This is a genomic window from Aliivibrio sp. 1S128 (assembly GCF_001691065.1).
GTDB lineage: Bacteria > Pseudomonadota > Gammaproteobacteria > Enterobacterales > Vibrionaceae > Aliivibrio.
The window spans coordinates 1-57,671 of record NZ_MAJV01000111.1; the positions used below are offsets into that span (position 1 = coordinate 1).

51 protein-coding genes and 2 tRNA genes (1 of these 53 running past the window's edge) are annotated in these 57,671 nt (G+C 38.5%); 26 read left to right on the plus strand and 27 right to left on the minus strand.

The window, feature by feature from the left end:
* Window positions 1–113 precede the first annotated feature (113 nt).
* The 6 genes from A6E03_RS15675 to lolB form a co-directional block, all read right to left on the minus strand.
* Window positions 114–190, minus strand: a tRNA-Met gene (locus A6E03_RS15675).
* A 306-nt stretch (window positions 191–496) separates the two neighbouring features.
* Window positions 497–1,588 carry a redox-regulated ATPase YchF gene (gene ychF / locus A6E03_RS15680; RefSeq protein ID WP_065591395.1) on the minus strand — a complete coding sequence of 364 codons (1,092 nt, stop codon included), beginning with the start codon at window positions 1,586–1,588 and terminating at the stop codon, window positions 497–499.
* Window positions 1,589–1,607: 19 nt separating this feature from the next.
* Entirely contained in the window at window positions 1,608–2,198 is a 591-nt protein-coding gene (gene pth / locus A6E03_RS15685; RefSeq protein WP_065591396.1) for an aminoacyl-tRNA hydrolase, read from the minus strand.
* Window positions 2,199–2,377: 179 nt separating this feature from the next.
* Window positions 2,378–3,325 (minus strand): ribose-phosphate pyrophosphokinase, encoded by a 948-nt coding sequence (locus tag A6E03_RS15690; protein ID WP_065591809.1) that lies wholly within the window; start codon window positions 3,323–3,325, stop codon window positions 2,378–2,380.
* Window positions 3,326–3,363: 38 nt separating this feature from the next.
* Window positions 3,364–4,230 carry a 4-(cytidine 5'-diphospho)-2-C-methyl-D-erythritol kinase gene (gene ispE / locus A6E03_RS15695; protein ID WP_065601283.1) on the minus strand — a complete coding sequence of 289 codons (867 nt, stop codon included), beginning with the start codon at window positions 4,228–4,230 and terminating at the stop codon, window positions 3,364–3,366.
* Window positions 4,231–4,244: 14 nt separating this feature from the next.
* Complete coding sequence (gene lolB / locus A6E03_RS15700) at window positions 4,245–4,871, minus strand: lipoprotein insertase outer membrane protein LolB (RefSeq protein ID WP_255310655.1); 627 nt, start codon at window positions 4,869–4,871, stop codon at window positions 4,245–4,247.
* Between the two features lie 168 nt (window positions 4,872–5,039).
* On the opposite strand from lolB, the gene hemA reads away from it, so the two are divergent.
* The 6 genes from hemA to kdsA are packed head-to-tail and all read left to right on the plus strand — an operon-like array spanning window position 5,040 to window position 10,355.
* Entirely contained in the window at window positions 5,040–6,296 is a 1,257-nt protein-coding gene (hemA, locus tag A6E03_RS15705; RefSeq protein ID WP_065591397.1) for a glutamyl-tRNA reductase, read from the plus strand.
* 39 nt (window positions 6,297–6,335) lie between these two features.
* On the plus strand, window positions 6,336–7,424 hold the full coding sequence (gene prfA, locus A6E03_RS15710) for a peptide chain release factor 1 (RefSeq protein WP_065591398.1): 1,089 nt from the start codon (window positions 6,336–6,338) through the stop codon (window positions 7,422–7,424).
* The gene (prmC, locus tag A6E03_RS15715) at window positions 7,424–8,290 is read left to right on the plus strand and encodes a peptide chain release factor N(5)-glutamine methyltransferase (RefSeq protein WP_065601228.1); all 867 of its coding nucleotides are present in this window, start codon (window positions 7,424–7,426) and stop codon (window positions 8,288–8,290) included. The genes prfA and prmC overlap by 1 nt, the downstream gene beginning before the upstream one ends.
* Before the next feature lie 3 nt (window positions 8,291–8,293).
* Window positions 8,294–8,674 carry a SirB2 family protein gene (locus tag A6E03_RS15720; protein ID WP_065591400.1) on the plus strand — a complete coding sequence of 127 codons (381 nt, stop codon included), beginning with the start codon at window positions 8,294–8,296 and terminating at the stop codon, window positions 8,672–8,674.
* Between the two features lie 2 nt (window positions 8,675–8,676).
* Window positions 8,677–9,489 carry a SirB1 family protein gene (locus tag A6E03_RS15725; protein ID WP_065591401.1) on the plus strand — a complete coding sequence of 271 codons (813 nt, stop codon included), beginning with the start codon at window positions 8,677–8,679 and terminating at the stop codon, window positions 9,487–9,489.
* An 11-nt stretch (window positions 9,490–9,500) separates the two neighbouring features.
* Window positions 9,501–10,355 (plus strand): 3-deoxy-8-phosphooctulonate synthase, encoded by an 855-nt coding sequence (gene kdsA / locus A6E03_RS15730; protein ID WP_012549587.1) that lies wholly within the window; start codon window positions 9,501–9,503, stop codon window positions 10,353–10,355.
* 85 nt (window positions 10,356–10,440) lie between these two features.
* Here kdsA and cobA read toward each other — a convergent pair whose 3' ends face one another.
* The 5 genes from cobA to A6E03_RS15755 form a co-directional block, all read right to left on the minus strand.
* Window positions 10,441–11,223 carry a uroporphyrinogen-III C-methyltransferase gene (cobA, locus tag A6E03_RS15735; RefSeq protein ID WP_065591402.1) on the minus strand — a complete coding sequence of 261 codons (783 nt, stop codon included), beginning with the start codon at window positions 11,221–11,223 and terminating at the stop codon, window positions 10,441–10,443.
* Between the two features lie 139 nt (window positions 11,224–11,362).
* A complete protein-coding gene (locus tag A6E03_RS15740) occupies window positions 11,363–12,175 on the minus strand; it encodes a formate/nitrite transporter family protein (RefSeq protein WP_023603619.1) in 813 nt (270 codons plus the stop codon).
* Window positions 12,176–12,266: 91 nt separating this feature from the next.
* Complete coding sequence (gene nirD, locus A6E03_RS15745; RefSeq protein ID WP_017023123.1) at window positions 12,267–12,596, minus strand: nitrite reductase small subunit NirD; 330 nt, start codon at window positions 12,594–12,596, stop codon at window positions 12,267–12,269.
* A 2-nt stretch (window positions 12,597–12,598) separates the two neighbouring features.
* On the minus strand, window positions 12,599–15,175 hold the full coding sequence (nirB, locus tag A6E03_RS15750; RefSeq protein WP_065601229.1) for a nitrite reductase large subunit NirB: 2,577 nt from the start codon (window positions 15,173–15,175) through the stop codon (window positions 12,599–12,601).
* A 301-nt stretch (window positions 15,176–15,476) separates the two neighbouring features.
* On the minus strand, window positions 15,477–17,351 hold the full coding sequence (locus tag A6E03_RS15755) for a methyl-accepting chemotaxis protein (RefSeq protein WP_065591404.1): 1,875 nt from the start codon (window positions 17,349–17,351) through the stop codon (window positions 15,477–15,479).
* Window positions 17,352–17,737: 386 nt separating this feature from the next.
* On the opposite strand from A6E03_RS15755, the gene ushA reads away from it, so the two are divergent.
* Together ushA and A6E03_RS15765 are read left to right on the plus strand one after the other, a co-directional pair.
* Complete coding sequence (ushA, locus tag A6E03_RS15760; RefSeq protein WP_065591405.1) at window positions 17,738–19,399, plus strand: bifunctional UDP-sugar hydrolase/5'-nucleotidase UshA; 1,662 nt, start codon at window positions 17,738–17,740, stop codon at window positions 19,397–19,399.
* A gap of 179 nt (window positions 19,400–19,578) precedes the next feature.
* Window positions 19,579–19,655, plus strand: a tRNA-Pro gene (locus A6E03_RS15765).
* A 136-nt stretch (window positions 19,656–19,791) separates the two neighbouring features.
* Here A6E03_RS15765 and A6E03_RS15770 read toward each other — a convergent pair.
* Window positions 19,792–20,226, minus strand: a complete 435-nt coding sequence (locus tag A6E03_RS15770; protein WP_065601230.1) for a DUF411 domain-containing protein — start codon at window positions 20,224–20,226, stop codon at window positions 19,792–19,794.
* Between the two features lie 85 nt (window positions 20,227–20,311).
* On the minus strand, window positions 20,312–23,029 hold the full coding sequence (locus A6E03_RS15775) for a cation transporter (protein ID WP_065601231.1): 2,718 nt from the start codon (window positions 23,027–23,029) through the stop codon (window positions 20,312–20,314).
* A gap of 85 nt (window positions 23,030–23,114) precedes the next feature.
* Here A6E03_RS15775 and cueR point away from each other — a divergent pair, with 85 nt between their 5' ends.
* Window positions 23,115–23,516, plus strand: coding sequence for a Cu(I)-responsive transcriptional regulator (cueR, locus tag A6E03_RS15780; RefSeq protein ID WP_065591408.1), 402 nt, complete (start codon window positions 23,115–23,117; stop codon window positions 23,514–23,516).
* Between the two features lie 28 nt (window positions 23,517–23,544).
* Here cueR and A6E03_RS15785 read toward each other — a convergent pair whose 3' ends face one another.
* From A6E03_RS15785 to A6E03_RS15795, 3 genes are all read right to left on the minus strand, one after another.
* Window positions 23,545–24,399 carry a co-chaperone YbbN gene (locus A6E03_RS15785; protein ID WP_065591409.1) on the minus strand — a complete coding sequence of 285 codons (855 nt, stop codon included), beginning with the start codon at window positions 24,397–24,399 and terminating at the stop codon, window positions 23,545–23,547.
* A gap of 333 nt (window positions 24,400–24,732) precedes the next feature.
* Complete coding sequence (locus tag A6E03_RS15790; RefSeq protein ID WP_065591410.1) at window positions 24,733–25,560, minus strand: SDR family oxidoreductase; 828 nt, start codon at window positions 25,558–25,560, stop codon at window positions 24,733–24,735.
* 73 nt (window positions 25,561–25,633) lie between these two features.
* The gene (locus tag A6E03_RS15795; protein WP_065591411.1) at window positions 25,634–26,539 is read right to left on the minus strand and encodes a TIGR01777 family oxidoreductase; all 906 of its coding nucleotides are present in this window, start codon (window positions 26,537–26,539) and stop codon (window positions 25,634–25,636) included.
* A 133-nt stretch (window positions 26,540–26,672) separates the two neighbouring features.
* Between A6E03_RS15795 and yfcE the strand changes: the two genes are divergently transcribed.
* On the plus strand, window positions 26,673–27,221 hold the full coding sequence (gene yfcE / locus A6E03_RS15800; RefSeq protein ID WP_065591412.1) for a phosphodiesterase: 549 nt from the start codon (window positions 26,673–26,675) through the stop codon (window positions 27,219–27,221).
* A gap of 80 nt (window positions 27,222–27,301) precedes the next feature.
* Here yfcE and A6E03_RS15805 read toward each other — a convergent pair whose 3' ends face one another.
* Window positions 27,302–27,853, minus strand: coding sequence for a regulatory protein ToxS (locus A6E03_RS15805; RefSeq protein WP_065591413.1), 552 nt, complete (start codon window positions 27,851–27,853; stop codon window positions 27,302–27,304).
* Window positions 27,844–28,716 carry a transcriptional regulator gene (locus A6E03_RS15810; protein WP_065601232.1) on the minus strand — a complete coding sequence of 291 codons (873 nt, stop codon included), beginning with the start codon at window positions 28,714–28,716 and terminating at the stop codon, window positions 27,844–27,846. The genes A6E03_RS15805 and A6E03_RS15810 overlap by 10 nt, the downstream gene beginning before the upstream one ends.
* Window positions 28,717–28,928: 212 nt before the next feature.
* Between A6E03_RS15810 and htpG the strand changes: the two genes are divergently transcribed.
* The 10 genes from htpG (at window position 28,929) to A6E03_RS15860 (ending at window position 42,018) form a co-directional block, all read left to right on the plus strand.
* A complete protein-coding gene (htpG, locus tag A6E03_RS15815) occupies window positions 28,929–30,827 on the plus strand; it encodes a molecular chaperone HtpG (RefSeq protein ID WP_065591415.1) in 1,899 nt (632 codons plus the stop codon).
* A 266-nt stretch (window positions 30,828–31,093) separates the two neighbouring features.
* Window positions 31,094–31,738, plus strand: coding sequence for an adenylate kinase (adk, locus tag A6E03_RS15820; RefSeq protein ID WP_065591416.1), 645 nt, complete (start codon window positions 31,094–31,096; stop codon window positions 31,736–31,738).
* A gap of 83 nt (window positions 31,739–31,821) precedes the next feature.
* Window positions 31,822–32,787 (plus strand): ferrochelatase, encoded by a 966-nt coding sequence (gene hemH / locus A6E03_RS15825; RefSeq protein WP_065591417.1) that lies wholly within the window; start codon window positions 31,822–31,824, stop codon window positions 32,785–32,787.
* Between the two features lie 349 nt (window positions 32,788–33,136).
* Window positions 33,137–34,435: a trigger factor gene (gene tig, locus A6E03_RS15830; protein ID WP_065601233.1), complete on the plus strand. Its 1,299-nt coding sequence runs from the start codon at window positions 33,137–33,139 to the stop codon at window positions 34,433–34,435.
* Window positions 34,436–34,535: 100 nt separating this feature from the next.
* Window positions 34,536–35,159: an ATP-dependent Clp endopeptidase proteolytic subunit ClpP gene (gene clpP, locus A6E03_RS15835; protein ID WP_065601234.1), complete on the plus strand. Its 624-nt coding sequence runs from the start codon at window positions 34,536–34,538 to the stop codon at window positions 35,157–35,159.
* Between the two features lie 85 nt (window positions 35,160–35,244).
* Window positions 35,245–36,531, plus strand: coding sequence for an ATP-dependent protease ATP-binding subunit ClpX (gene clpX / locus A6E03_RS15840; RefSeq protein WP_065591420.1), 1,287 nt, complete (start codon window positions 35,245–35,247; stop codon window positions 36,529–36,531).
* A gap of 133 nt (window positions 36,532–36,664) precedes the next feature.
* Entirely contained in the window at window positions 36,665–39,019 is a 2,355-nt protein-coding gene (gene lon / locus A6E03_RS15845; RefSeq protein WP_065601235.1) for an endopeptidase La, read from the plus strand.
* 170 nt (window positions 39,020–39,189) lie between these two features.
* A complete protein-coding gene (locus tag A6E03_RS15850; protein WP_065591422.1) occupies window positions 39,190–39,462 on the plus strand; it encodes an HU family DNA-binding protein in 273 nt (90 codons plus the stop codon).
* 205 nt (window positions 39,463–39,667) lie between these two features.
* Entirely contained in the window at window positions 39,668–41,524 is a 1,857-nt protein-coding gene (gene ppiD, locus A6E03_RS15855; RefSeq protein ID WP_065601236.1) for a peptidylprolyl isomerase, read from the plus strand.
* Between the two features lie 188 nt (window positions 41,525–41,712).
* Window positions 41,713–42,018 (plus strand): ComEA family DNA-binding protein, encoded by a 306-nt coding sequence (locus A6E03_RS15860; protein WP_083190265.1) that lies wholly within the window; start codon window positions 41,713–41,715, stop codon window positions 42,016–42,018.
* 69 nt (window positions 42,019–42,087) lie between these two features.
* Here A6E03_RS15860 and A6E03_RS15865 read toward each other — a convergent pair whose 3' ends face one another.
* A complete protein-coding gene (locus tag A6E03_RS15865) occupies window positions 42,088–43,443 on the minus strand; it encodes a peptide MFS transporter (RefSeq protein ID WP_065591425.1) in 1,356 nt (451 codons plus the stop codon).
* A gap of 379 nt (window positions 43,444–43,822) precedes the next feature.
* Here A6E03_RS15865 and rfaH point away from each other — a divergent pair, with 379 nt between their 5' ends.
* Complete coding sequence (gene rfaH, locus A6E03_RS15870) at window positions 43,823–44,323, plus strand: transcription/translation regulatory transformer protein RfaH (protein ID WP_065601237.1); 501 nt, start codon at window positions 43,823–43,825, stop codon at window positions 44,321–44,323.
* A gap of 46 nt (window positions 44,324–44,369) precedes the next feature.
* Here rfaH and asnB read toward each other — a convergent pair whose 3' ends face one another.
* The 4 genes from asnB to nagA all read right to left on the minus strand — a co-directional run bounded on the left by asnB (window position 44,370) and on the right by nagA (window position 50,352).
* A complete protein-coding gene (gene asnB, locus A6E03_RS15875) occupies window positions 44,370–46,037 on the minus strand; it encodes an asparagine synthase B (protein WP_065601238.1) in 1,668 nt (555 codons plus the stop codon).
* Window positions 46,038–46,321: 284 nt separating this feature from the next.
* A complete protein-coding gene (locus tag A6E03_RS15880) occupies window positions 46,322–47,923 on the minus strand; it encodes a cation:proton antiporter family protein (RefSeq protein WP_065601239.1) in 1,602 nt (533 codons plus the stop codon).
* Window positions 47,924–47,999: 76 nt separating this feature from the next.
* Window positions 48,000–49,214 carry an ROK family protein gene (locus A6E03_RS15885; RefSeq protein WP_065591429.1) on the minus strand — a complete coding sequence of 405 codons (1,215 nt, stop codon included), beginning with the start codon at window positions 49,212–49,214 and terminating at the stop codon, window positions 48,000–48,002.
* Window position 49,215: 1 nt separating this feature from the next.
* Complete coding sequence (nagA, locus tag A6E03_RS15890; RefSeq protein WP_065591430.1) at window positions 49,216–50,352, minus strand: N-acetylglucosamine-6-phosphate deacetylase; 1,137 nt, start codon at window positions 50,350–50,352, stop codon at window positions 49,216–49,218.
* Between the two features lie 400 nt (window positions 50,353–50,752).
* Between nagA and nagE the strand changes: the two genes are divergently transcribed.
* Together nagE and glnS are read left to right on the plus strand one after the other, a co-directional pair.
* Window positions 50,753–52,243 (plus strand): N-acetylglucosamine-specific PTS transporter subunit IIBC, encoded by a 1,491-nt coding sequence (nagE, locus tag A6E03_RS15895; RefSeq protein WP_065601240.1) that lies wholly within the window; start codon window positions 50,753–50,755, stop codon window positions 52,241–52,243.
* A gap of 169 nt (window positions 52,244–52,412) precedes the next feature.
* Window positions 52,413–54,071, plus strand: a complete 1,659-nt coding sequence (gene glnS, locus A6E03_RS15900) for a glutamine--tRNA ligase (protein ID WP_065591432.1) — start codon at window positions 52,413–52,415, stop codon at window positions 54,069–54,071.
* 85 nt (window positions 54,072–54,156) lie between these two features.
* On the opposite strand, the gene fcrX is transcribed toward glnS, so the two are convergent.
* Window positions 54,157–54,600: a ferric iron uptake transcriptional regulator FcrX gene (gene fcrX / locus A6E03_RS15905; RefSeq protein ID WP_065591433.1), complete on the minus strand. Its 444-nt coding sequence runs from the start codon at window positions 54,598–54,600 to the stop codon at window positions 54,157–54,159.
* A 180-nt stretch (window positions 54,601–54,780) separates the two neighbouring features.
* Here fcrX and A6E03_RS15910 point away from each other — a divergent pair, with 180 nt between their 5' ends.
* The gene (locus A6E03_RS15910) at window positions 54,781–55,245 is read left to right on the plus strand and encodes a hotdog fold domain-containing protein (protein WP_065591434.1); all 465 of its coding nucleotides are present in this window, start codon (window positions 54,781–54,783) and stop codon (window positions 55,243–55,245) included.
* Between the two features lie 35 nt (window positions 55,246–55,280).
* Here A6E03_RS15910 and fldA read toward each other — a convergent pair whose 3' ends face one another.
* The 3 genes from fldA to A6E03_RS15925 all read right to left on the minus strand — a co-directional run bounded on the left by fldA (window position 55,281) and on the right by A6E03_RS15925 (window position 56,953).
* The gene (fldA, locus tag A6E03_RS15915; RefSeq protein ID WP_065591435.1) at window positions 55,281–55,808 is read right to left on the minus strand and encodes a flavodoxin FldA; all 528 of its coding nucleotides are present in this window, start codon (window positions 55,806–55,808) and stop codon (window positions 55,281–55,283) included.
* A 59-nt stretch (window positions 55,809–55,867) separates the two neighbouring features.
* Entirely contained in the window at window positions 55,868–56,089 is a 222-nt protein-coding gene (locus A6E03_RS15920) for a DUF2788 domain-containing protein (RefSeq protein WP_065591436.1), read from the minus strand.
* Between the two features lie 87 nt (window positions 56,090–56,176).
* The gene (locus A6E03_RS15925; RefSeq protein ID WP_065601241.1) at window positions 56,177–56,953 is read right to left on the minus strand and encodes an alpha/beta fold hydrolase; all 777 of its coding nucleotides are present in this window, start codon (window positions 56,951–56,953) and stop codon (window positions 56,177–56,179) included.
* A 94-nt stretch (window positions 56,954–57,047) separates the two neighbouring features.
* Between A6E03_RS15925 and seqA the strand changes: the two genes are divergently transcribed.
* A complete protein-coding gene (gene seqA, locus A6E03_RS15930; RefSeq protein ID WP_065591438.1) occupies window positions 57,048–57,596 on the plus strand; it encodes a replication initiation negative regulator SeqA in 549 nt (182 codons plus the stop codon).
* A 48-nt stretch (window positions 57,597–57,644) separates the two neighbouring features.
* A protein-coding gene (gene pgm / locus A6E03_RS15935) for a phosphoglucomutase (alpha-D-glucose-1,6-bisphosphate-dependent) (RefSeq protein WP_065591439.1) crosses the window boundary here: on the plus strand, window positions 57,645–57,671 show its start. It continues 1,620 nt past the right edge of the window; 27 of the gene's 1,647 nt are visible here — the first part of the coding sequence; it begins with the start codon at window positions 57,645–57,647; its stop codon lies beyond the right edge, outside the window.

A 57,671-nucleotide genomic window follows, 5' to 3' on the forward strand; every position in this document is an offset into this window, starting at 1 on the left:
TCCGCCACGTCCGCGTTCTACTGTTTGATTATTAAGAACAATCGTTACTTAATCAATAAAGAGTAGTTATTCTATATTTTAATCGGCGAATGGTAAACCAATTAAAAGTTGTATGGTGGCTACTACGGGATTTGAACCTGTGACCCCATCATTATGAGTGATGTGCTCTAACCAGCTGAGCTAAGTAGCCAAATTGTTTCTTTCTTTCTAACTTGTCTCTCTTCCGTCTTATCGGTGAGGACGGAGCGCATTATGCTTACCAGAGGCTTATGCGTCAACACTTTTTTGAAAAAAATATGAATTCTTTGTTTGTTCGAACGGATTTTAATCAAAGCGTGCTTTTTATATGCAAAATAGAGTGATTTAGAGCAAAAGAATAAGAATAAGAGTTAGAAATAAGAAGTAGTGATATGTAAAAGATAAGAAGTAATAGGTTTTAACTGTTTGAAATATAGACAAGTAATAAAGAGGCCAGCAAATATGCTGGCCTTTTTTATTATACGTTGAAGCGGAAATGCACTACATCGCCATCTTTAACGATGTAATCTTTTCCTTCAAGGCGCCATTTGCCCGCTTCTTTAGCGCCACTTTCCCCGCCAAATTCGATAAAGTTGTCGTAACCTACAACTTCTGCACGGATGAAACCTTTTTCAAAATCAGTGTGGATTTTCCCGGCAGCTTGTGGTGCTGTAGCACCTACAGGGATAGTCCAAGCACGAACTTCTTTAACGCCCGCAGTAAAATACGTTTGTAGAGTTAATAACTCATAACCTGAACGGATAACACGGTTTAGGCCAGGTTCTTCAATTCCCATGTCAGCAAAGAATTCTTCACGATCTGCGTCGTCAAGTTCAGATAGCTCTGATTCAATGGCTGCACATACAGCAACAACTACGTTGTTTTCTGCTGCGGCATACTCACTAACAAGATCTAAATATGGGTTATTTTCAAAACCATCTTCAGCAACGTTAGCAATATACATTGTTGGTTTTAACGTTAGGAAGTTAAGGTAAGAAACCGCTGCAACTTCTTCTTTTGAAAGTTCAACCGTACGAGCCATGCCACCTTCTGTAAAAACAGGTAATAGCTTTTCAAGTACTGAAATTTCAAACTTAGCCGTTTGATCGCCGCCTTTTGCTTTTTTAGCTTGACGTAAGATTGCGCGTTCGCATGAATCTAAATCGGCAAGAGCAAGTTCAAGATTGATGATTTCGATATCTTCAATTGGTGATATTTTACCAGCAACGTGAATGATATTGTCATCTTCAAAACAGCGAACAACATGGCCAATAGCATCTGTTTCACGGATGTTAGCCAAGAATTTATTACCTAGACCTTCACCTTTAGATGCACCAGCAACCAGACCTGCAATGTCTACAAATTCCATTGTAGTTGGAAGGATACGCTCTGGATTTACGATTTTAGCTAATGCGTCTAAACGTAGATCAGGAACCGGAACCACACCAGTGTTTGGTTCAATAGTACAGAAAGGGAAGTTTGCAGCTTCAATTCCTGCTTTAGTTAGTGCGTTAAACAGTGTTGATTTACCAACGTTTGGAAGACCAACGATTCCGCATTTAAAACCCATGATGTAAACCTTATCTTTGTTATTCAGCTTTGAATGTATGTAAACGATTTTGTGCTTTACTTAATCCGTCTTTAAGCAAGATATCTAAGCAACGAGTAGATTCATCTACTGCAGCATCGATTAACTCTTGTTCTTTGGTAGGCGCTTTTCCTAAAACAAAACCGGCAACTTTGTCTTTATGGCCTGGATGGCCAATGCCAATACGAAGTCGATAAAACTCTTTCGTATTCGCTAATTTACTAATGGTATCGCGTAAGCCGTTATGACCACCGTGCCCACCACCTTTTTTGAATTTAGCAACACCAGGAGGAAGATCTAGCTCATCATGAGCAACTAAGATCTCTTCTGGTTTTATTTGATAAAACTTAGCTACTGAAGCAATAGCTTTACCTGATAAATTCATAAACGTTGTTGGGATCAACAATCGAAGATCCTGACCATTGGCTTGGATTCTACCTGTTAATCCGAAGAATTTAGTTTCTTCTCTTAATGTTACGTTATGTACACGGGCGAGTTCTTCAACGACCCATGCTCCTGCATTATGACGAGTTCTTTTATACTCAAGACCAGGGTTTGCTAGTCCAACAAGAAGTTTGATTTGATCGCTCAAAGACTTATCTCTCTATTTGGATACTAATATCATTAATAAACTTATTTAGTGTAGGTCGAACTAAAGACAATTAATGGTATTAGTATGTCCCATTAAAAAGGCGCGCCATATTAACACAAGAATTCCAAATACAAAAACGCCCCGCATATGCAGGGCGTTTTGAATAGGTTTTTGTTTGATTAGTGGTCAAACATTGCAGAGATAGACTCTTCATTGCTAATACGACGAATCGCTTCAGCTAGCATGCGAGAAAGGCTAAGTTCAGTTACTTTGCCTGTTGCTGCCATTTCTTTAGATAGAGTAATAGAGTCAGTAACAACAACTTGGTCTATTACTGAGTTTGCAATGTTTTCTGCTGCAGAACCAGAGAATACAGCGTGAGTTGCATAAGCAAATACACGTTTTGCACCGCGTTCTTTTAGGGCTTCAGCTGCTTTACATAAAGTACCGCCAGTATCAATCATGTCATCAACGATAACGCAATCGCGACCGTCAACATCACCGATAAGGTTCATTACTTCAGAAACGTTAGCACGTGGACGACGCTTATCAACGATAGCGATATCAACATCACCTAGCGCTTTAGCTGTTGCACGGGCACGAACAACGCCACCTAAGTCAGGAGAAACAACAACAGGGTTTTCTAGGCCACGGGTACGCATATCATCAAGCAGTACAGGAGTACCGAAAATGTTATCTACAGGTACGTCGAAGAAGCCTTGAATTTGTTCTGCGTGTAGATCGATAGTTAAAACGCGGTCAACACCAACGTTTGAAAGCATATCTGCAATAACTTTAGCAGTGATTGGTACACGAGCAGAACGTACACGACGGTCTTGACGAGCATAACCGAAGTAAGGGATTACTGCTGTAATACGGCCAGCAGAAGCGCGGCGAAGAGCATCGATCATTACTACTAATTCCATGATATTGTCATTAGTAGGAGCACAAGTAGACTGGATGATGAAAACATCACTACCACGTACATTCTCGTTAATTTGAACAGCTACTTCGCCGTCAGAAAAACGATCTACAGTAGCGTCACCAAGTGAAATGTATAGTCGATCAGCGATACGTTGGGCTAGTTTAGGAGTTGCATTACCAGCAAATAGCTTCATGTCAGGCACGGTGGAAACCTCAGGGTTGCGTCCAAATTGTGAGAATTTTATATTTTGCATAATGATTTATACTCTTCCAATTGGCGGTTGAGTGGCGAAGTATTTATACCTCGGGTGATAAATCCAGTTACACTATCAGAGATTAAGGAATAAACATGCTTTGCTTCTTTTTCACTGTTGAATTCAGCAAAAACACAAGCACCTGTTCCAGTTAGTCTTGATGGCGCATATTCTAACAGCCATGAAAGTTGGGAATCAACCTCTGGATACACACTTCTGACAATTTTTTCGCAATCGTTTTCGTACGGAGCGTCCAAAAGTACGTTAAGTGGCTGTTTTGGTGTGTTTCTAATCAAATCTGGGTGACTGAACACATCAACAGTAGAAATGCTCACCTCTGGTTTGATCAGTAGGTACCATTGCTCTTTAGGAGTGGCTGGTTGTAATTTCTCACCAATGCCTTCTGCAAAAGCGGAAAAACCGTGAACAAAAATGGGTACATCTGCCCCAAGTTTGACTCCTAAATCTGCTAGTACTTCATTATTTAAATTAAGTCCCCAAAGAAAATTGAGGGCAACTAATACGGTTGCTGCATTTGACGAACCACCACCAATACCACCACCCATAGGTAATATTTTTTCTATTTCAATATGCGCGCCAAAAGAGCATTGAGCGTGTTGTTGAAGTAGAGTTGCCGCTTTCCATATCAAATTGTCTTTTGTTTTAACTCCTGGAATATCAGGAGAAAGAGTGATGTCATTTGATTTGTTTGCAGTAATGGTGAGGTAGTCGCATAGGTCTATGAATTGAAATAAGGTTTGTAATTCATGATAGCCATTGGCTTGTTGGCCATTGATATAAAGAAATAAATTTAATTTGGCTGGGGAAGGCCAACGAGTTGATGTTGTGATCATTGAGTAACTTTTTATCATTGAGAAACAGTCCAATTTGAAGCAATGATTTTAATGGTTGTTTTTTGTTGGGTAAGTTTCATTGAACTTGGCAGTAGTACTTGTCCTTTTTCAATATAACTATTGTAGCGTAGATGCCAATTAGTTTGGCCAATTTGTTTTACTAAATGATCCACAGTATTGAGTTCATTGAGATCGAAATCATCAGCATCGGTCGGCAACCCCTTTATCCAATCTCCTAGATAACCAATGGGAAGGTTTAATCCGGTAAGGCCGTACATTAACCGGCCAGGATCTTGTCCTTCAAAGGTTTGACCGTCACCCGTTTCAATAATGGTATGTCCTTCGGTCATTGAGGCTTTAATTACCGTTTGACCTAAAAATGTCGTAAGCAATAATTGACTACTATTCGGTTTCTGTATCCATTGGAAGTTTAAGCTGTGGCGCTCTTCTGGAGATTGGTAACCAATTTTTCCTGTGACTTGGTAACGGGAAATCGTTTCTAATTGAGTTTGGTGTTTATCCCAATTTGTAGATTGTTGTGGAGTTAGTGGCACGCTAGAGCAAGCACTAAGGAATAGCGTCAAGATGAGAATAGCAAAAGGAAAGCGAGTAAAACGAGAGCACATCATTGAAAATCTCATGCATAATTCAAAGTGGATTTTGAGATTGTAGCAAATTGTTAGCGGATTTGGAGCTAAATAGTGTTTATTGGTCACTAATTTTCCGACTGGACGCCCTCATGTCTTTTAAAATTCGGTCGCATCAAGTAAAATTCGTCCTTGTTATTTTTTTATTGGTCTGTTTGCCGAATGTCATTGCTTGTTGTTGGAATCAATCATACGTCAGCCTCTGTTGATTTGCGTGAGAAAGTCGCTTTCTCTCCAGACAAATTAACTAAGGCGTTAGATGAATTAAAAAATAGTGATGCGATTCAAAGTGGCGTAATTCTATCGACCTGTAATCGAACGGAAATTTATTGTGAAGTAAAAACCGGGGTCAGTAGTGGTTATGTTCTTAATTGGTTAGCTGAGTTTCATCGTGTTTCTTTAGATATATTAATGCCTAGTATTTATATTTATGAAGAGCAAGCCGCAGTAAAACATTTAATGCGCGTTTCGTGCGGATTAGATTCATTAGTGTTAGGCGAACCGCAAATTTTAGGTCAAGTTAAAAAAGCCTTCGCAGATGCAAGAGAGCATAATGCTGTGGAAGGGACAATTGAAAAGTTATTCCAGAGTGACTTTTCAGTAGCTAAGCGAGTTCGTACAGAAACCAATATCGGTGGTAATGCAGTCTCTGTTGCTTATGCTGCTTGTATTTTAGCTCGTCAAATTTTCGAGTCTCTTGCTGATTCTACCGTTCTTTTAGTCGGAGCCGGAGAAACTATTGAATTGGTTGCTAAGCATTTAGATGCTGCGGGTTGTAAGCAACTTATTGTTGCAAACCGTACTCGAGAGAGAGCGATGGGGCTTGCTGAGCAATTTAATGCAGATGTTATAAGTCTTCCTGAAATACCAGAATATCTACCAAAAGCAGATATCATTATCAGTTCTACAGCCAGTCCGTTACCTATTATTGGTAAAGGCATGGTTGAAAGCGCATTAAAGCAACGAAAACATCAGCCGATGCTGTTTGTTGATATTGCTGTCCCTAGAGATATAGAAGGGGAGGTCGCAGAATTAAATGATGCTTATCTGTATTCGGTAGATGATCTTAAATCGATCATTGACCACAATATTGAGCAACGAAAGATAGAAGCTATTCAAGCTGAAGCGATAGTCAGTGAAGAAAGTGCGAGCTTCATGACGTGGATCCGCTCTCGTCAAGCGGTTAATAGTATTCGTCAATATCGAGAAAATTCAGAATCAATCCGTACTGAATTATTACAAAAAAGTATTCAAGCCTTAGCTTCTGGTCAAAATGCCGAAAAAGTTTTAGCAGAGTTAAGCAATAAATTAACGAATAAACTCATTCATGCACCAACACTTGCGATGCAGCAGGCCGCCAAAAATGGTGAGCCAGATAAACTTGCTGTGATCCGTAGAAGTATTGGTCTAGACAACTAAGTGTAGCTTAGGCTACCAACATAAAGAATCAATTATAATATGAAAGCATCAATTCGAGTAAAATTGGAAACGTTAGTTGAACGTTATGAAGAAGTTCAGCATTTATTAGGTGACCCAGGCATTATTGGTGATCAAAATAAATTCCGTGCGTTATCTCGTGAATACTCTCAACTGGAAGAAGTGACACAATGCTTCCAAGCGTATGAACAAGTACAAGAAGATCTTATTGCTGCTCAAGAAATGGCACAAGAAGACGATGCTGAAATGCGTGAAATGGCGCAAGATGAAATTAAAGAAGCAAAAGAAGCAAGTGAACGTTTAACAGATGAATTACAAGTACTGCTTATTCCAAAAGATCCAAATGATGAACGTAACTGTTTCTTAGAGATCCGTGCCGGTGCTGGTGGTGATGAGGCCGGCATTTTTGCGGGTAACCTTTTCCGTATGTATTCTCGTTTTGCTGAGAAAAAAGGGTGGCGTATTGAGGTCATGAGTTCTCATGCTTCAGAGCAAGGTGGCTTTAAAGAGATGATCGCAAAAGTAAGTGGCGATGGCGCTTATGGTGTATTGAAATTTGAATCAGGTGGTCACCGAGTTCAACGCGTACCAGAAACAGAATCGCAAGGTCGTGTGCATACTTCAGCGTGTACAATTGCTGTGATGGCTGAAATCCCAGAAGCGGATTTACCAGAGATCAAAGCATCTGATTTGAAAATTGATACTTTCCGTTCATCAGGCGCGGGTGGTCAGCACGTTAACACCACCGATTCTGCTATTCGTATTACTCACTTACCTACGGGTACAGTAGTAGAGTGTCAGGACGAACGTTCACAACATAAAAACAAAGCAAAAGCGATGTCTGTTCTTGCTGCTCGTATTATTCAAGCAGAAGAAGCTCGTCGTGCCGCTGTTGTTTCTGATACGCGTCGTAATCTATTAGGTTCGGGTGACCGTTCAGACCGTATTCGTACGTATAACTACCCACAAGGTCGCGTATCTGATCACCGTATTAACCTGACTATCTACCGTTTGAATGAAGTGATGGAAGGGGATCTAGCCGCGTTGATCGAACCTGTTGTATTAGAATATCAAGCAGACCAACTTGCTGCGCTAGCTGAAAATAACTAATGAATCAATCTATTGAAGCGCTGTTAAAGCATTCAATTCAATTGCTGCAACTTGGGGGGAGTGCTTCTCCTCAGGTTGATGCCTCTGTGCTGCTGTGTCATATTTTAGATAAACCAAGAAGCTACCTGTTGACTTGGCCTGAAAAAGAGCTAACTGATACAGAGCTAACAGCATTTGAATCGTTACTTTCCCGTCGCCTTTCTGGTGAACCTATTGCTTACATCGTAGGTTATAGAGAATTTTGGTCATTACCACTTAAAGTTTCCCCTACAACATTAATTCCTCGCCCTGATACAGAGCGTTTAGTTGAGATTGCTCTAGACCACCTTGATGAATTATCAACAAAGGTATTAGATTTAGGAACAGGGACTGGTGCGATAGCATTAGCGATTGCTTCTGAAATGCCTGCTATTAGTGTTATTGGTGTTGATTATCAACAAGATGCAGTTGAATTAGCGCAAGCTAATGCCAAAGGTAACCATATTATGAATACTGAATTTCGCCAGGGAAGTTGGTTTGCGCCAATTAAACCCGATGAACAGTTTTCTATTATTGTGAGCAATCCACCTTATATTGATGGAAATGATCCTCATTTATCTCAAGGTGATGTACGGTTCGAACCTCAAACAGCATTAGTTGCAGAGCAAGAAGGCTTTGCCGATTTAATTCATATTATGGAACATAGCCGAAATCATTTAGTTGATAATGGCTGGTTGCTTATGGAACATGGCTTTGAACAAGGTAAGCGACTACGTACTTATTTTGAAGCGCATGGCTTTGATAATGTCAAAACAGAACAAGATTATGCTGGTAATGACCGTGTTACGTTAGGTCAATGGTCAGTAAACACAGAGAATAAAGGATAATTCATGTATACCGCTGTTAAACATATTCACCTATTTATGATTGCTTGTAGCGTACTGCTATTTGTTGTTCGCTATGTATTAATGATGGTTGATTCAGATCTTCGTAATAAAGCATTTTTAAAACGCGTTCCTCATGTTGTTGATACGGCAATGCTATTAAGTGGCGTTGCACTTATTTTTATAACTGGATTCATTCCATTTACAGGTGCAGCTCCTTGGTTAACTGAGAAATTGACTTGTGTTTTGGTTTATATCGCTCTGGGGTTTGTCACTCTAGGAAGCAGTAAAAACAAAGTATTTAAAACATTTGCCTTCCTTGGCGCATTAGGTTGGTTGATGGTTGCAGCTAATATCGCGATGACGAAAGCGACATTTCTGGGGTAAATATGTTTCAGTTGCTTGGTGAAAATTTAGAAGACCTTAATCTTGTAGCTGGGGCTTTAGCGCTTAATTTAGCGATTAATCCTGAAATACAAAGACTACGAGTTGACATCAAACTACGAGAAATGTGTATTGAGGCAGAACAAGCGTTAGTTCATGAAATTAATGATGAGCAGCGCTTAGAGCAGTTGATTCATCTTTTTTATGTAGAATGGGGTTTCCAAGGTGATACTGATTCTTACTTCAACTCTGAAAATGCATTTATTGATTATGTGCTTGAGAGTAAGAAGGGTATCCCAGTTACGTTAGGTGCTATTTTTTTGCACTTATGTGAATACGTAAATCTGCCAGTTAGTGCGATTAATTTTCCCACTCAGTTAGTATTGAAAGTCGAATGGCCAAATCAAGCACCTCTTTATTTGAATCCATTTGATGGGCAATATGTTAGTACGCATTTGATGACCGCATGGCTTATTGGCTATGGTGGCCCATTAGCACAAATATTACCGGTGCATTTAGAATCAATAGATAATCCAACATTAATTGGGCGTTTACTAGCTGTGATTAAAACGGCGTGCATTAGAGAGCGTAAGTTTTCATTTGCATTAACGTGTAGTGATCTTGCATTGAGTATGGTGCCAGATGATCCCTTTGAGATCCGCGATAGAGGATTAATCTATCAGCAACTACACTGTAATGATGTCGCTAAAAATGATTTAATCTATTTTATTGAACAGTGCCCTAATGATCCTTCAGCGATGCTGATGAAGAAGCAAGTTCAATTATTATTAGAACAACACCCTACCGTTCTCCATTAAGAGTGAAGATAATGCAAAATCAAAAAACAGTAAAAATTGGCAATATCGATGTAGCAAATGATAAGCCGTTTACCTTATTTGCAGGTATGAATGTATTAGAGTCTCGTGATTTGGCTATGCGCATGTGTGAGACTTACGTAGAGATCACTGATCGATTAGGCATCCCATACGTATTTAAAGCGTCTTTTGATAAAGCAAACCGTTCGTCAGTTCATTCATACCGCGGCCCTGGTATGGAAGAAGGTCTAAAGATTTTTCAAGAATTGAAAGATACGTTTGGTGTAAAAATTATTACGGATATCCATACAGAGGCACAAGCTCAACCTGTTGCTGATGTGGTGGACGTAATTCAACTTCCAGCTTTCCTTGCTCGTCAAACTGATTTAGTTGAGACAATGGCTAGAACAGGTGCTGTCATTAACGTGAAAAAACCACAATTCATGAGCCCTGATCAAGTGGGTAATATTGTTGATAAGTTTGCTGAGTGTGGTAACGAAAATATCATACTTTGTGAGCGTGGTTCATGCATGGGTTACGACAACCTAGTGGTTGATATGCTTGGCTTTGGTGTGATGAAAAAAGTATCAAATGGTAGCCCAATCATTTTTGATGTGACGCATTCTTTACAGAATCGCGATCCAAGTGGTAAAGCCTCTGGTGGACGTCGTTCACAAACGGTTGAACTTGCTAAAGCAGGTTTAGCGACGGGTATTGCGGGTTTATTTATTGAAGCTCACCCAACGCCAGATAAAGCACTGTGTGACGGTCCTTCTGCATTACCATTAGATCAACTAGAACCTTTCTTAAAACAAATGAAAGCGTTAGATGACTTAATTAAAGGTTTTGAGCACATCGATATTAAATAATATTGTTGCGAGTCTATAAATAAAAAAGCCCAAGAGATTTTCTTGGGCTTTTTTGTATTTAGAATAGGGCGTGCTTATTTATTCATTACTCAGCATTTGTTGGAGTAAACCAATCTAATTTATGATGCAAGGTCGTTACGCTACCGACGACAATTAAAGAAGGACTAATCGCATTTTTTGCCATTTGAGCTAATTCTGAAATAGTACCGGTAAAGACTTTCTGTTTTTGAGTCGTACCACGTTCAATAATAGCGCAAGGGGTATCTGCAGATAAACCGTGCTCGATCAGCTGAGTTGAAATATGAGAAGATTGTTTTAGTCCCATATAAAATACCAGCGTGTTGTTTGAACGAGCCAATGCATCCCATTCAATTTCTGCTCCATCTTTTTGAACATGAGCGGTAATAAATTGCACGCTTTGAGCATGGTCTCGATGTGTTAGTGGGATCCCCGCATAAGAGGTCGCGCCTGCTGCGGCTGTAATACCTGGAACCACTTCAAATTGAACCCCATTTTCTGCAAGCGTTTCTAATTCTTCACCGCCACGGCCAAAGATAAAGGAATCTCCGCCTTTAAGGCGAACAACGTGTTTACCTTCTTGGGCTTTATCAACCAATATTTGATTAATTTTGTCTTGAGGGACGAAATGAAAATCGAGTTTCTTACCGACATAAATCATTTCAGCAGTATCATTTGCGAGCGCTAAGATTTCTTTAGAGACAAGGCGATCATACACAACTACATCGGCTTGTTGTATTAAGCGGTAACCTTTTACGGTTAAGAGATCGGCATCACCAGGACCTGCACCAACAAGAGAAACAAATCCGTTTTGTTTTTTTTGCTCAGACTGAGCTTGAATACTTGGCATAATAGGGTTCCAGAATAATATGTGAATATTGACGCTGACTCCATTATGTAAGAGTCGATAAAAAAAATCACCCTTAATACCAGATCAAGAGTGATTTTATTTGAATGAGTTATAACAAATGCGATGACTTATTTTTCTGTTATTTAAGATCCAATGATGGTGCAGTTTTTGCGTGTGTTAGGTACAGAGGAATACACGTAAATAGAAGGCCACCCACAAGGTTGCCAAGCAGCGTTGGAATTAAGTTCCAGTTTAACCAATCCATAATAGTGAAATCAGCACCCAGCATCATACCTAATGGGAATAGGAACATGTTAACTACAGCGTGTTCAAATACTAATGCAAAGAAAATAAAGATTGGAAGCCACATTGCTGCAATCTTACCTGCAACAGAGCGAGCCGTCATATTGCCGATAACGCCTAAACATACCATTAGGTTACAAAGAATTGCTTTGACAAATACGGTGATCCAACCATCCATACCATGTGCGGCGTAGCCCATAGTACGACTTGTTGCAGCAGCGATGAATTTTTGACCCACCGCGCCGGCCTCAACACTAAAGTTCATCGTAAAAACAAGTGCAATAAGAAAAGCAACAAGTAGAGAACCGATTAGGTTACCAAGACCAACCCATCCCCACGTTCTGAAGATTCGACCCCAAGTGATGCCAGGACGGTTATCAAACTTAGCAAGTGGTGCAAGACCAAAAACACCCGTTAATAAGTCGTAGCCCATAAGACTCAGAATACAAAAACCGACAGGGAAGACTAAAGCGCCAACAATACCAACACCGGTTTGCACAATTGTTGTAATCGCAACGACAACAGCAAGAGAAAGGATGATACCCGCCATCGTGCCACGTAAAAGAAGATCACGACTTGATGTTTTTACTTTTGCTTCGCCAACATCGATCATTGTTTGAACTAATTCAGCAGGTTTTACATAAGACATAAGAGTCCCTTTATTAAAAGTTAAAGATTAAAATTAGATAGGAAAGGGCTCCTAGGTGAGGCTAGAAACCCTTGAACTATCGAATCTCAGTTTATGCTGCGATTTCTACGGTATTTTTAATGACTCGAACGTTATACGCTTTTACGTTAAAGCGTTCGTCTTCCATACAAACCCCAGTAGTAAGGTTAAAGCGTTGTTTCTTCAATGGGCTTGCAACCCAAAGTTCGCCTTGGTGTTGAACGGTAAGGCCACGAGACAATACGTTAGAGTTTGCAAATGGGTCACGATTACTGATAGCAAACACTTTGTCATCAGCGTTTGGACGAAATATCGCCACTTGCTCACCGTTAATTAATGCACAAACGCCTGTACCTGGAATGATGTCGTCTAGTGGACAGATTTTTTGGAATTTAGTCGTCATGATTATTTCTCCACACTTGTTTCTGTTAGAGCAACATGCAAGATATCGCCTTTCGCGTTTGGATTTTTCTCTGTATACGTTGCTGGGCGGTGTTGTTCGCGGCCATCAGAAACAAATACAACATTATCATCGCGTTCTTCAGAGTTAATGAAGTGAGAGAAACGTTTTAGTTGAGCTTCATCATTAATGGTGTCTGTCCATTCACAGCTGAAGTTATTAATCAGTGATGCAACATCAGTTTCAAGTTGGTCGTTAATACCAAGCTTATTATCCACAATCACTTCACGTAAATAATCAACGCCACCTTCAAGGTTATCCATCCATACTGACGTACGTTGCAGTGGAGCTGCTGTTCTAATGTAGAACATCATGAAACGGTCGATGTATTTAATTAGCGTTTCTTGGTCTAGATCCGTTGCTAACAAGTCAGCGTGACGAGGTTTCATTCCCCCATTACCACACACGTACATGTTCCAACCCGCATCGGTTGCAATGATGCCTAAATCTTTACCTTGTGCTTCTGCACATTCACGCGTACAACCCGAGACACCAAACTTCATTTTATGAGGAGTACGAATACCTTTGTAGCGATTCTCAAGTGCTACGCCCAAACCGACAGAGTCTTGAACACCGTAACGACACCATGTTGAACCAACACACGTCTTAGCCATACGTAAAGCTTTACCGTAAGCTTGTCCTGTCTCATAACCTGCTTCAATGAGTTTTTTCCAAATGGTTGGAAGATCGTCTTTTTGAGCACCGAATAAACCAATACGTTGAGCACCCGTAATTTTAGTGTAAAGGTTATATTCAGCAGCAACGGCCGCTAATGCACCTAGTGCTTGTGGTGTGACTTCACCGCCAGCCATACGTGGAATGACAGAGTAAGTACCATCTTTTTGAATGTTACCTAGGAAGTTATCGTTGGTATCGTGCAGTTTAACCAATGCTGGTTTAAGAATGTGCTCACCCCAACAAGAAGCAAGAATAGATCCCGCTAGTGGTTTACACACTTCACAGCCGTAACCTTTACCGTATTTCTCTAATAGTTCATCGAATGTCTTGATTTCTTCGATGCGAATTAGGTGGAATAATTCTTGGCGAGAATAAGCAAAGTGCTCACAAACGTCGTTTTTAACTTCGATGCCTGATTTAGCCAATTCAGCATTAAGAACCGATGCGACAAGAGGAAGACAACCGCCACAACCAGTACCCGCGCCAGTCACGGCTTTAATTTCAGCCATTGTGTGATTGCCATCTGCAACTGCTTGAGAAATTTTGCCTTTGGTTACATCAAAACATGAACAAATCACGGCAGTTTCAGGCAGAGAGTCTGCGCCTAAAGACGGCTTTTCTGCACCAGCGTGCGCTGGAAGAATAAGAAGATCGGGGTGATCAGGTAAATCAATGTCGTTCAGTTTAAGCTGAAGTAGATCGCCGTAATCTGAAGTATCTCCAACCATTACTGCACCCAGTAATTTCTTACCGTCTTCAGAAACGATAATGCGCTTATACACTTCCTGTTCTTCGTTTTGGTAAACGTAGCTCTTACAACCAGGAGTTCGTCCATTTGCGTCACCAATTGAACCTACTTTAACGCCAAGTAATTTCAATTTAGCACTCATGTCAGCACCTTCAAATGCACTGTCATTGCCTAGTAAATGGTCAACGGCAACCGTTGCCATTTTATAACCAGGGGCAACCAGACCGTAGAAAGTACGGTTCCAAGAAGCACATTCGCCAATCGCGTATATATTGCTATCTGTTGTTTGGCAGTTGTTATTGATTTCAACTCCACCACGAGGAGCAACACCTAAGCCCATTTGACGAGCTAATTTATCTTGAGGGCGAATACCTGCAGAGAAGACGATGAAATCAGTTTCAAGTTCAGTACCGTCAGCAAAACGCATGACATTACGTGCATCTTTGCCTTCTGGAACGATTTCTAATGTATTTTTGCTCGTATGAACTTGAACCCCCATACGTTCGATTTTATTACGCAGCTGTAAGCCACCTTGTTGATCCAGTTGCTCTGCCATTAATACAGGAGCAAATTCAACAACATGTGTTGTAACGCCTAATGCTTTAAGTGCGCCAGCGGCTTCAAGTCCAAGCAGGCCACCACCAATAACAACACCACTTTTACTGTTTTTAGCGGTAGCTTCGATAGATTTAAGATCTTCAATCGTGCGGTACACAAAACAGTCTTTACTTTCGTTACCTTTAATTGGTGGAACGAATGGAAAAGAGCCAGTAGCAAGAACGAGTTTGTCGTATTGAATTTCACGACCAGTACTTGAATAAACCACTTGTTTCTCACGGTTAATGTTAATGGCACGTTCGCCAATTAATACATTAAGGCCGTGCTTTTCATAGAATCCTTCTTTTACAAGAGAGAGGTCATCAGCAGTATGATGAGAAAAGTAAGAGGAAAGGTGAACACGATCATAAGCGATACGTGGTTCTTCACAGAACACCGTGATATCCATATTTTGAACATCTGTTTTCTCTACTAAATCTTCGATATAGCGATGACCAACCATGCCATTACCGATGATAACTAGTTTCATCTTGCTCATAAGAATTCCTATTATATTTGATATGCATATATGATGAATTATGAATGATTATGTAGATATGACGTGGATCAATTACGAAATAAAACTACCCTAAAGGGGTAATCATTAATTGGTTTAGGTGTTTATTACTTTTAAATCAATTAATTAACTGTAGCACGTAGCTTGTGTGTGTAGTTTATTTACAATATATGGGGGGATATTCGGAATTTTGGTGTGTTTATAGGTGTAATTATGAAAAAAAAAGACAGAATATGAGTGTCATATTCTGTCTTTTTATAAGGAACCGTATAAATATTAAGGGTTATAACTTAAATCGTTCGATCTCTTGTTTTAGTTCATTTGACAGCTCAGAAAGTTCAGAGGCTTGAATTACTGATTGTTTCGTTTCTTCTGTTAGTTCATTTGAAACATCACGAACGGCTTCTGTATTGCGTGTAATTTCTTCGGTTACTGATGATTGCTCTTCTGCTGCTGCGGCAATTTGTGCTGCCATATCACTAATTTGTGTTACTGAGTTTGTGATTTGCAATAGACTTGCTGAGGCAGATTGAGCATCTTCAACACTGGTATTTGCTAATGTTTGACTGTCTTGCATGATCCCAACGGCTTTTTGAGTGGTTCCTTGTAGCGTTTCAATCATTTGTTGAATTTCTTGAGTCGATGCATGAGTACGTTGACTCAAGATACGAACCTCATCAGCTACCACAGCAAAACCACGACCTTGTTCGCCAGCTCGAGCTGCTTCAATGGCCGCATTCAGTGCAAGCAAGTTAGTTTGTTCTGCAATGTTTTGGATAGTTGAAAGAATCGTATTGATATTTTGAGCGTTGTGATGAAGCTCTTCAATCACGCCTGTCGCTGTTTCAACTTCTTTTGCTAAGTTATCAATTGAGTGTTGGCTTTGGCCTACCTGCTCTGCACCATGGTTTGATGCCGTAACCGTTTCTTCTGCGGTTTGAGCCGTATTATCAGCATTGCCTGCAATCTCTTGCGTTGCTGCAGCCATTTCATTAATCGCTGTAGCGACCATGTTAATCTCATCCATCTGATGTTGGATGCGAACATTACGTTCTTCAGCACTTTCTGCGGTTGAGTTTGCTTGTCTAGCTAAAGTTGTAGAGATATCGCGTAGGCGACACACCATTGAATGCATATTTCCGACAAAGGTATTGAAATTAATTGCTAGTTGACCAACTTCGTCATTACTGTTTGGTTCTAGACGTTGTGTTAAATCACCTTCACCTGATGAAATTTCAGCAAGCGCATCAGATACTCGAAGTAGATCTCTAAATAGGACGTTAACCAAGGTGGTTACACCAATAGCAACAATTACTGTTAATACAATGCTTAGTAGGATGATTTCACGAAGCAATGCGCTGTGCGCGGCTTCTTCAGTTGCTTGTGTCATCTCAACGGCAAATGTCCATTTTGTATTAGGTACTTTTGCAAAATAAACCAGTTTATTACTGCCGTTGATTTCTGCGAATTCAATGGTTTTTGAATTGATGGATTCTTGAATGCTTTGTGGAGACATGTCTGAGAAATAACGGTTTACGTCTTTCTTGATCAGGGATTTGTTTGGGTGCGCTAAGAAAGTACCATCGCTATCAATCAGCATTGTGATGGTGTCTTTACCTGCGTCTAAGCTGATAACATCATCAATCAGTTGGTCGATAAGCACATCAGCACCAATGACACCTAAGAAGGTACCATTCTTATAAACAGGTTCAGCAATGGTTACCAGAAGAGATTGGGTAATTGCATCTTGATATGCTGAAGTAATGATTTGCTGGTTTTCGCGTTGTGCTTCTTGATACCAAGGACGTTGGCGAGGATCGTAATCAGCACGATTTCTTTCAGGATGAGAGCGGTGCATATCCCCTTGAGGTGTGCCAAAGAAAATATCATCGAATCCACCGGCTTTACGGCTAAGTTGTAAAAAAGAAACAATGTCACTTTCTTGAGTGTAATCATTGGTAGCGTGAGCGATTTCAGCTTTAATCGATATCCAATTTGATATCCCGGTAGTGGCTGCCGAAGTAACACTCTCTGCGCGCGAATAAACACCGTTGCGAGTTTGTTCAAAAAGTTGATTAGAAGCCAGCCAAGTTAGGGCTGAAGCGGTAACAACAACAGCGAGTACACTCGCGCCTATTAGCTTATGTTTTAGTTTCATAGTTTTACCTAAATCCGTGGGTTAAATGTTGCAATTACACTCGTTTTTATATTGAGTACTTTGTAAGTACTGGTTTTGTTATCGGAAATATCTGACAAAACTTAACTGTTTTATTTTTATTTTTATTTTTCATATTAATGGTTTTTATTATTTTCAATAAGTCATTGAGTAGGCTAGCACTTGCTTTGTTTACTAAATATTCAATTAATGGTGGTTTACTTTTTTTTACCTATTTATCAATCATTTTTAGTGATCTAATAGACATATTTATGAGATCAATGTGAGAGTGCACAATAATTCTTTTAAACTTGGTCTGGTTATTGACTTGTTCACTGCATTACAGTTTGAATCGGTCTAGATTATTTTCTTTGAATTAATGGTGAAACATGATGGAACGTCTTTCTCTAAAAACAGCGATAGCAGCGGCATTACTAACGACACTTGCGGGTTGTGCAACGACAACTGAGCACGCGTGGCAAGAAGATACTACGTATAAGCTAACGGTATTACATACAAACGATAACCATGGTCGTTTTTGGCAAAATAAATACGGTGAATATGGCATGGCTGCTCGTAAAACGCTGATTGATGAATTACGTGCAGAAGTTCAAGCCGAAGGTGGCAGTGTACTTTTACTTTCTGGTGGTGATATTAATACTGGTGTCCCAGAATCTGATCTTCAAGATGCTGAACCTGATTTTAAAGGCATGAATAAAATTGGTTATGATGCGATTGCATTAGGTAATCATGAGTTTGATAACCCATTAGATATTCTTCAAAAGCAAATCAACTGGGCAGAGTTCCCAATGTTGTCTGCAAACATTTATGACAAAGAAACTGGTGAGCGTAAATATCAAGCTTATGAAATCTTTGAAAAACAAGGTATCAAAATCGCAGTTATTGGTTTTACAACTGAAGATACCGCAAAGATTGGTAACCCTGAATATATTGCTGAATTAGAGTTCCGCGATCCAAAAGAAGAAGCGAAAAAAGTAATTGCAGAATTAGAAGTAAATGAAAAGCCAGATCTTATCTTTGCAGTAACGCATATGGGTCACTATGAGAATGGTCAACGTGGTATCAATGCTCCTGGTGATGTGGCATTAGCGCGTTCACTTGAGTTAGGTGAACTAGATATGATTGTGGGTGGTCACTCACAAGAGCCTGTGTGTATGGAAGGCCCAAATGTCGCTAAGAAAAACTTCAAGCCGGGCGATGAGTGTCAACCAGATCAACAAAACGGTACTTGGATTGTTCAAGCACACGAGTGGGGTAAGTATGTAGGTAAAGCTGATTTTGAATTCCGTAATGGTGAATTAGAAATGGTAAGCTATAACCTAATCCCTGTTAACTTGAAGAAAAAGATTAAAGTCGACGGGAAAAGCCAGCGTGTTTTCATTCAAGATGAAATCAAGCAAGACAGTGAATTACTTGCATTCTTAACGCCTTACCAAGAAAAAGGTCAAGGTCAGTTGAATGTGAAAATTGCATCGACTAACGGCAAATTAGAAGGCGATCGTAATATAGTACGTTTTGAACAGACTAACTTAGGTCGTTTAATTGCTCAGTCTCATATGGAGCGTGCGAAAGCTGACTTTGCTGTGATGAATTCTGGTGGTGTTCGTGATTCTATTGAAGGTGGTGATGTAACGTATAAAGATGTTCTAACAGTGCAGCCATTTGGTAATATCGTGACTTACACTGATATGACGGGTAAGGAAGTATTAGATTACCTAAATGTAGTTGGAACAAAACCAGCAGATTCTGGCGCTTATGCACAGTTCGCAGGTATTAAAATGACAGTAGAAAACGGTAAAGTGTCTAATGTATTTATCGGTGGTAAGCAATTACGTTTAGATAAAACATACCGCTTTACGGTACCAAGTTACAATGCCGCTGGTGGTGATGGTTACCCGAAAATATCGGATCACCCAGGTTATGTAAATACGGGTTTTGTTGATGCTGAAGTACTTAAAGAATTCTTAGAAACAAATAGCCCAATTGATATAAATGAATTTGCCCCTCGTGGTGAGATTACTTATAAGTAATTTTTAAAAGAAGAATAAGCCTCTGATTCATTATAGTTTCAGAGGCTTTTGTTTATGAATTCAACAGTTTGTTGTTTTTGTAAGCGAACAGAAAGAAAAAACAAAATAATGCTTGTCAAAAAACTCACAGACAGTATTATAGCCCTCGTTGACACGGACAAGGTCTTTGTTTAACAGCTCGGTGAATAGCGCAGCTTGGTAGCGCATCTGGTTTGGGACCAGAGGGTCGGGGGTTCGAATCCCTCTTCACCGACCACTTTTAAGAAAGCCGCATCAGAAATGATGCGGCTTTTTTGCGTTTGTAATATCGTACTAATATTAGTTACTTATTTTATGTAATAAATAGGTATTGATAGCGATCAATACCTATTATGCGTCAAAGACCCTAGACCCTAGTTATGCGTATTAAATAATGCTAATTTGCCATTCTCTTTAAATGCCACTACTTGGTATCTATCTTTCTTATCACCATACTCCATGCCTGGTGAGCCCATAGGCATTCCTGGAACGGCTAAACCTTTAAAATCACGAGGTTCAGCTAAAAACTGTTTAATATCATCGGCAGGGATATGGCCTTCAAATACATAATCATTGATAACGGCAGTATGGCAAGAAGCAAGACTAGGATCGACTCCTAGTCTTTCTTTAATTGGATTCATGTTTTCATGGTCTTCAATTTTTACGGTGAAACCATTTTCTTCCATATGTTCTACCCACTCAGTACAACAACCGCAGTAAGGTGATTTGTAAACCACTACTTCAGTTGAGGCAAATGCTGAAGTACTTAATAAAACAAACGAAATAAAAGCAAATTTAAGGTTTTTCATAGTGGGTATATCCAAAGGTTATTTTGAATGGGGTGATAGCCAAAACCAGTAGATTATGGCAATGATTAGAGCGAAACCGAATAAATTAATCATGTGATGCTCCTTTTGTTTTTTCGTATGAATCTTGTTGAGAACGTGGGTTGAAAAGTCTTAATCGATTGGCATTAGTGACTACGGTAATTGAAGACAGTGCCATTGCTGCCCCTGCAACAACAGGGCTTAATAACATGCCTGTAAGCGGGAATAAGATGCCTGCGGCAATAGGTATCCCAATGGTGTTATAAACAAAGGCACCAAATAGGTTCTGTTTCATATTTTTCATCGTAGCTTTAGAAAGTTCAATGGCACTTACTGCGGTTTGCAATGAGTGATTCATTAATGTGAGATGCGCACTTTCAATCGCCACATCGCTGCCATTACCCATCGCAATACCTACCTCAGCTTGCGCGAGTGCTGGTGCATCATTAATACCATCCCCAATCATGGCGACTTTATGACCTTGTGATTGAAGATCTTTTATTACTTGTGCTTTACCATCAGGTAATACACCGGAAACAACTTGAGTAATGCCTAATTGCTTGGCGACATGTTCTGCGGTTTCTTTGCGATCACCGGTTAGCATTACGACAGTAATGCCTAATTGAGTAAATTGCTTAATTGCGAGTGCTGAATCTACACGGATGGTATCACTGACTTCAATAACACCAATACCTTGCTTGTTTACCGCAACAAACAAAGGTGTTGATGAAGGTGAGAGAACGACGTGGGGTACAGCAATGTCATTTTTTAATAAATAAGCCATATTACCAATAAATACGGTATCACTATCTACTTTTGCCGAAGCGCCAAGGCCTAGCTGAGCCGTAAAATTAAGGCCAGCTATCGCTTCCCATGAATGCTGTTTAAAATAAGCCATTACAGCCTGGGCAAGTGGGTGTTCTGAATGACTCTCAACGGCGGCGGCCAACGTAATTACCTGTTGTTCAGTATAGTTATTAAAGGTCGAGATCTTACTGACCGTTGGTTTTCCTTCCGTCAGCGTCCCTGTTTTATCAACAACGACAGTATCTATAGTGCTTGCAGTTTGAAGCACATCAGCATCTTTTATTAAAGCGCCAAATTCAGCCGCTTTACCAATCCCTACGGTAACTGACATTGGAGTAGCAAGCCCCAAAGCACAAGGGCACGCAATGATAAGTACCGTAGTGGCAACAACCAACATATAACTTGATGTAGGTTCTGGGCCAAAGTTATACCAAATGAGCGCTGAGAAAATAGCAATAATCATAACGCTTGGCACAAATACCGATGATATTTTATCGGCCAATTTTGCAATGTTGGGCTTACTGCTCTGTGCATTTCGTACCATGGTAATAATTCGAGCTAGCATGGTGTGCTCACCAACGTTGGTTGCTTTAAAAGTAAAGCTACCTTGTTGATTAATCGTTCCTGCATGGACAGTATCATTCATTGTTTTTAAGCTAGGGAGAGGCTCTCCAGTTAGCATAGCTTCATCAAGATAGCTTTCACCGCTAATTAATACACCATCAACCGGAATTTTTTCACCGGGTTTAATTTTGATGATCATTCCCTGAAGCACTTGAGATATTGGTAACTCAACTTCTTTACCATCCAGAATAATCATTGCGGTTTGTGGTTGAAGGTTTAATAGTTTTTCAATGGCACTAGACGTTCTATTTCGTGCTTTGGTTTCAATCAAATTACCAAGCGTGATTAAACCTAAGATCATTGCTGTTGCTTCAAAATAAACATGGCGTGCTTGTTCGGGGAAGAAGTCAGGTGAAATAACCAGAGCCATGGAATAAAGCCAAGCGGATCCTGTTCCTAGAGCCACAAGCGTATCCATTGTTGCTCTGTGGTGGGTGAAAGCTTTCCATGCATTAACAAAAAAATGTCTACCAGCAGTGAGTAACAAGCCTAAACAAATTAATCCAACCAAACCCCAAGCAAGTTGATCGCTTATCGTGTTGATTTGCATATTGCCACCAAACACGCCCCATAACATTAGTGGTGCCCCAATCGTTAATGAGACAATGGTGTTTTTCTTATGTGCAGCGGTCGTTTTTAGATATAGTTCTTTTTGTCTTTCCCGGCGCTGCTCTTCACTTAGACTAATTTCTGCACCATAACCGCCTTTTTCTATTGCTTGGATTACATCTATTTCATTTATATCACCAGTAACTAAAGCGGTACGTTCGGCTAGGTTCACGCGAACAGATTGAACGTTATTAGTGTCTGAAATGATTTTCTCAACAGAAGCAACACAACTGGCGCAAGTCATTCCGGATAAAATTAGCTGAGTGGTTCTTTTTGTATTTGGTTCTCGTTTTTCAGTGGTTTTAATCACTTCTTTATTACTTAATTCGGATGATGTGTCTTCAAGAATAAACGGAACGGAAGAGGCTTGAAATCCAATAGATTCAATGAGTGTGATTACACTTTTTATCGTGTGTGTTGTACTGAAACTAAGCTCTGTTTTTGAAATTGAAAGAACCGTGGAGTGAGACAGTGCTTTTAATGTCTCTGTGGTTTTCTTTACGCACTTACCGCAATTTAATCCTGCTAAATAAAGCGTTATTACTTTTTCTTGAGGTACAGAATAACCAAGCTGAGAAATTATCTCGATAATATCTGTTTTAGAAAGGCTAGTGGTAAGAGTCAATTCTGTTTTGGTAACAGAATATTGAGAGATACCAGTGTGGGTAGAAAGTGCTTGTTCTACTTTAGCGACACAGCGGCCGCAATTTAATCCTGATAAAGGAAGGGTGAATTCCTGACTCATAATAACCTCATTAACTATTCTTGATATTGCTAAGAATAAACCTTACAGTAAATGGAAGGTCAAGCAGTTAAATGAGTAAATTAAAATGAATATTAGCGAAGTGGCGAATTTAACCGGATTAACATCGAAAGCGATTCGCTTTTATGAAAGTAAAGGTGTGATCAGAGAGGCAAATCGAGGTGCGAATGGATACCGTCAGTACACAACAGCTCAAGTAGAAGAGTTACAGTTGATCCGACGTTCAAGGTTAGTCGGGTTTAGTTTAGAAGAGTGCCAAGAACTATTAAGTTTATCAAATAATCCAAATCGCCGTAGTGCGGATGTAAAAAAGAAAACGCTAGAGAAAGTCACTGAGATAGAAGCCAAGATCCAAGAATTAGAAGGGATGAAGCAAACATTACTAGAACTAGCGAGTGCCTGTCCTGGAGATGAAAGTAATGACTGTCCTATTATTAAAGGGCTAACCTGTTGTCACGATAAAAAGTAACAACAGGGTTAATCCTAATTTTTATTTTTTAGTAAAGTAGAGAATACAACTGGCGACGGTATTTACCCGCAATAGGATTTCCTTGGCCAAGAGCAGAAAGAATATCCATCATTGTTTTCTTTACTTGTCCATCTTGAGCATTTAGATTTTTTAATAGAATAACCATTAAGATTTCGAGAGCTTCTTCTTGGCGATTTACTTGGCTATATTGAATAGCAAGTTCTAAAGCCAACCCATTGTTGCTTTTATCTGCATTATATTTATCTTCTAATGCTTGGATTTCAGGCGTATTTCCTGCTTGTTTATGAAGCTCTAGTTTTGCTATTAATTCTTTGTATTTACTGTCTTGATCTTGCATTAAAATTTCAGACAACATTGCTTCTGCTTGATCGTAAGCTTGAGTTTCAATATAGCATTGAGCAATATGAAGTTTAATTTGGCCATTACCACCAAAGTGTTCAAGTAAGGCAAGCAGGGTAGGAAGCGCAGCTTGAAACTCACCTTCTTCAACTAATTTAAATGCTTGACCTAATTGAAGTTCTTCTTGGCTAGGTAAATGCTTATTTAGCATGGTTTGAATAGCCTCTATAGTTTGAGGTCCACCCATTCCATCAACCGCTTGACCATTTTTAAATAACGCAATTGTAGGCAATGTTTGAACACCAAACTGTTGAGCAAGACCTTGTTGTTCTTCACAGTTAAGTAGTGCAAGAGTAACGGCATCGCCGTATTGCTGCGCTAACTGTTGTAATGTTGGGATAACAGCAAGGCTTTCTTGACTCATTGGTGCCCAGAAGTGAATTAGTACTGGGGTTTGCATTGAGCCTTCGAGTACTTGTTGGAAGTTTTGTTCGTTCAGTTCAACGCTATGTTCTGGCTGCATGGTCTTTTCCTAAAATCAGTATTGTCTCTGTATATATACAGTTATATGGGGTATTGCATTGATTTTCAAGGAGCCAGAGACGAAGAAAGCCACTATGCATAACATAATGGCTTTACTATCGTAAGCGAAAACAACCGTTAGATCAGTATGAATACCGCAACAGCAACACTCACACAGATCCAGTTGATTTTTCCTAGTGTCATATTATCTCCTAAAAAACACTTTCTACCAGATGTGAATAAATATACTTATTCAATATGACACTAATATTACATTTTTAGTCTTTTCTCATATTTCTTAATTATTACACTCAATCAACAGGATAAAGATAAGTTAATCGCTCTTATTTAAGATCTTATCTAGGTACTTTGTTGGTAATAACCGTTTTAGAATAGCAAAGAGGTGAGTTGGAAAGGTGACTCGATAGCGAGCTTTTGGTCTTGATGAATTGAGAGCATGTAATAATGGAGGAATGATAGATTCAGGCGGTAAAACAAAGGCGCTTCCAGAGGTTTTATTTTCTAATCTTTTCTGTTGAGCTAAATACTTTTCTTTATGTGGACTATTATCAATACTTACCCATTTTTTGAATGATTTCAATGCATTGTATCGAAAATTCGTTTCGATTGGACCTGGTTCAATTAAACTTATTTTTATATCTGTATCGGATAACTCCAAGCGTAAGGTATCTGTCCAGCCTTCGATTGCAAATTTTGACGCGTTATAAGCGCCACGGTATTTCATCGCAACGATACCTAAAACAGAGCTGTTTTGAATAATGCGACCTTCACCTTGCTTTCTCATTATTGGAAGAATTTCTGTGATTAATTGATGCCATCCAAAGAAATTTGATTCAAACTGCTCTTTTAAGGCCTCCCTAGGTAGGTCTTCTAATGCTCCGGCTTGCCCATATGCTCCGTTATTGAACAATCCGTATAATTTCCCATCAGTTAAGAGAAGGAGTTGCTGAACTGCGGCAGAGATACTTTTTGGATCAGCATAATCCAGATGTAAACAAGTTAACCCTTCTTTTTGTAAGCGTTCAACATCTTTTATTTGTCGGCACGATGCGATGACTTGAAAGCCGTGTTGTTGTAATTGATGGGCTGCAGTATAACCAATGCCAGTAGAGCAGCCTGTAATAAAAATTGAACGTTGCATAATGTGACTAAGACTCTGTTTATGGATGTTATTTTATAATGGATCTAAAATAACATCATTGCAACAGAGTGGGTTAACTTAGCAGCTGTTTTAGTGCTGATTCAATTCGAGAGTAACGAAACTTAAAACCCTCATGGACTAAGCGTTTCGGGCGAATTCTTTGGCTATCTGTTAGTAAAACGGCTCCCTCTCCTAGTATGGCTTTGATTACTATTTTGGGAGTAAATAAGAAATGAGGTCGTTTGAGTGTTTTTGCTAAGGTTTGGCTAAAAATTGCATTAGTAACAGGGTGAGGAGCAACTAAATTATAAATGCCTTTACTCTCCTCGTGTTCCATTAGGTGCAATATAGCGAGCACCATGTCATCAATATGGATCCAAGACATATATTGTTTGCCATCACCTACAGGCCCACCTAAACCGCACTGGTAAGGTAGATACATTTTTTTTAGGGCGCCTCCTAAAGGAGAAAGAACAACACCTGTTCGTAAAATACAGACGCGAGTTTGCTCACTCTCTGCTTGTAATGCTTTATTTTCCCATTGTTGACAAATTTGGTGAGCAAAGTCCGATGATAATATTTCTGTGGTTTCATCAATGTTTTGAGCACCATTATCACCATAATAGCCCACAGCAGAACCTGAAATAAAACAGCGTGGTGGGCTCGTTGATTTTAAGCAAAGTTGAACGAGTTTCTCAGTAAGTACACAGCGACTATCTGTGATGATTTTTTTTTGTTTTGTAGTCCATTTTTTGTCAGCAATAGGTTCACCTGCCAAATTAATAATTATATCTATATCATTAAAGTCGGTAAAAGAGGCGAGGTCGGGGATAAAATCAACATGAGGTAAAGCAAGGTGATTTAAGCTTGATTCTGCTTTTTTTGGGTTACGGGTTAAAAGAATTAGATTATGCCCTTTAAGGTGATCTAATAGGTGTTTTCCGATTAATCCAGTACTACCTGTAATAAGTATTTTCATCTCGTCTCCTGCAAGATATTAATCATATCTGATTAACTAAGTATAAATTGACTTCATTGATTGGCAACTTTGATGCTGTTTTTCCTTTATACTTGATGCTTGAAATATCTTTTTATAAGTTTAAGGGTTCTTCGTGAAGTTATTTTTTGCCTCAGATCTGCATGGCTCATTGCCTGCAACTCAACGTGTTATAGATACGTTTTTAGACTCTAAAGCGGATCATTTAATTCTGCTTGGTGATTTAATTAATTTTGGTCCTAGAAATCCATTACCAGAAGGGCATAACCCGATTGCGGTCGCTGAGTTATTAAATCAATACGCAGAGTCTATCATTGCAGTAAGAGGTAATTGTGACAGTGAAGTTGATCAAATGCTGTTATCGTTTCCTATTATGTCTGATTACAATATCGTGCTGTTACCTACAGGGCAAAAGCTTTTTTTAACGCACGGGCATATTTATAATGCTGAAAAACGACCTTTATTAAAAAGGGGAGATGTTATTGTTCATGGGCATACACATGTTTCAGTAGCTGAGTGGCAAGGAGAGCAAATTATTTTTAACCCGGGTTCAACTACGTTCCCTCGAAATGAAGGCGATAGAGCAAGCTATGGTTTACTTGATGAGACTCATTTATCCGTTCTAGACTTTGAAGGAAATATACTGAACTCAATTGATTTATAATTACCGAGTGATAAATCATGCATAAAAAATCCGAGACGATAATTATCTCGGATTTTTTTATAACGTTATTTATCACTGGTTTAATGAGAAAATAGAATCCCTGACCCGTAATTTAGGCTAGTCAGTAATAATGTTTTATCATTAATAACATCTACACGTTTGCTTTGTTGAGCATCCATTTGGAATACTCTCATTATTAATTTCTTCTGTGATCCAGTGAATTCTTTATTGTCACTTGATGTCACATCTTTAAATTCGATAGGGTCAATAAGAAGGTAATCACCGCTATATTCCCAGTTACCTGTTTCCATAACATTAATGGTTAATGGGTGCTGAGCGTTATCTAAAACACTATAAATTGTCAATTTTGACGATTTAGAGTAGGTTTTATTGGGTAAGTAAACCACATTAGATTTAATGTCAGCTCGTTTTAATGGCCCCATATCTTCGTAATCAACATTGCTGTCGATACGAACGGTGCTCATGCTTTGCCATTCTTTAGATGTCAGTAGTTGTTCTACTTTACTGTCACTTTCCCAATAAAACCAACCGCTACCAATCATTGAAATTAGAAGAAGAATGATCGGTAAAAAACGTTTCAATAGAGGTAATTGTTCGTTATTTAACCACATACTTTATCGACCTCTTTTTGATTTATCAGTAAACGAACGCTAATGCTTTGGTCGCTGTGTATTTCATTGTGAATATAATTCAATGTAATTTGATTTGCTTGCCCACTGGTTGCAATAATCTCAATTGGTTTTAATGAGTCAGTATGCTTTGAATTATAAAAAATGGTGCATTGTTCAATCAGAGGTTGCCATTGATCAATATTTGGGTGATTAATAGGAACTAATACCGGGGTCTCATCGTAAATTGCGACTTGAGTAAACGCGTCCGATTTTGGTGTGTGATTGAAATAAGCAATAACAGGTAAAATAAAAGCAATAATAAGAATGATTGTCCCTAGCAGAGATAGGTGTGCTTTAGGTTTATTTATACTGTTATTTTCTTTGAGAGTACCTTTCGATGCTTTTTCTATGTTAAGAGTATCACTAGCTGCATCTGGGGTAATATCTTCGTGGTTATTTAATGCCGTAGTTTCTAATTCTTCAACTAGATTTACTGTCATATCTTCTTCAAAAGCAGATTCCTGAGCAACGGCTGTTGAAATGAATTGGTATCCACGCTTAGGCACTGTTTTAACATAAACAGGGAGTTTTGTTGGATCTTGTAGCATTTTTCGTAGTGTCGAAATAGCCTGTGTTAAACTAGAATCATCGACTTCAAATCCTTGATCTCGCCATACATATTCATGCAATTCATGACGACTAACAACCTTCCCTGGCTCTTGAATAAGTAGGCTTAAAACTCGGCTTTCATTACCACCTAAACGAATGATTTCGTCATCATCTAATGTATCAATGAGACTGTTATCGTTTGGATCGAATAGAAACCGGTTGCCAATAATGATTTTGTTATTTTCTATATTCATTGGTTGTTAACTCAGTTGTAGTGATTCTTATTTATGATATCCAAGTATCATTTTAGAATGTCTATTCTATGTCAAAATTTCTAATAACGCATTTTATAGTATAAAAAAAGCAAAAAAACAGGATTTTTTACATAGCTTTACCTTGAATTGCCATTTTAAGACCTCATTTTAATTAATAAGTTAAAAATATTATACTAATTCGGAGTTTATTGATGAGCGAGCAAACAATTAATAATAAAGAAACACGCGGCTTCCAATCAGAAGTAAAGCAACTACTTCACCTAATGATTCATTCTTTATATTCAAATAAAGAGATATTTTTACGTGAATTAATATCAAATGCTTCAGACGCATCAGATAAATTACGTTTTAAGGCGCTATCAAATGGTGACTTATATGAAGGTAATGCAGATCTTGGCGTAAAGCTGTCTTTTAATGAAGAAGCGAACACGTTAACGATTTCAGATAACGGCATTGGTATGAGTCGTGACAGTGTTATTGAACATTTAGGTACGATAGCAAAATCTGGCACTGCGGATTTCTTTTCTAAATTATCAGACGACCAAAGTAAAGACTCTCAACTCATTGGTCAATTTGGTGTTGGTTTTTATTCTGCGTTCATCGTTGCTGATGCGGTAACGGTACGTACTCGTGAAGCAGGCGCTGCGAAAGACGAAGCGGTTCAATGGCATTCTGAAGGTGAAGGTGATTACACAATAGAAGATGTGACTAAAGAAACTCGCGGTACAGATATCATTCTTCATATGCGTGAAGAAGGTAAAGAGTTTTTAAGTGAGTGGCGTCTAAAAGAAGTGATTGGCAAATACTCTGATCATATCGGTATTCCTGTTTCTCTTTGGAGTGTTGAAAAAGACGAAGAAGGAAAAGATAAGGAAGGTAAGTGGGAGCAAATTAATAAAGCTCAAGCACTTTGGACTCGTAATAAGTCAGAGATTGAAGACGCGGAATACCAAGAGTTTTATAAGCATGTATCGCATGATTTTGCTGATCCACTAACGTGGAGTCATAATAAAGTAGAAGGTAAGAACGATTACACAAGCCTTTTATATATTCCAACAAAAGCCCCATTTGATATGATGAATCGTGATCATAAAAGTGGTTTGAAGCTCTATGTTCAACGTGTCTTTATTATGGATGATGCTGAGCAATTTATGCCGAGTTACTTACGTTTTGTTAAGGGTTTGATTGACTCAAATGATCTACCATTAAACGTATCTCGTGAAATTCTTCAAGATAATAAAGTGACTCAATCATTACGTGGTGCATGCACTAAACGTGTACTAGGTATGCTTGAGAAAACGGCGAAGAAAGACGATGAAAAATACCTAACTTTCTGGAAAGAGTTTGGCCAAGTATTAAAAGAAGGCTTGGCTGAAGATTTTGCTAATAAAGATAAAATTGCGGGTCTTCTGCGTTTTGCTACAACAGAAAAAGACAGTTCAGAGCAAGCAATAAGCTTAGCGAGTTATGTTGAGCGTATGAAAGAAGAGCAAGATAAGATCTTCTATCTAACGGCTGATAGCTATGCCGCGGCGAAGAACAGCCCACACCTAGAGCAATTTAAGGCAAAAGGCATTGAAGTCGTTCTAATGTTCGACCGTATTGATGAGTGGCTAATGAGCTACTTAACAGAATTTGATGGCAAGCAATTCCAATCAATTACAAAAGCAGGTTTAGACTTAAGTAAGTTTGAAGATGATGCAGAAAAAGAGAAACAAAAAGAGACGGTAGAAGAGTTTAAATCTGTTGTTGAACGCACTAAATCTTACTTAGGCGATCGAGTTAAAGAAGTTCGTACTACGTTTAAATTAGCAACAACACCAGCCGTTGTCGTTACTGATGACTTTGAAATGGGTACACAAATGGCGAAACTTTTAGAAGCAGCAGGTCAAGCGGCTCCGGAAGTGAAATACATTTTTGAAATTAACCCAGAGCATGCGCTTATCAAGCAAATGGCTGATGAAGCGGATGAAGAAGCGTTTGGCCGTTGGGTTGAAATGTTACTTGGTCAAGCAATGTTAGCAGAGCGTGGCTCTTTAGATGATCCATCACAATTCTTAAATGCGATGAATCAGTTATTATCAAAGTAATTGAGTCACAGCTGTAAAAATAAAATGAATGAGATCTTGGGTGGCAATCGTACACTAAGGTCTCATTGTTTTTTATTGGGATCCGTTACATTCTAGAACGGTTAGATTTCGCTATTTTCATCTCAAACTTGATAGCGTTAACAGTTACGTGTATCTTCACGGCTTATTTTTAGAAATAAAACTTATACCTAAATTTATAAATAGGAAAGTCATTCTATTTGTAAGGTTTGGTATAAATTCCAAGATTAAATTTTAAGGGGAAAACAATGCGTATCATCCTTTTAGGTGCACCTGGTGCGGGTAAAGGTACTCAAGCTCAGTTCATCATGGATAAATTTGGTATTCCACAAATATCTACAGGTGACATGTTACGTGCTGCGATTAAAGCAGGCACTGAAATGGGCAAACAAGCTAAATCTGTAATTGATGCTGGTCAACTTGTATCTGATGAGATCATCCTTGGTCTTGTTAAAGAGCGTATTGCTCAAGAAGATTGCGCTAAAGGTTTCCTATTAGATGGTTTCCCTCGTACAATTCCTCAAGCTGATGGCTTGAAAGAGAATGGTGTATCAATTGATTACGTTCTTGAATTTGACGTTGCTGATGAAGTAATCGTTGAGCGTATGTCTGGTCGTCGTGCTCATCTTCCTTCTGGTCGCACATACCACGTTACGTTTAATCCTTCTAAAGTTGAAGGTCAAGATGATGTAACTGGCGAGCCTCTTGTAATTCGTGAAGATGACAAACCAGAAACTGTTCTTGCTCGTTTAGGTGTTTACCATGAGCAAACAGCACCGCTTATTGCTTATTACACAAAAGAAGCAGAAGCAGGTAAAACTCAGTACCTGAAATTTGATGGTACTAAGTTAGTTGCTGAAGTTAGCGCAGAGATCGAAAAAGCACTTTCGTAATCTTACCTAACGAACAATTTATTGTTATATTGAAGGCGACCTTATTGGTCGCCTTTTTTTATCAAACATAATGGATAATGACAGTGAATAATAAAAAAGCAGGGGTGCTATTAGTTAACCTTGGAACACCCACAGCGCCAACGGCATCGGCAGTAAAAACGTTCTTGTCAGAATTTTTGCATGATAAACGTGTTGTCGATATGACTCGTTTTATTTGGTGCCCTTTGCTTCATGGTGTGATCCTTCCTATTCGAGCGCCTAAAGTAGCAAAGTTATACCAAAGTGTTTGGATGGATGAAGGCTCTCCCCTGATGGTTTATTCACAACGCCAAGTTCGAGCTTTAAAAGAACGTCTTTCAATGCCAGTTGAATTAAGCATGACGTATGGTGAACCAAGAATTAAATCAGGTATTGAGTCATTAGAGCAGCAAGGGTGTGAAGAGATTATTATTTTACCTTTATATCCGCAATATTCTAGAACGACGACAGCAGCGGTCTTTGACCAAATTGCTAAGCAATATAAAACCACACCAGTATTGCCAAACTTCACTTTAGTTCATAATTATCACGATCATCCTCTTTATATAAAAGCACTTGCAGAATCCATCCGTCGTTCATGGGAAAAGAAGGGAAAAGGTGATTTTGTATTATGTTCATATCATGGGATCCCTCAACGTTTTGTTGATAATGGAGATATCTATGCTGCACACTGCGAGCGAACTACAGAGTTACTTGCTCAAGAATTAGATTTAACACCTGAACAGATAGGTATGAGTTATCAATCTCGCTTTGGGCGAGAAGCTTGGTTGCAGCCTTATACGTCAGAGACCTTAAAAGAGCTGGCTCCAAAGGGCATTAAATCTCTCGATATTATTAGTCCTGCATTTTCTTCAGATTGTTTAGAAACTTTAGAAGAGCTATCAGAAGAGTGTAAAGAGATATTTATGGAATTTGGTGGTCAAAAATACACCTTTATTCCATGCCTGAATGATGATGAATTACACATTGATATGATGGCAGATATTGTGAACCAAAAGATTTCGCATTAATTAGGTGTGTTTTTTAGAAAAAAAGTATTTATAAGGGTTGAAAAGTACAACTCATTGCCCAATTTCTTATTAAAGATTATCAACGTGTGTAGTGAACCTCGACATAGATGAGTCAGGTCGCTACAATATCGCGTCTTATTTTGCCACTTGGCTAAATGTCGTGTTTTATTCAATGAAATGCGCGATCTGCTTATTTTTTAAATAAGTAGATAAAAGAAGGTACCCAATTGGTACCACGAATCATAGGGGTTACTGTTTCTATCTTATTAGGACTGTAACACAAGGATGCGACACGTATTTTTTGTCGCAAACTCAGATAACCTGAGTCGATTTTGAGGTTTATATAAACATGCAAGTTACTGTTGAAACTAAAGAAGGCCTAGAGCGCGTTCTAACTATTACTGTTCCTGCTGCAAACATTGAAGCAGAAGTAAACAAAGAGCTTCTTAATATCGCTAAAAATCGTCGCTTCGATGGCTTCCGTAAAGGAAAAGTACCAATGAAGATGGTTGCTAAAATGTACGGCAGCGCAGTTCGTCACGACAAAATGGGTGAAGTTATGCAACGTCACTTCATTGAAGCGATCGTTAAAGACAAAATCAACCCAGCAGGCGCACCAACATTTGCTCCAGTAGAATTTGCTGAAGGCCAAGATTTAGTATTCACTGCAACATTTGAAATCTACCCAGAAGTTACACTTCAAGGTCTAGACAAAGTTGTTGTTGAAAAGCCACAAGTTGAAGTTAAAGACGAAGACGTAGCTGAAATGCTAGAAACACTACGTAAGCAACAGTCTACTTGGACTGACGCTGATGTTGCTGCTGAAGATGGTACTCGCGCTACAATCAACTTTGTTGGTTCTATCGACGGTGAGCTATTTGAAGGCGGAAAAGCAGATAACTTCCCTCTAGAAATGGGCCAAGGTCGCATGATTCCTGGTTTTGAAGATGGAATCAAAGGTAAGAAAGCGGGTGACGAATTAACTATCGATGTTAACTTCCCTGAAGATTACCACGCTGAAAACCTAAAAGGTAAAGCAGCACAATTTGCTATCACAGTAGTTAAAGTTGAAGCTCGTGAACTTCCAGAAATGAACGACGAGTTCGTAACTAAGTTTGGTGCTCAAGGTGGCGTTGAAGGTCTTAAAGCTGAAGTTCGTAAGAACATGGAGCGTGAACTAGCTCAAGCTGTTAAAAACAAGATCAAAGAACAAGCGATCAACGGTTTAGTTGAGCAAAATGACATCGACGTACCTTCTGCTCTTATCGATCAAGAAGTTCAAGTTTTACGTCAACAAGCTGTTCAACGTTTTGGTGGCAACGCTGATTCTGCTCCTGAACTTCCACGTGAATTGTTTGAAGAGCAAGCTAAACGTCGCGTAGTTGTTGGTCTTCTTCTTGGTGAAGTAATCAAGACTGAAGAGCTAAAAGCTGATGATGAGAAAGTAAAAGCACTTATCAATGAAATGGCTTCTGCTTATGAAGATCCAACTGAAGTTGTTGCTTACTACGAAGGTAATGAGCAAATGATGAACAACATGCGTAATGTTGCTCTAGAAGAACAAGCAGTTGAAGCAATTCTTGCTAAAGCACAAGTTTCTGAGAAAGCAGTAGGCTTTAACGAACTAATGAATCAACAACCAGCTTAATTTTAAATTAATTAAGTAGTTGACTTAGTTTCAAAAGATCTGCTAATAATGGTTCGAATGAAGCGTCATTCGGACCATTTATTTTATAAGGGATACGGTTATGAGCTATCAAGAAAACAATGCAATGCCTTCTATTATGGATGCACTTGTTCCTATGGTTGTTGAACAAACTTCACGTGGTGAGCGTTCGTATGATATTTATTCCCGTCTGTTAAAAGAGCGCGTTATCTTTTTAACAGGTCAAGTTGAAGATCACATGGCCAACCTAGTTGTGGCACAGTTGCTTTTCCTTGAGTCTGAAAATCCTGATAAGGATATCTTCCTATACATTAACTCTCCAGGCGGCTCAGTTACTGCAGGTATGTCAATCTATGACACAATGCAGTTCATTAAGCCAAATGTAAGTACAGTATGTATGGGTCAAGCATGTTCAATGGGTGCTTTCTTACTTGCAGGTGGCGCACCAGGTAAACGTTATGTATTACCTAATTCCCGTGTGATGATTCACCAACCACTTGGTGGTTTCCAAGGCCAAGCATCTGATATTCAAATTCATGCTCAAGAAATCTTAACGATTAAGCAAAAATTGAATACATTACTTGCTGAGCATACTGGTCAGCCTTTAGAAGTAATCGAAAAAGATACAGATCGTGATAACTTCATGGCAGCAGATGATGCAGTGAAATACGGTCTTGTAGATGCTGTGTTAAATAAGCGTGACTAATTAATAAAAAAGCAGTAACGTTTACAGCAAAGAAGGTAAGTTAGTATAAACTTACAGCATAAGGCAACGTTTAAGAGGTTAGCAAATGACAGACAAGCGTAAAGACGAAAATAGTGGAAAGTTACTATATTGCTCTTTTTGCGGAAAAAGCCAGCATGAAGTTCGTAAGCTAATTGCTGGTCCTTCTGTTTATGTTTGTGATGAATGCGTTGATTTATGTAACGACATTATTCGCGAAGAGCTAAAAGATAATACTCTGTCTCCAAAAGAGAGCAGTGAAGAACTACCAACGCCGCAAAATATTCGTGGTCATTTAGATGAATACGTTATTGGGCAAGAACATGCTAAAAAAGTATTAGCGGTAGCGGTATATAATCACTACAAGCGTTTACGTAATGGCGATACTACAAAAGATGGCGTTGAATTAGGTAAGAGTAATATTCTACTTATCGGTCCAACAGGTAGTGGTAAAACATTACTTGCTGAAACGCTAGCTCGTTTCTTGGATGTTCCGTTTACTATGGCGGATGCAACCACGTTAACAGAAGCAGGCTATGTAGGTGAAGATGTAGAAAACATCATTCAAAAGCTACTACAAAAATGCGATTACGATCCAGCGAAAGCGGAACGTGGCATTGTATATATCGATGAAATTGACAAGATTTCTCGTAAGTCTGAAAACCCATCTATTACTCGTGACGTATCAGGTGAAGGTGTTCAGCAAGCATTATTGAAATTGATTGAAGGTACAATTGCATCAGTACCACCTCAAGGTGGACGTAAGCACCCACAACAAGAGTTCTTACAAGTAGATACGTCTAAGATCTTATTTATTTGTGGTGGTGCATTTGCAGGCTTAGATAAAGTAATCGAGCAACGCGTTGCAATAGGAACGGGTATTGGCTTTGCTGCTGATGTTCGCTCTCAAGATGATAAAGCAACGATTGGAGATTTATTGAAGCAAATTGAACCTGAAGATTTAATTAAATTCGGTTTAATTCCTGAGTTTATTGGTCGTCTACCAGTAACCACGACATTAACTGAATTAGATGAAGATGCGTTAATCCAAATTCTAAGCAAGCCTAAAAATGCATTAACTAAGCAATACGCTGCGTTATTTGATTTAGAAGGCGCTGAATTAGAATTTCGTGAAGACGCGTTGAGAGCCATTGCTAAAAAAGCAATGAACCGTAAAACGGGTGCTCGTGGTCTTCGTTCAATTTTAGAAGCGATATTATTAGATACTATGTATGAATTACCATCAAAAGAAGGTGTTTCTAAGGTAGTTATCGATGAGTCTGTAATTAATGGTGAGTCAGAGCCACTATTAATATTTGAAAATACAGAAACGAAAGCAATATCAGCAGAATAGTCAATATCAGCTAATAAACAGTATAAAAAGGAGGCATTGGCCTCCTTTTTTATTTTTAATTGAAAATAATGTTGAATCTTAGCGACTTGCCCCCATATTATTTCTAAAGATACTGACGGAAAGAGAGAAGAATATGAACCTGGAGCGTTCCGAGCGCATTGAGATACCAGTTCTACCATTACGTGATGTAGTGGTGTATCCGCATATGGTTATTCCACTGTTTGTGGGCCGTGAAAAATCCATCCGTTGCTTAGAAGCAGCGATGGAGCAGAATAAACAAGTCCTACTTGTGGCACAAAAAGAAGCCGCTAAAGAAGAACCGCAATTAGATGACTTACACGGTGTTGGTACAATAGCGACAATTTTACAATTATTAAAATTGCCTGATGGTACAGTTAAAGTATTAGTTGAAGGTCAACAGCGAGCTAAAATACATCAGTTTTTAGAAGCTGATTTTTTTACAGCGGATGCTGAATTTCTACTGACTCCAATTATTGATGATGCTGAACAAGAAGTGATTATGCGCTCTGCGATTAATCAATTTGAAGGCTTCATTAAATTAAATAAAAAAATCCCACCAGAAGTTTTGACTTCACTTAGCGGAATTGAAGATGCAGCTCGTCTTGCTGACACCATTGCTGCCCATATGCCGCTTAAATTGGTTGATAAGCAAGAAGTGTTAGAGTTAATAGACGTTATTGCACGTTTAGAGTTTCTAATGGGTATGATGGAATCTGAAATCGATTTATTACAAATCGAAAAACGCATTCGTGGTCGTGTTAAAAAGCAAATGGAAAAAAGTCAGCGTGAGTACTATTTGAATGAGCAAATGAAAGCCATTCAAAAAGAGCTTGGCGACTTAGACGATGCACCAGATGAATTTGAAGCGCTGCAGAAAAAAATTGCAGACGCTAAAATGCCAAAAGAAGCACAAGAAAAAGCAGAACAAGAATTACAAAAGCTGAAAATGATGTCACCGATGTCAGCAGAAGCGACGGTTGTTCGTAGCTATATTGATTGTATGGTTGCTGTGCCTTGGTATAAACGCTCTAAAGTGAAAAAAGATTTAGCCAAAGCCGAAGAGATCTTAAACTCTGACCATTATGGCTTAGAGCGTGTAAAAGAACGTATTCTTGAGTATTTAGCGGTTCAAAGTCGAGTGACAAAACTTAAAGGTCCAATCCTTTGCTTAGTCGGTCCTCCTGGAGTCGGTAAAACATCGTTAGGGCAATCTATTGCCAGAGCGACAGGCCGTAAATATACACGTATGGCACTTGGTGGCGTGCGTGATGAAGCTGAAATTCGTGGTCATAGACGTACGTATATCGGTTCTCTTCCTGGTAAATTGATCCAGAAATTATCTAAAGTTGAAGTGAAAAATCCACTTTTCCTATTAGATGAGATCGATAAAATGTCTTCTGATATGCGTGGCGATCCTGCTTCCGCACTTCTTGAAGTATTAGACCCAGAGCAAAATAATAAATTTAGCGACCATTACTTAGAGGTTGATTATGACCTTTCTGATGTAATGTTTGTTGCAACGTCTAACTCAATGAATATCCCAGGTCCACTGCTTGACCGTATGGAAGTGATTCGTCTATCTGGTTATACCGAAGATGAAAAATTGAACATTGCTAAAAATCACTTGTTAATGAAACAAATAAAACGCAATGGTCTAAAAGAACATGAGATTGAAATTGATGACTCGGCTATCATGGGGATCATTCGTTACTATACCCGCGAAGCAGGTGTTCGTAGCTTAGAGCGTGAAATTTCTAAACTATGTCGTAAGGCAGTTAAGCAAATCCTATTAGATAAATCGATTAAGAAAGTAACAATTAATCAAGATAACTTAAAAGATTTCTTAGGTGTTCAACGTTGTGATTACGGTAAAGCTGATGACGAAAACCGAGTAGGCCAGGTTGTTGGTTTAGCATGGACTGAAGTCGGCGGTGACTTATTGACGATTGAAGCAGAATCAATGATTGGTAAAGGCAAACTTGCTTATACTGGTTCTCTTGGTGATGTGATGAAAGAATCAATTCAAGCGGCAATGACTGTTGTACGAACGCGCGCAGATAAGTTAGGTATTAACCCTGATTTCTATGAAAAGCGTGATATTCATGTACACGTTCCTGAAGGTGCAACACCAAAAGATGGTCCAAGTGCTGGTGTTGGTATGTGTACTGCACTTGTATCAAGCTTAACGGGTAATCCGGTTCGTTCTGATGTTGCAATGACAGGTGAAATTACATTACGTGGTGAAGTACTGCCAATTGGTGGTTTGAAAGAAAAACTATTAGCAGCTCATCGTGGCGGTATTAAAACTGTCATCATTCCAAAGGATAATGAGCGTGATTTGGAAGAGATCCCTGCAAATGTAATTGCAGATCTATCTGTTCATCCAGTTAAATGGATTGATGAAGTATTAACCTTAGCGCTTCAAAATGATCCACAAGGCTTTAGTCTTGAGCAATCTAAAAAGTGATGTGTAGCAAAAAACGTTGATATAACAGGGCTGACAGGTAGAAATGACTTGTCAGTTCATATTGATGTCGCTAAGTTAAGCTTTATTGCGTGATCATAACTTCACACATTTATTATCAAAATATGGACTCGTTCATTAATCATTGAATGAATAATTTAAAGGGGAATACCGTGAATAAATCTCAATTAGTTGATCAAATTGCTGAAAATGCAGATATCTCAAAGGCAGCAGCAGGTCGTGCTCTGGATGCATTAGTTGAAACAGTAACTGAGACACTAAAAAGTGGCGATCAAGTAACGCTTGTTGGTTTTGGTTCATTTGTTGTTCGTGAGCGTGCTGCTCGCACTGGTCGTAATCCTAAAACTGGTGAAGCGATTGAGATTTCTGCGGCAAAAGTACCTGCATTTAAAGCGGGCAAAGCTCTTAAAGATGCGTGTAACTAAGCGAAATATAGATAAAACTCTACACAAGCTCACGTAAGGCTAGTAGACTAGAGTTATGAGTCATAGGCGCATCCAATGATGCGCTTTTTTATTGTTAAAATTTTCTTTTATTGAACTATTTTACATTTTCACTATCAATAGAAATTGACACGCTATTTATATAAATAGTGTTATTCCACTTGGTGATTAGGAGTTAAAACATATTATGATGGATCGAATTCGCGAAGGCTCAACAGGCCTCGTAGTTAAGATCATTCTCGGTCTAATTATTTTCTCATTTGTATTTGCAGGTGTAGGTAGTTATTTAGTCGGTGGAGGTCAACCCCTAGCGGCTAAAGTTGGTGAGCGTGAAATAACGCGGAATGATTTTGAACAAGTTTACCAAAATGAACGTAATCGCATGCAATCTCAGCTTGGCGAGTATTTTTCAACATTACTTGGTGACCCTGCATACGTAGAGCAATTTCGTAAATCAGTTTTAGACCGTATGGTGAACGATGCGTTATTGGATAATCAAGCTCAAGATCTAGGTCTTCGCGTTGGTGATGAACAGATCCGTCAAGCTATCTTATCTATGCCTCAGTTCCAGAAAGACGGCAAGTTTGATGAAGAAATCTTTAATATTTCACTTCGTCGCGCAGGTTTCAGTTCAGACAGTTTTGCAGAATATTTACGACAAGATTTAGTGCGTAATCAACTTATTCTTGCTCTTGAATCAACAGAATTTACGTTGGATAACGAAGTAAAAGCACAAGGTGCTTTAGAAGCTCAACAACGTGAAATTCGTACAATCACTCTTGATACTGCAGCATTCTCAAAAGATGCGACAGTAACTGATGAAGAAGTTGAAGAGTATTACAATGCAAATAAACAACAATTTGTTCGCCCTGAGCAAGTAAAAGTTTCTTATGTTGAATTATCTGGCGATTCTCTAAAGGCTCAAGCCCCAATTACGGATGAAGAAATTCAAACGTATTATAATGAAAACCAAGATAAGTATTCTACTCAAGAAAAACGCGAAGTAAGTCATATCTTGATTAAAGGTGATGAAGCTGATGCTCAAGCGGTTCTTGCTCGCTTAGATTCGGGTGATGATTTCGCTACAGTAGCAAAAGAAGATTCACAAGATATCCCTACAGCGAAAGAAGGTGGTTCTTTAGGTTGGATTGAACATGGTGTTATTGATCCTGATTTTGAAGATGCCGCTTTCCAACTGGTTAATGTAGGCGACCATTCGGGTTTGGTTAAATCAACATTTGGTTATCATATTATCCAACTTGACGGTATTGAAGCTCCAAAAACAAAAGCATTAGCAAAAGTAAGTGCTGAAATTAAAGCCTTTCTTGTTGATGAGCATGCTGCAGATGCATTCTATAGCTTACAAACAGAGTTAGCAGAAAAAGCATTTGAATCACCAGATTCTTTGGATGATGCGGCTGAAAGCGTGAATGTTAAGGTGATGACATCAGATTTCTTCTCTGAAACTGATGCTCCAAAGCTATTATCTAATCCATCAGTGTTACAAGCTATTTATAGCCCTGAAGTAAAAGAGGATGGTTTGAATTCAGATGTGATTGAAATCGCACCTGAGCACATTATTGTTGTTCGTGTTGAAGATGTTCGTGATGAAATAGTTCAACCGTTAAACGAAGTTAAAGAATCTGTAATTGCACGTTTATCTCAATCAAAAGGTGAGCAGAAAGCACTTGAGTTAGCTCAAGGGGCAATAAGCGCTTTAAACAAAGGTGAAATGAGCTATTTAACTGACAATGGTTTGAATTTTACTCAAGCAAGAATGATTACTCGAGCTGATGAGCTAGCAAATAATGTGTATCGTCTGCAAAAACCAGAGCAAGGTAAATCAACTTACGCCCAAATGATGGATCGTCAAGGTAACAACGTTATTGTTGCTCTTGATGGTGTATTAGAGCTAAGTAATGATGCAATGGCAGAACAAGTATCAACGCGTTTACTCAGAAGTCAGACTCAACAAGATCTAACTGCTACTTTAGATACCTTAAAAGTAAGTACTGATATTAGTTATCCATTATTAGAACAATAATCAATTTATTTGTAATTGATAAATAAGATAGACGGGCCCCTAATTGGGGCCCGTCGTGTTTTTAATGGAAGTATGTGTGTATCTATAGGATTTTTTGTTCATATTACTTATTATTTTTTGATGACAGATAGAGATCGTATTTCTGAAGTATCTGACATACTTATTTTAATAATGAACAAGGGATGGTCATGAAACGTATAATAGGTTTACTTAGTTCTGTTTTATTTGCTGTGATTCTATTTTCGAGCAGTGTAGTTAATGCTAAGGAAGAAAGCGTCGACAAGCATGAAGGAATAGAAGTTATTGTTAATATTAACGAGGCGCAAGCAGAAGAGCTTAAAACATTACTCATAGGTGTTGGTGACTCAAAGGCAAAAGCCATTGTTGATTATCGAAAAGAAAATGGGAAGTTTGTAGCAGTAGATGATTTATCTAACGTGAAAGGCATTGGTGATAAGTTATTAGAAAAGAATCGACATAGAATTGTATTGTAGATAATTACTTTATATGAAAAAGGCTGCCTTAATTAGTTAAGGCAGCCTTTTTATTTTTGTACATTTAAATTAATGTGCTTTCTCAGCTCCGTGCATCCAACGGATAAGAGTTCCAGAGATTGTTAGCAATAAAACACCAGAAATTGTTGCTGCAATTGCAATTCCGGCAAAAATATCTAATGCGCCAAGGCTTTCAACATGAGAGCCTACAACACCTGCGATGTAGTTGGATATTGCATTAAAACCAAACCATGTTCCCATCATTAATGATGCTAAACGGAGTGGAGCTAGTTTAGTTACTAATGATAGTCCAATTGGAGATAAACATAATTCCCCTAATGTATGGAAAAAGTAAGCACCAACTAACCAGTACATAGATGTTTTTATCGTTAAATCGCCACCTTGTTCCATAACGGCACCTACCATGCATAAAAAGCCGATAGCTAAGAAGAAAAGAGCGAATGCAAACTTAACCGGTGAACTTGGTTCTTTAGGACCTAGTTTTATCCATAGCATTGCAATGAGCGGGGCAAGTGTAATGATAAAGAATGGGTTTAATGATTGAAACCAAGCCGCAGGAACTTCAAATGAACCGATCATTCTGTCGGTATATTGTTGGGAATAAATGTTCATTAATCCACCAGCTTGTTCAAAGCCAGCCCAGAATACGATAACAAATAAACCCATAACCATGATTACTTTAAGGCGGTCGATTTCTATTTTACTTAATACATGGTGAGATGTACCTTTAGCTTCAGCATTTTCTTTTGCAATATGTGCTGCAGGGCGAACTCCAATATCACCTAAGAAGCGTTGAGCAAATAAAGTTTGGATGATTAAGCTAATAACCATACCAATACCAGCGGCAGCAAAGCCTGCTTTCCAGCCCCAAATCCCTGTTACAGAACCAGAAACGACACCAGCAAGTAATGAACCTAAATTGATACCCATATAAAAGATAGTGAAAGCGCCATCACGACGATTGTCACCTTCTTTGTACAAGTCTCCAACCATTGTTGATACGTTTGGTTTGAATAAACCGTTACCTGCAATAAGGAATCCTAAACCAACATAGAAAAGGGTCTCAATCGAAAATGGTAAAATATTATGAGGAAGGGCCAGTGTAAATTGACCTATGACCATTAAAAAACCACCAATTAACAATGATTTTCGTTGGCCTAAATAGTTATCAGCTAGCCAGCCACCAATTAAAGGCGTTATGTACATAAGGGCAGTATAAGTACCATAAAGGCTAAGAGCGTCTTTAACTGTCCAGCCTAATCCACCGTTAATCGTTCTGTCGGTTAAATATAAGACTAAAATTGCTCTCATTGCATAATAAGAGAAGCGCTCCCACAATTCAGTCCCAAAAAGTAAGAACAACCCCTGAGGGTGCCCCATAAGTGTTTTGTTGTTGTTTGGCATAATGCTCTCTTTTAAATAGAATTTTATTCTTTTTATATAAGATAAATTTATACCCTTCGAATTTACATACTGCAACGTTGTACAATTTTATGTGATTTACTTAACATTTTAAGCTGTTGAAATATTTAGAAACATTTATTTCATGTTACATATCTAGGTTCTGTTTATTTCACTTTATTTGGATTTTTATTTTGATTTTTAATTAACTGGGAGTTTTTAATTTTAATTTAGTTCTTATTTTTAATATTTAGTATTTCTTTTGTCTGTTTTTTGTCATTTAACATTCTAGGTAGATAGCTGTTGAGTTATTTAACCTATTTATTTAGTTGTGGTTTATGGCGTGCTATGCTTCTGTGTTGGTTAGCTAGGTATATAAATAATGAAAGAATGGTATTTACTCTACTGTAAGCGTGGGGAGCAACAGCGAGCAAAAGCACATTTAGAAAATCAAAATGTAGAGTGCTTTTACCCTGAAATAGAAGTTGAGAAAATAATAAGAGGTAAGAAAAAGGCAATTAAAGAACCTTTATTCCCTTGTTACATGTTTGTGCGGTTTGATTTTGAGGAAGGACCGACGTTTACAACTGTTCGCTCAACTCGTGGCGTAAGTGATTTTATTCGTTTTGGTGGAGAGCCTAAAGTCTTGTCAGGAGATCTGATTTATTCATTAAAATTGATTAATGAAGATTGTATGAAAAGTAAGAGCTTAGCTGAATTCTTGCCTGAAATTGGCCAAAAAGTATCAATTAAAGAGGGGCCTTTTGTGGGGGTGGACGCTATTTATAAAGAAGCGGATGGTGAAAAACGTTCAATTTTATTGATTACTCTGATTAATCAAAAGGTTGAAATTAAAGTAGATAATAGTGAAATTGAATACTAAATAAAAAAGCGCCAAAAATGGCGCTTTTTTATTATGAACAATTTAGTTAATCATACGCTTCATTGTGAACCGCTTGTACCGCTCGACCTGATGGGTCAACACAGTTTTTGAATGATTCATCCCACTCTATTGCTTTTGCTGAAGAACACGCCACTGATGGGCCACCAGGAACACATTTAGCGGCATCTTCAAGAGGGAATAGCTCTTCAAAGATTTCACGGTATACATAGCCTTCTTTTGTTACAGGCGTATTGTAAGGGAAGCGGAATTTAGCTGATTCCATCTGTTGGTCTGTCACTTTCGCTTCAGCTGTTTCTCGTAATGTATCAATCCAGCTATAACCAACTCCATCAGAAAACTGCTCTTTCTGTCTCCATGCAATTGCGGGTGGTAAATCATCTTCAAAACATTCACGAAGGATATGCTTTTCCATTTTACCGTTACCACACATTTTATCTTGTGGATTTAAGCGCATAGCAATATCGATAAACTCTTTATCTAGGAAAGGTACTCGGCCTTCTACGCCCCAAGCTGCTAATGACTTATTTGCTCTAGCGCAATCAAACATATTTAAAGCCAGTAGCTTACGTACTGTTTCTTCATGAAATTCTTTTTTATTTGGTGCTTTATGGAAATATAAGTAACCACCAAAGATTTCATCAGCACCTTCACCAGAAAGTACCATTTTAATACCCATAGCCTTGATCTTACGACCCAGTAAGTACATTGGTGTAGAAGCACGAATCGTTGTTACGTCATAAGTTTCAATGTGATAAATAACATCACGAATAGCATCAAGACCTTCTTGAATAGTGTAAGTCATCTCATGGTGTACAGTACCAATTTGGTTAGCAACTTCACGAGCCGCTTTTAGATCAGGTGCACCTTCTAACCCTACAGCAAATGAATGCAGTTGTGGCCACCATGCTTGAGATTGTTCGTTATCTTCAATACGCATTGCAGCAAACTTTTTCGCAACTGCTGATGTGATTGATGAGTCAAGACCACCAGAAAGAAGCACACCATAAGGAACATCTGTCATCAGTTGACGTTTTACCGCGTCCTCTAATGCTTGTTTAAGTTCTTCTTTACTTGTTGGATTATCTTTAACTGCATCATATTCCATCCAGTCACGTACATAATAACGTGTTGGTTCTGCATCTTTTGATGAGTAAAAATGACCAGGAGGAAATTCACTGATTGATTTACAAACCGGAACCAGAGCTTTCATTTCAGAGGCAACATAATAGTTACCATGCTCGTCATATCCGTGATACATAGGAATAATACCGATATGATCACGACCGACTAAATACTCGTCTTTTTCTTCATCATAAAGAATAAAGGCAAAAATCCCGTTTAAGTCTTCTAATAAATCAGCCCCTTTCTCGCGATACAGAGCTAAAATAACTTCACAATCAGAATCTGTTTGGAAAGTATAATCATCAGCGTATTTTTCACGTAATTCTTTATGGTTATAAATTTCACCATTAACCGCTAAGATGTGCTTCTTATCTTCGCTATAAAGAGGTTGAGCACCACTGTTTACACCAACAATAGCCAAACGTTCATGCGCTAAAATTGCTTTATCTGATGAATAAATACCAGACCAATCAGGTCCACGGTGGCGAAGTTTTTTTGACATTTCTAGTGCGGATTTACGCAGTGGTGTTGGATCGGTTTTAATATCCAGTATTCCAAAAATTGAGCACATAAGTTCCCTCTATCTCTTCTTAATTTTTATCATAAATTATTGTCTTGAATACAATTTGCCATCATCCCTAAAAAAATCAACCCAGAAATACAAATAAAATTACAAATAGATAACCTGAATAGATAATATTTAATATTTATGCTGTTTTGGTATGAGATCGTTAGTTGAAGATGTTTTTTGAACAGAAATGATGAGAAATTATGGGATATAAATAAACATCAGATTAGAACGCTTTTAGATTCTAACCTGATTTATTTATCATGCAGATGATTAATTAAGCATTATTATTTCATGTTTTCATTTTGTGGATTGAATTTCGGATTTAATTGTTCACTTACATGACGAGCAAAACCACTACCTGCTTCATGGTAAATATTAAATGCAGCATCAACACCTTGTTCGAGTAGCCCTTCAATTTGGTCATTATAAGCCGCAATTGCTGCGGTTTGGCCTTGATAATTTCGTGATTGTAATTGTTCTAATGCAAATTGATTACCTTGGTGGTTGGGCATGGCTAATAGCACGATTTTCACGTGTGAAGTTGATAAAATACGTTCCCAAAAATCGGGGTCGGTAGCATCGCCAAGAATAACATTTCGCCCTAGCTCTTGATGGCGCTTAGCTGATTCTTCGCGTAGTTCTATCCCTAAAATAATATCGCCATATTTATCTTTTAATTCATCATAAGCGCCGCTACCAATTCGACCCATACCAAGAATTAAAATTTGTGCTCTACCTGGATTAATTAATTTATCCATTGGGTTTAAGCGTTCAGCGGTGTGTTCTTTTAACCAATGGCGTGACCGCTGATAAATTGAGTGTCCAAAATTATTTAAAGGCGCTGAAATAATGAAGGAAATGGATACAGCAATAGCAATGGCAACGAGAGTATCTCCTGGTAACCAACCCATTTTAAATGCTAATCCACCCACAATTAATCCAAACTCACTGTAATTAAATAAGGTCAGAGAGGTGAGTAAGGAGGTTCGAACGCGGAACTTAAATTTATTAATGATAATGAAGTATAAAAAACCTTTTACCGGTAGCAGTAAAATTAAAAATAGAGCCAGTGTTAACCCTGCAAATGTCGGTGCTGCTGATAGCCCTATATTTAAGAAAAAACAAATGAGTAAAATTTCTTTTAAATTAAATAAGGATTTTGATAATTCAGAGGCTTTAGAGTGACCAGCTAATAACATGCCTAGGATAAGAGCGCCAAGATCTGGCTTCATTCCAACGAGTTCGAAGGTACCAGCACCAGCGACCAAGGCTAAGAATATGCCATAAAGAACTAGCATTTCTCCGTGACCAGCCCAGTCTAATAGTTTAAAGAATAAAGGTCTAAAGAGTGGGAGTGCAAATAAAGCTAAGGCGGTAATTTCAGGTATTTTACCAGTAGATACGGTTAAGAAAACAACGGCAAATATATCTTGCATAACAAGAATGCCAATAGCTAAAGTACCGTAAGTCGCGTTCATTTCGCCTTTTTCTTGCAATGCTTTAACTGCAAAAACGGTACTAGAAAAAGAGAGGGCAAAACCAAATAAGACTAATTGTGCAGTATCTATATCTGCAAGTATTGTTATCCCGAGAAGTTTGAGACCAAGTAGAGCAAATGTGAAGAACAGTGTTGAGAATACGTTATGGAGTGTAGCACCTAGCCAAATTTCTTTAGCTAATAAGGTTTTTATATCTAATTTTAAGCCAATAGAAAAAAGGAGCAGGGTAACGCCAAGATCTGCAAAGGTAGAAAGTGCATCATTAGATTGAAAGCCAAGCGCGTGCAAACCAAATCCAGCTAATAAAAAACCAACCAACGGCGGTAAGTTGATCTTTAATGCAATAAAACCCATTACAAACGCTGCAATGATAAAAAGTAACTCCATATACTATTGTCCTGAAAGTGTTAAAAAAAAGGCTGCAAAAGCAGCCTTAGAGTAACATGTTAAAAATTATTTATGATTATTCATCTAATAATTTTTGTAACAATACACCATTAAGCATAGCGCGCTTCACCATTGAAAATGCACCAATTGTTGGTTGTTCATGGAGTTCTGATGCAACAATAGGAAGATCTTTATGGAAAGCGGTCAATGATTGATTTTTGATACAATTACGAATAGCAGCAAATAGAATTTTATCTGATTGAGTAATAGCACCCGAGATAACAATTTTTTGTGGATTAAATAGGTTAATTGTCATTGCAATGGCTTTACCAAGTTGGTTACCTACTCGCAGCAATGTTTGTGTTGCAAGTTCATCACCATGATTTGCAGCATGACAAATATCTGCCATTGTGATGTTTTCTAGCGGTGAAAGGCTTGAAGGGTAACCTTGTTCAAGTAAAGACTTGATGCGTGCGATAATTGCAGGGTTTGCTGCTACGGTTTCTAAACAACCAAAATTACCACATTGGCATTTATCGCCAATCGGATCGATCTGAATATGACCAATTTCACCTACGTTTCTATTATGGCCTAAGAAAACTTTACCATTAACGATAATGCCTGCACCAGTACCACGGTGAACACTGACTAATATAGAATCATAGCAATCTTTAGACGCACCAAAATAATGTTCGGCTAGAGCTAAACCGCGCACATCATTGCCAACAAAACATTGAGTGTTGAAAGTGTCTCTAATGAAATCGGCTAGTGCCAATTTATCTATATCGGTATTTGGCATGTACTCTACAACGCCGGTCTCTGGGTTAACTAGACCAGGAAGGGTGATGCCGATAGCAATTAATTGCTTAATGGTATCTTGATTTTGAGTGATGAAATTTTGGAGTAATTTATTTAAGCCATCTAAAAGGTGTTCTTGATTACTATAATGAAATTCTTGATATTCACTGGCTAATTCTTTTGTGGAAAGGTCAAAAAGACTTAACTGGATATAATCACGGCCTAAACGCACTGCGATAGAGTGAAAAGGTTCCGTTTCGGTGGTCAAAGAGATCGCTCTTCGTCCACCAGTTGACGCTTGTTGCGCGACTTCTTTAATTAAGCCGCGCTCCAATAATTGACGGGTTATTTTGGTAACACTTGCTGGGGCAAGTTGACTAACATCTGCGATTTGAATTCGAGATATCGGTCCTTTTTGGTCGATTAAACGATAAACAGCCGCACTGTTTAATTGTTTTACTAGATCTACATTACCAATTTGTCCGTCAGTCATATTAACTTTGCTCGTATTGTCCGTTAACAACAGTCGCTTTTACATTAAAGTCACGATCAAAAATAGCAAGGTTAGCAACCATGTTCTTTTTAATTCGGCCAAGTTTATTATCCACGCCAATTGCTTGAGCTGGATATAACGTAGCCATACGTAGTGCTTCGTCTAAAGCGATTCCAACGTGCTCAACTGTATTCTGAACTGCTTCAATCATAGTCAGAGCTGAGCCGCCTAATGTGCCATTCTCATCAACACATTTACCTTCCTTGTAATATACTTTCTTACCAACAAAAATAAAGTATTCCATGTCAGCACCTGCAGGAGCTGTGGCATCGGTCACTAATACTAGCTTTTCTTTCTTTATTTTGTGCGCAATTCGGATATTTGCATAGTCTACATGGAAACCATCAGCGATGATGCCAGCATAAACTTCTGGTGTATCATAGATAGCACCAACAACACCAGGTTCACGACCAACCATAGGCGTCATCGCGTTAAATAGATGAGTTGCGAAAGTGATACCTGATTCAAAACCTTGGCGAGCTTCTGCATACGTAGCATTAGTGTGGCCAATTGATACAACAATACCTGCTTTACATAAACGTTCGATGTGTTCTGGATCATTTTGCTCTGGAGCAAGAGTTACTTTTGCAATTAAATCCGCGTTATCACACATTAATTGGATCATATCAGAGTCTGAATGACGGATATGGTCAACGCTATGAATGCCTTTTTTCATTACGTTTAGGTATGGACCTTCAAGGTGTAGACCTAAAGATTGGTTTTGATATTTATTGTGATATTCACGAGCAGCTTCAATCGAAGTTCGCATATCTTGGTCTGAAGAGGTAATTAGTGTAGGTAAGAAACTAGTACAGCCTGATTTTAAGTTCGCTTCATGCATGATCTGCATTGTTTCTGCAGTGATTTCATCATTTAGCATCACACCGCCACAGCCATTTAATTGAAGGTCGATAAAACCAGGGCTTAGAATGGCACCATCTAAATCCTTTAATTCAATACCATCGGGTAATTCTGATGTTGGGCAAACGGCTTCGATTTCTGTTCCATTAATGATGACAGAATGGTTAACAAGAACATCGTTACCAGTATAAACCTTACAGTTAGTTAGTGCATACATAGCTTGAATCCTTTAGTTATAATTTATGATACGAAAAAAGTGTAAACTTTTTTTCGTTTAAATTTTTAAGCAAGTAAAAATAGAACTGCTTACTGAGCGGTACACTCAGTTACCTAAATGTTACGTTCAGTAATGACAAAGTTTGGTCTTTTATAGACCAAATTTTATTCCGTATGTTTTATTCTTTCGAATGATAAAATAAGTTTTATGATCTCGCTAGCAAAATACCTTAAATATTCCCTCCGCAGGTGATAATGATCACAATTAGCTCGCTTTTAATTTGCGGGGCGAAATTAATCCCTTACACTGACCCTGTTAATAACGAGTAGCGAAATAAGTTTATAACGGACAAATTAAGCTATTCAAAAAAATCTAAAATCCTTATAGGGGGAATCTAAAGGTGAATATTTTAGGATATTTTCAAAAAGTAGGTAAAGCACTGATGGTACCAGTTGCTACATTACCTGCAGCAGCAATTTTAATGGGTATTGGTTACTGGATTGACCCGGTAGCTTGGGGCGGTAATAGTGCATTAGCAGCGTTTTTAATCAAAGCTGGTGCGTCTATCATTGATAACATGTCTGTACTATTCGCAATTGGTGTTGCTTATGGTATGTCTAAAGATAAAGATGGTGCAGCGGCACTTTCTGGTTTTGTTGGTTTCCTTGTTGTAACTAATCTTCTTTCTCCAGGCGCAGTAGCTCAGATTCAAGGTATTGATCCTGCAGCTGTACCTGCGGCTTTTGGTAAGATCAACAACCAATTTGTTGGTATTTTAGTTGGTATCGTATCTGCTGAAATCTACAACCGTTTCTCTGCTGTTGAATTGCATAAAACACTTGCATTCTTCTCTGGTAAACGTCTTGTTCCTATCTTAACGTCATTTGCGGGTATCTTAATTGCCTTCATTCTTATGTACGTTTGGCCTGCTATTTACGGTGGCCTTGTACACTTTGGTGAATCAATCCAAGGTATGGGTTCTGTTGGTGCTGGTATTTATGCATTCTTCAACCGTCTACTTATTCCTGTAGGTCTTCACCATGCACTTAACTCTGTGTTCTGGTTTGACGTTGCTGGTATTAACGACATCCCTAACTTCCTAGGTGGCGCTAAGTCTATCGCTGAAGGTACTGCAACTGTAGGTGTTACAGGTATGTACCAAGCTGGTTTCTTCCCAATCATGATGTTTGGTCTACCAGGTGCAGCACTAGCTATCTACCACACTGCAAAAGTTGAGAATAAAGAAAAAGTAGCGTCTATTATGATCGCTGCAGGTTTCGCATCATTCTTTACAGGTGTGACAGAACCACTAGAATTCTCATTCATGTTCCTTGCTCCTGCATTGTATGTAGTTCACGCGGCATTAACGGGTATCTCTGTATTCATCGCAGCATCTATGCAATGGATTGCAGGTTTCGGTTTCTCTGCTGGTCTAGTTGATATGGTTCTTTCTAGCCGTAACCCACTAGCAGTTAACTGGTACATGCTAATTATCCAAGGTATCGTATTCTTCGCAATTTACTACTTCGTATTCCGCGCTGTAATCATTAAGTTTAATCTTAAGACTCCAGGCCGTGAAGAAGATGATGAAGAAGAAAGCTCAATCCGTGGTTCTAAAGAAACAAGTGAACTAGCTAAGCAGTATCTTAAAGCGCTTGGTGGTCATGAAAATATCGAAAATATCGATGCTTGTATTACTCGTTTACGCTTAACTCTTAAAGACACTAGCGTAATTAGTGAGAAGCAACTTAAAGGCCTTGGTGCAATGGGTGTAGTTAAACTTGGTTCAAACAATGTTCAAGTTATTCTAGGTCCTCTTGCTGAAATCGTTGCTGGCGAAATGAAAAAAATCCCAGCGTCGGAAGACCTAACAGCAGTTGCATTACCATAATTATTGAGTAAATTAACTCGATTTAATAAGCCGCTCTAATTAGAGCGGCTTTTTTTATGGAAATAAAGCAACTATTTGATTCTATATATTGAGTATTGCCCCATAATTGTGGATCATAGGGAGATATGAACAATCTGTTCTTTCTCTTAATACCAATGAGGTGCTTTAGATGAGTGAAACTGAAACTCGTCCTACCAACTTTATCCGTCAAATTATTGATGAAGACCTAAAGTCAGGTAAACATTCCAGTGTCCATACTCGTTTCCCGCCAGAGCCAAACGGTTATCTGCATATCGGTCACGCAAAATCTATCTGTTTGAATTTTGGTATTGCTCAAGATTACCAGGGACAGTGTAATCTACGTTTTGATGATACTAACCCTGAAAAAGAAGATATTGAATACGTTGAATCAATCAAAAATGACGTTAAATGGTTAGGTTTTGATTGGAGTGGTGATATTCATTATTCTTCAAACTATTTCGATCAGTTGTATGGTTACGCGGTTGAATTGATTGAGAAGGGCTTGGCTTATGTTGATGAGCTAACGTCTGATCAAATCCGTGAATACCGTGGTTCTCTTAAAGAGCCAGGTAAAAATAGCCCATACCGCGATCGTAGTGTCGAAGATAACCTTGCGCTATTTGAACAAATGCGCGATGGTAAATTTAAAGAAGGCACTATTTGCTTACGTGCAAAGATTGATATGGCTTCTTCATTTATCGTTATGCGTGATCCAGTTATTTATCGTATTCGTTTTGCTTCTCATCACCAAACTGGTGATAAGTGGTGCATTTACCCAATGTACGATTTTACTCACTGTATCTCGGATGCGCTTGAAGGCATTACACATTCAATTTGTACGCTAGAATTCCAAGATAACCGTCGTTTGTACGATTGGGTATTAGAAAATATTACGATTGACTGCCAACCACATCAGTATGAATTCAGCCGCCTAAACTTAGAATATACGATTATGTCTAAGCGTAAGCTGAATGAACTTGTGACTGAGAAGTTAGTAAATGGTTGGGATGATCCACGTATGCCTACTGTTTCTGGTTTACGTCGTCGCGGTTTTACTGCTGGCTCTATTCGTGAATTCTGTAAACGTATTGGTGTAACTAAACAAGAAAACATGATTGAATTTGGTTCATTAGAATCATGTATTCGTGATGATCTGAATGAGAATGCACCTCGTGCGATGGCTGTACTTGAGCCTGTAAAAGTAGTGATTGAAAACTACGAAGAAGGTAAGGTAGAAACGTTAAACGTTGCAAATCATCCTAACAAGCCTGAAATGGGCACGCGCGAAGTACCATTTACTCGTGAAGTTTATATCGAGCAAGATGATTTCCGTGAAGAAGCAAACAAGAAATACAAACGTTTAGTTCTTGGTAAAGAAGTACGTTTACGTGGTGCTTATGTTATTCAAGCAAATCGAATTGAAAAAGACGAAGCAGGTAACATTACGACTATTTTCTGTAGCTATGATGCAGAAACGTTAGGTAAGAACCCAGCAGATGGCCGTAAAGTTAAAGGTGTTATTCACTGGGTATCAGCAGATAAAGCGGTACCAGCGGAAATTCGTTTGTATGATCGTCTATTCACAGTGCCAAATCCTGCTACTTTAGAGGATTTCTCAGAGAGTATTAACCCTGAGTCGTTGGTTGTTAAAAATGGTTTTGTAGAACCAAGTTTAGCAACAGCAGAAGTTGAAGCAGGCTATCAATTTGAACGTACAGGCTATTTCTGTATTGATAACAAAGACTCTACACCAGAAGCTCTTGTATTCAACCGTACAGTAGGTTTACGTGATACTTGGGAAGGTTAATCCAGACTAAGTATTTACTGAATTGATAATAAAAAACCAGCAGAAATGCTGGTTTTTTTATGACTAAAATCTGTTAAATTGATGATTAACCGTTATGAGCATCATCATTATCAATGCAGTCATTAGTAATACAGTGGCCGTATAGATATAAACTGTGGTTAGTAAGTCGAACATTGTATTTTTTAGCGATATCTCGTTGACGTTCTTCAATCATTTCATCAGAGAATTCGATAACTTTACCGCAATCTAAGCACACAAGGTGATCATGGTGGTGTTGAGTTGCTAGTTCAAAAACAGATTTACCACCTTCAAAATGGTGACGGGTCACAATGCCGGCATCATCAAATTGGTTTAATACGCGGTATACGGTAGCAAGACCAATCTCTTCACCAATATCGATTAATTTTTTATATAAATCTTCTGCACTGATGTGTTGGCAATCTGGTTGTTGAAGTACTTCTAAAATCTTCAAACGCGGAAGAGTAACTTTTAAACCGGCTTTTTTTAGTGCTTGGTTGTTATCTGACATCGACTTTTCCTGTATTGACATTCTGCATCGATTTTTTGTGCAGTTTTAATAACTTAATTATAGGGAACATTCAATCTAGTTGATACCCTATCTGTACGATCTCTTACAAAAAAATAGATGTTGATCTTATGTTAAGAAAACATTTATTATGAGGTCAGACCAGATTTAAGGATGATAAATATGTATAAGTACTTTACCCCAAAAATAGTTAGAAGGGCATTGAATATTTGGCCACCATTTTGGGGGGCTGGGATCTCGATCCAAACTATTTCATCTGACTTTCAAGAAGTGAATGTTATATTGAAAGATCGGTTTTGGAATAGAAATGCCAATCGAACTCAATATGGAGGAAGTATTTTCTCTATGACTGATCCTGTATTTTCATTAATGCTAATGGGTATTTTGCGTGATGAGTACTTTGTATGGGATAAACAATCTGAGATTGACTTTATTTCACCGGGAACGACAGATTTACAGGCACACTTCTTGATTTCAAATGAGACGATTCAGGAGATAAAATGTCATACAGAAAATGGGGACAAGTATTTTCCAAAATTTGAAGTGTATATTTATGATAAAAAAGGAAAGGTGGTTGCGAGGGTGAATAGAACGTTATATGTGAGAAAAAAACCAGAATTTAGATGATGCTCTCAAAGAACAGAGAGCATCATAAATCAAAATTAGTCTTCTAATTCTGCAAGGCACATTTCTTCATGGATTTGGTTAACCCATTTAGTTACACGCTCTTCTGTAAGCTCTGGCTGGCGATCTTCATCAATACAAAGACCGACAAAGTTATTTTCATCAACTAAGGCTTTAGATGCTTCAAATTCATAACCTTCAGTTGGCCAATAGCCGATCACTGTACCACCTTTCGCTTCTACGATATCACGGATATTACCCATAGCATCACAAAAGTACTCAGCGTAATCTTCTTGATCACCACAGCCAAAGATAGCAACAAGTTTCGTTGAGAAATCAATGCCTTCTAGTTCAGGGAAGAAATCATCCCAATCACATTGAGCTTCACCGTAGTACCATGTAGGGATACCTAAAAGAAGAAGATCGAAATTATCAATATCTTCTTTACTGCTTTTCGCAATGTCTTGAACGTGAACGAGCTTTTTACCAAGCTGTTTTTGAATCATCTTGCCAATAGCTTCAGTATTACCTGTGTCGCTACCAAAGAAGAGTCCTACACTTGCCATATGATGAATACCTGTATTTGTCTGTATTAATTAAAAATAGATGTTATTAGATCAGTGGCTTAGCCTAGACCTGCACCTTCCCAGCTTAGCTGAATAATTCCTTTAGCAATGAAACCAGTACAGCCTAAAAAGAGTACTAGCCAAACTATTTTTCGGCCAAAAGTCGGTACATTTGCTTGCTTTAGTACATCTTTAATTGCCATACCGATAAAGAAGAATATCGAGGCAAACAGAAAATCTAATCCAATAGATTCAATGAGGTCAAAATGTTCATATAGCATAAATCAGCCTTATTTTAGTTAAGCGACTTAAATCTGATCGAATAATTTTGCAAAACTATATCATAGCTTTGACGTTGTTGATATGGATTATCGAGTACCAACTTTCTCTAAAAATCGATTTATTACTCGATATATGGTTTCAGGCTTTTCTGCATGAAGCCAATGGCCTGTGCCACTTACAATATGTGCTTTAGCTTTTGGAAATTGCATCATAATTTCTTTTTGATGCGAAGCCTGAATGTAATCGGAGTTTTCTCCTTTTATAAATAGGGCATCTCCCATAAATGGCGAAATTTGATCCCAACCAATGATCTGATGATAGTTACTAAGTAAAGCCGGGACATTAAAACGCAAAGCTAAATGATCGCCTTCTTTATAGAGTGATTTACTTAAAAATTGTCGTACTCCTGGTTCGAGTATCGAGGTTGCAAGTAAATTATCGGCTTCTTTTCGGGTCTTTGGTGGTGTATTTATTATATGTTGCAGTCCAGAAAAAACGGCATCGTGTCTGCGTTCAGGGTAGGCAACAGGCGCCATATCTAACACAATTAATGAAGGTATTATTTCAGGCTTTTGAGAGGCGATAGCCATCGCAACTTTACCCCCCATAGAGTGACCGATAATAGCCTTAGGCTTAATTGCTAAATGTTCAATTAAATGAACGACATCGGAAGCGAGGGCTTGATAGCTATGATCGTCAGAATGAAAAGAGTGACCGTGATTTCGAAGATCAACACTGATCACTCGATACGATGATTCAAGTTGCCTAGCAAGAAGACCTAGGTTATCTAAATTCCCAAATAAGCCATGAATTAGGATCAAAGGATCCCCATTTCCTTGTTCTTTATAGTTAAGTAGCTTCATTTTTCTACGTTGTGTTAGGTTTGTCGTAGAGTATCACGATTATACAATGTATAATCGTGCCTTCATAAATAGATTATAGAATACGAACCATATAATGAAGACAATTGAAGTAGACGAAGAACTATACCGCTTTATTGCGAGCCAAACTCAACACATCGGTGAAAGTGCCTCTGATATTTTGCGTCGTCTCTTAATGCAGTCATCACCTTTAGACTCTGTTATTTCTGTTTCTGCTCCTGTTGAAGTACAGAAAAAAGGCATTGTAGTCAGTAAAGATGCAGGTAAAGAGATATCAATAGATCGTGTTAAAGCGGTGCGTACTTTATTAATCTCTGATGAATTCTCAGTATTGGATAAAGCAATCGATCGTTTTTTAACGGTACTTTCAGAATTATATAAAATTGACTCAAAAGCATTCTCTGAAGCGACGGAAGTGAAGGGAAGAACTCGAGTTTATTTTGCAGACAATCAAGATACATTGATTGCAAGTGGTAAAACAACCAAGCCAAGAGAAATCAATGGCACTCCATTTTGGGTTATCACGAATACAAATACTAATCGCAAGCGCCACATGGTTGAATTGTTAATGGAGCGTATGGGTTTCCATCATGATTTGACAGAAAAAGTGTGTGCGGCGATTTAAATTTTTGAGTTACGGCTCAAATAATAATTTGTCACAAGGAATCGTCAAATGGCTATACATCCTCGCGCTGGGCAG

Coding starts and splice junctions, on each gene's coding strand:
- ychF (WP_065591395.1), bottom strand. CDS start 1,588: ATGGGTTTTAAATGCGGAATCGTTGGTCTTCCAAACGTTGGTAAATCA.
- ispE (WP_065601283.1), bottom strand. CDS start 4,230: ATGATCACAACATCAACTCGTTGGCCTTCCCCAGCCAAATTAAATTTA.
- lolB (WP_255310655.1), bottom strand. CDS start 4,871: ATGAGATTTTCAATGATGTGCTCTCGTTTTACTCGCTTTCCTTTTGCT.
- hemA (WP_065591397.1), top strand. CDS start 5,040: ATGTCATTGCTTGTTGTTGGAATCAATCATACGTCAGCCTCTGTTGAT.
- prfA (WP_065591398.1), top strand. CDS start 6,336: ATGAAAGCATCAATTCGAGTAAAATTGGAAACGTTAGTTGAACGTTAT.
- prmC (WP_065601228.1), top strand. CDS start 7,424: ATGAATCAATCTATTGAAGCGCTGTTAAAGCATTCAATTCAATTGCTG.
- A6E03_RS15720 (WP_065591400.1), top strand. CDS start 8,294: ATGTATACCGCTGTTAAACATATTCACCTATTTATGATTGCTTGTAGC.
- A6E03_RS15725 (WP_065591401.1), top strand. CDS start 8,677: ATGTTTCAGTTGCTTGGTGAAAATTTAGAAGACCTTAATCTTGTAGCT.
- kdsA (WP_012549587.1), top strand. CDS start 9,501: ATGCAAAATCAAAAAACAGTAAAAATTGGCAATATCGATGTAGCAAAT.
- cobA (WP_065591402.1), bottom strand. CDS start 11,223: ATGCCAAGTATTCAAGCTCAGTCTGAGCAAAAAAAACAAAACGGATTT.
- A6E03_RS15740 (WP_023603619.1), bottom strand. CDS start 12,175: ATGTCTTATGTAAAACCTGCTGAATTAGTTCAAACAATGATCGATGTT.
- nirD (WP_017023123.1), bottom strand. CDS start 12,596: ATGACGACTAAATTCCAAAAAATCTGTCCACTAGACGACATCATTCCA.
- nirB (WP_065601229.1), bottom strand. CDS start 15,175: ATGAGCAAGATGAAACTAGTTATCATCGGTAATGGCATGGTTGGTCAT.
- A6E03_RS15755 (WP_065591404.1), bottom strand. CDS start 17,351: ATGAAACTAAAACATAAGCTAATAGGCGCGAGTGTACTCGCTGTTGTT.
- ushA (WP_065591405.1), top strand. CDS start 17,738: ATGATGGAACGTCTTTCTCTAAAAACAGCGATAGCAGCGGCATTACTA.
- A6E03_RS15770 (WP_065601230.1), bottom strand. CDS start 20,226: ATGAAAAACCTTAAATTTGCTTTTATTTCGTTTGTTTTATTAAGTACT.
- A6E03_RS15775 (WP_065601231.1), bottom strand. CDS start 23,029: ATGAGTCAGGAATTCACCCTTCCTTTATCAGGATTAAATTGCGGCCGC.
- cueR (WP_065591408.1), top strand. CDS start 23,115: ATGAATATTAGCGAAGTGGCGAATTTAACCGGATTAACATCGAAAGCG.
- A6E03_RS15785 (WP_065591409.1), bottom strand. CDS start 24,399: ATGCAGCCAGAACATAGCGTTGAACTGAACGAACAAAACTTCCAACAA.
- A6E03_RS15790 (WP_065591410.1), bottom strand. CDS start 25,560: ATGCAACGTTCAATTTTTATTACAGGCTGCTCTACTGGCATTGGTTAT.
- A6E03_RS15795 (WP_065591411.1), bottom strand. CDS start 26,539: ATGAAAATACTTATTACAGGTAGTACTGGATTAATCGGAAAACACCTA.
- A6E03_RS15805 (WP_065591413.1), bottom strand. CDS start 27,853: ATGTGGTTAAATAACGAACAATTACCTCTATTGAAACGTTTTTTACCG.
- A6E03_RS15810 (WP_065601232.1), bottom strand. CDS start 28,716: ATGAATATAGAAAATAACAAAATCATTATTGGCAACCGGTTTCTATTC.
- htpG (WP_065591415.1), top strand. CDS start 28,929: ATGAGCGAGCAAACAATTAATAATAAAGAAACACGCGGCTTCCAATCA.
- adk (WP_065591416.1), top strand. CDS start 31,094: ATGCGTATCATCCTTTTAGGTGCACCTGGTGCGGGTAAAGGTACTCAA.
- tig (WP_065601233.1), top strand. CDS start 33,137: ATGCAAGTTACTGTTGAAACTAAAGAAGGCCTAGAGCGCGTTCTAACT.
- clpP (WP_065601234.1), top strand. CDS start 34,536: ATGAGCTATCAAGAAAACAATGCAATGCCTTCTATTATGGATGCACTT.
- clpX (WP_065591420.1), top strand. CDS start 35,245: ATGACAGACAAGCGTAAAGACGAAAATAGTGGAAAGTTACTATATTGC.
- lon (WP_065601235.1), top strand. CDS start 36,665: ATGAACCTGGAGCGTTCCGAGCGCATTGAGATACCAGTTCTACCATTA.
- ppiD (WP_065601236.1), top strand. CDS start 39,668: ATGATGGATCGAATTCGCGAAGGCTCAACAGGCCTCGTAGTTAAGATC.
- A6E03_RS15860 (WP_083190265.1), top strand. CDS start 41,713: ATGAAACGTATAATAGGTTTACTTAGTTCTGTTTTATTTGCTGTGATT.
- A6E03_RS15865 (WP_065591425.1), bottom strand. CDS start 43,443: ATGCCAAACAACAACAAAACACTTATGGGGCACCCTCAGGGGTTGTTC.
- rfaH (WP_065601237.1), top strand. CDS start 43,823: ATGAAAGAATGGTATTTACTCTACTGTAAGCGTGGGGAGCAACAGCGA.
- asnB (WP_065601238.1), bottom strand. CDS start 46,037: ATGTGCTCAATTTTTGGAATACTGGATATTAAAACCGATCCAACACCA.
- A6E03_RS15880 (WP_065601239.1), bottom strand. CDS start 47,923: ATGGAGTTACTTTTTATCATTGCAGCGTTTGTAATGGGTTTTATTGCA.
- A6E03_RS15885 (WP_065591429.1), bottom strand. CDS start 49,214: ATGACTGACGGACAAATTGGTAATGTAGATCTAGTAAAACAATTAAAC.
- nagA (WP_065591430.1), bottom strand. CDS start 50,352: ATGTATGCACTAACTAACTGTAAGGTTTATACTGGTAACGATGTTCTT.
- glnS (WP_065591432.1), top strand. CDS start 52,413: ATGAGTGAAACTGAAACTCGTCCTACCAACTTTATCCGTCAAATTATT.
- fcrX (WP_065591433.1), bottom strand. CDS start 54,600: ATGTCAGATAACAACCAAGCACTAAAAAAAGCCGGTTTAAAAGTTACT.
- A6E03_RS15910 (WP_065591434.1), top strand. CDS start 54,781: ATGTATAAGTACTTTACCCCAAAAATAGTTAGAAGGGCATTGAATATT.
- fldA (WP_065591435.1), bottom strand. CDS start 55,808: ATGGCAAGTGTAGGACTCTTCTTTGGTAGCGACACAGGTAATACTGAA.
- A6E03_RS15920 (WP_065591436.1), bottom strand. CDS start 56,089: ATGCTATATGAACATTTTGACCTCATTGAATCTATTGGATTAGATTTT.
- A6E03_RS15925 (WP_065601241.1), bottom strand. CDS start 56,953: ATGAAGCTACTTAACTATAAAGAACAAGGAAATGGGGATCCTTTGATC.
- seqA (WP_065591438.1), top strand. CDS start 57,048: ATGAAGACAATTGAAGTAGACGAAGAACTATACCGCTTTATTGCGAGC.